Origin of the sequence: Silvimonas iriomotensis, assembly GCF_014645535.1 — a bacterium.
GTDB lineage: Bacteria > Pseudomonadota > Gammaproteobacteria > Burkholderiales > Chitinibacteraceae > Silvimonas > Silvimonas iriomotensis.
Map to the genome: position 1 here is coordinate 228,547 of NZ_BMLX01000004.1, position 57,391 is coordinate 285,937.

The window sequence follows — 57,391 nt, forward strand, 5'->3', positions numbered from 1 at the left end:
TGGCCAGCGCACCCAGAATGGCCACTGCCATCACGTTTGCTTTCATTTACTGCTCCTGTCTACTGTTTATTGCGGGTCAATAACAGACGCGCGGCAGTTACAGGGCTACTGCAGTTGGCCCCCCAACGCGTCGAATGCGCAATACTGGCGGAGCCGATGAAAGCTAACTATCGGATTTAACGCAAAAATTTGAGAATGTGTAATACATCATGCCCCGGTGCAGGGGCATGATCAGGCGGGATTATTCAGGCTTGGCATCGGTGGCCGTGTTGCTGGTCAGCCAGGCAAAGGCATCCGGATTGCGGGTTTCAAAAGGGGTGGACGGGGTGTCTGCAAGCGCGCCAGGGCGGGCGCTGCTGGCGGCGGGTTGCGGTTCGGGCTGCTGTTCAGGGTGCTGGGTCATGACCGGGTTTCCAGGTGATTGAAATCAAAAGCGAATCATGCAATCTGGCCAGCGGGGCGGACAGGGTCGGATTCCACAAAGTCGGATATATCCGAGGGTGAATTTTCCGACTAAGTGCCGCTGGTTCAGAACAACTCCAGCTCACCGGCGTCGGCAACGACTTCCATGACGCGCGGCAAGACAAAGTCCACCTGGGCGGTGCGGTCAGCGCAAAAGCACAAGGTAAGGCCAAACTGCATGTCGCGGTTGACCGTGGCCGTGAAAGACACGATCCCGTCAGGATTGATGCCAGAGAGGTAGTCGCGACAGTTGCGTTCCAGCACAAACGGGGTCGACATCCCGACATGCCGAAAGCCGGTACACAGGTTGCGGTTGACCGCGCCGCAGATCATGTTGACCAGCTCGGAGCACGCATCATGCAGCGCCTGGCCTTCCAGCCTGGGGGCCGCGCTGCGGGTCAGCCGCGCCATGTGCGCGCAGCTGGCTTCATCGGTGCCGAATTCAAAAACCGCAACAATGCGAAACAGATAAGACGAGATATTCAACACCACAAGGTGGCCGGTGCCTTCGTCCATCATGGCGACGCGTTCGACCTCGACTTCTTCTTGCGGATTGCTGCGCCCGTGTTCGATCAGGGCGTTCTCGAACAACTGGCTGATTGCCGTCACGGCGCCGGGTGTGAACATGGCGTTTACCCTGCCGCTGCCATGGCAGCATCAATCTTGCCGGCCGCCGCGCGCAGGCCGAAAACCGCATTGCGGATCATGTTGCTGCTGGCCTGCATGTCCTGGAACGTGGTGGTGGTGATCAGGTCGTTCTTGTGCAGGTTTTGCTGGTACTGGCGGGCGACGTCGGCGCTGGTCAGCGCCAGGTTGCGCACGCCATCGGCCACCACGGCAAAGCCCCGGCCGTGTTCGCCGGCGCGGGCGGCCTCAATGGCGGCGTTCAGGGCCAGCATGACCACGTTCTTGACGATGCGGGCAAATTCTTCGTTCTGGCTTTTCAGTTCGCGGTTATTCACCAGAATGACCTGCAGCTCATCGTGCCAGCGCTCCACCACCTGCACGATGCCCAGCAAGGATTCGATATCCTGGCGCAGCAATGCGTGCTCTTCGGCCAGCGTGGCATTCAGCTGGGCGGTGCGCACGGCCTGGGCCTGGCCCAGTTCATCCAGCGCGCTCTGGCGGGCAGCGGCTTCGCGGTCGGGCCAGCTGTCCTGCAACTGATCGTGGGCGGTGCGGGCGTGGGCCAGTGCGGCTTCCAGTTGTTGCATTTGTTGCTGCCAGTGGCTTTGCTGCCGGGCCACATCATCGGCCGCCGGGCGTTGTTCCAGCTCGGCAATGCGTCGGTCTTGCGCCCGCTTGAGCAGGTCGAAATCCTGCTGGCGCTGTCGCGCGCGCCAGCCTGTGACCACGGCGCCCAGCAAGGCACCCACCATGAAGAACACCGCGTAAAACAAGACTTCCATGAATTGCCCGCGCCCTTGCCTTAACTGGCCAGTTTCTTGAAGGTGGCGACGACAGAGGCGCCATTGAACGGCTTGACGATCCAGCCCTTGATCCCGGCGGCCTTGCCGCGTTCTTTCATGACCGGGCTGTTTTCGGTGGTCAGCATGATGATGTTGACCGCGCTGTTGTTCAGCTCGCCGCGGATCTTCTCGGCCATGGTCAGGCCATCCATATTGGGCATGTTGACGTCGCTGACCACCAGCTTGATGCCACTGTCGGCGCGCAGTTTATCCAGGCCATCCTTGCCATCCACCGCAACCGTTACCGTCATGCCGCTGGCTTTAAGAAACTCGCTTACTTCGGTGCGAACGGTGCTTGAATCATCAACAATCAGTACTTGTGCCATCAGGGAACTCCAGAGTTCGGTAGCAATTAATCAAAAATCAGAAATCCACAACGCAATTGGGCAAAAGACGGTGGCGAGCCAGATCAGACCGGCACCGATTCGCGCTCCGGCGGGCGGGAGAGCGGGGCGTCGATCTGCACCACAAAGCTCTCCGGCAGCGTGACCACGGTCGCAAACTGGCGGAATGGCGCGCCTTCGTCCTGATCGGTAAAGCGGATGGCGATATCGCCGTGTTCGCGCTTGATGAAGTCGCGTACCGCATCCATGCCCACGCCGCGGCCAGAAATATTGGTGACGGTTTGCGCGGTAGAGAAACCCGGCAAGAAAATGAGTCGGGCAGTTTCCTCGTCGTTCAGCGCGGCATCGGCGGCGATCAGGCCCTTACGAGTGGCGATCTCCCTGATCTTGCCCAGCGCCAGGCCGCGGCCATCGTCTTCCAGCGTGATATGCAGCTTGCCGCCGTGTACGGTCACGCCCACAGCCAGCGTGCCGGTGGCGGGTTTGCCCAGTGCCAGACGGGTATCGGGCGCTTCCAGACCGTGATCCAGCGCGTTGCGCATCAGGTGCATGAAGACGTTCTTCAACAGATAGCCGGCGTGCGCGGGCATGACGTAGCCCTCATCGGCAAACACCACCAGCGGCGCGGTTTTTTCCAGCTCTACGGCAAGGTCGGGCAGAGAGTCAGTCACGCTGGACAACATGTGCGACAGCGTTTCCGTGCCCAGCAGGCGCAGGGTCTTGCGCACGGCATCGCGCGCGGCAATCAGTTCATGCAGGTTGTTGGTGTTGACGTGCTCCAGGCGGTGCAGCGTGTCCTGGATTTGCACTTTGTCCACCATCAGGTAGCGTTCCGGCGCCGGTGCGGCCTGGCCGGCACCCTTGCGGCCCAGGCTGACTTCATTGATGCGGGCATAGTGCGTGACGGCGGTGCGCACGGCGGTCAGTTCGGCCAGCAACTGCTGCTGGTCCCACACAATGGCCGGCTGCGGCTGGCGCAGGTCGTCGTAGCTTTGCTCGGCCTCATGCACCACGCTGGTCAGGTGGTTCAGACCATAAGTGCGCGCGTTGCCCTTGATGGTGTGCATGTTGCGGAACAACTGGTCGATGACCGCCGTCTGGCGCTCGGCGCTCTCGCGGATCAGGATTTCGTTGTCGTCCACAAACCGGAGCGTGCCAATGATGAAGTCGTGGAATTTGTCCTGGCGCACGGCCAGCACTTCACCAATCATTTCAAGTTCGCGGCGCTGGTCGCTGGCTTCTGCTGCCAGCTTTCTCAGTTCGGTTACATCGCGCACGCACAACATCATGCGCGCGGTATTGCCGGCTTCATCGGTAATGGGCGACCAGTTCAGGTCCAGCACCTTGATGCGGCCATCGGCCATGGTTTTCTCGACTTCACCCACCATCAGATGCTGGTTGAATTCGAAGTTCATCACGTCTTCATCAATACACGCGCCCCATACGGCGTCGACCTGCGCCAGCGCATCGGCCGACAGGTTGGTGTTGCTGAAGATCACATCCATGACGTTGCGGCCGGCAATGTCTGCGGTTTCCAGAATGGTAGACAGATACGCCGAATATTCCGGGTGGATGATGCTGCCGCTTTGCACGGTCAGAATGCCCTGCGGCATGTGCTGCAGCATGGCCTGAATGTCGGCCGTTTTCTGGCGCAACAGGGCAGAGCTGGTCTGGATCTGTTCGATCATGACGTTGAACGCCACCATGGACCGGCCAATTTCATCCTTGCGGTCTGCCGGCAGGCGCTGGCTGAAGTCCTGGCTGGCGGCAATGCCGGACATCATGGTCTGCATCTGGCTGATGGGGCGGGCAATCTGGCGATACAGCAAAATGCCGATCGCAGTCAGGATGATGACCGCCGCCAGCGTCACCGCGCTGACCGTGCTGACCGTGCGGGCCAGGTTGTGGTTCAGTGCGCTGATGGCGGCGTCTTTGCTGCGGTTTTTCTCAACCCGCAGGGTCTGCACAATCTGTTCCAGCTCGCCCTGATATTGCGCCACGCTGGCAAACAGCGTGGCCGCGGCGATCTCTTGCTGGCCTGCCTGCTTGAAATTGCGGGTGTCTTCAATGGCGCTGAAATAATTGGCCATGCTTTGCTGGGCCTGCTGCACCAGCTTGTTCTGGGTTTCCGTGCTGGCTTCACGCTGCTGCTGTTGCAGGCTCTGGGTCAGCGCGGCCTGCTGCTGCTTGAGCGCATCTGCGGCTTGCGTGGCAGTGTTGTCATCCGGCGCAAAGACCAAAGACATGGTGGTTTGCTGGACATCTTTCAGCCGCGCCATCAGATCGGCAGAGGCCAGGGTGCTGGGCACCACGCCTTCAGTCACAAGGCGTACTTCAGAGGCATTGGCGCGTGACTGCAGTACGGCATAACCGCCAATGGCAGCAATGGCCGCAAAGGTCAGTGCGACAAGCAGAACAATACGTTGCCGGATGGTCATCTTACTCGCCCTTTCGGTATTTGCTTACAAACAGAAGATTTCGCAATCGCGCGCTTTGAATGCCATTCATCCGGATGTCTGGCCGGGCTGCTTGCCGGTTTGATCAGAAAAGCCGTTTGTTTATGCGGGGAAAATCAGCGTGGTCTGCAGTGTGTGCTTGCCCGGCCTGCTTGAAGACAGACGGTAAACAGGCCTGCATATTAGTAGATGGTTATGAATGATTTATTGAGATGCGCTGTCGTCTGTTTTGTATTGTGCTGACAGTTTTTGTTTTGTATGCGCGCCGCCACACGGCTGGCGTCACTCAGGTATGCTGATTTATCCGCCTTTCTTGCCGGTGCCCACCAGCCGCAATGCCGCGCCAGGCCGCGTATCGCCAAAGTCTTGCGGTGCTGAATGAATCAGTAAGAAAATGACTGGCATACATTCACTTGTATCTTCTTGTCGCAGCCATGCTTGCCGTGAACAGCTCTACAGCCAGTACTCTGGTGCGCGCTGCCGCGCAGACGGGCACTGCTGTCCAGCAATCGGGCAACAACCCGCAGCAAAACGGCAACCAGAACACCAGTCAGGCCAGCCAGAACGGCAACGCCGCTAACAGCAGCAACAGCACCAGCAATGCCGCCACCCCGCGTGGCACCGACGGCAAAGCCCTGACCCCGGATCAGCAGCAGCAAGTCGACAAGCTGGTGAAGATAGACAAAGACACGCGCGCGCATGAACAGGCCCACCTGGCCGCCGCCGGCGGGCTGGCCGTGGGCGGCCCCAACTACAACCTGACTACCGGGCCGGACGGCAAACAATACGCCAACGGTGGCGATGTCCAGATTGATGCCAGCGAAGGCCGCACGCCAGAAGAAACGGTGCGCAAGGCCAAAATCATCCAGGCCGCAGCACTCGCCCCGGTCGACCCCTCCGCGCAAGATCTATCCGTGGCCGCCCAGGCCAGCGCCATGGAAGCCAAAGCCCAGGCACAGATCGACCAGCGCACCCCGCAAGGCAAGCAGGTGGCCAGCGCCTACCAGCCAGAATTGCCCCCGTTGTCGTCGTTCTCTGCCGTCGCCTGATTACAGCGCTGCCAGCCAGTCACGCCAGAACAGCGCTGCCGCCTGCGTCAGGGCCGGCGCATGCAACTGGCTGGTCTGCCGCAAACCAGAAACATTGATCCCGGCATGCGCCAGCTCACTGGCATGACCGACATACCAGCGCTCCAGCCCGGCCGCAGACACCTCGGGGTGGAACTGCAAACCCAGCGCCCAGTTGCCCATGGAAAACGCCTGACTGGGGTACTGCGCTGTCGCCGCCAGATGGCTGGCGCCCACCGGCAAATCAAACGTGTCGCCGTGCCAGTGCAGCACCGGCACTGCTGGCAGCAGCAAATGCGCCATGGCCGGGCAATCCGCGCTTTGCGCTGCGGCCTGCAAGGGCTTCCAGCCAATCTCTTTCCCGTCTGTTCCCGGATAAACCCGCGCGCCCAGCGCCGCCGCCATCAACTGAGAGCCAAGACAAATCCCCAGCGTGGGCCGCTGCGCCGCCAGGCGTGTCCGCAGCAACGCGGTTTCTTGCGCCAGGAACGGGAAATCATGCTGCTCATACACCCCGACCGGCCCGCCCAACACCACCACCAGATCCCACGCCAGCGGGTCTATCCAGCCAAAATTGGCCGTGGTCGCATCGCACAGTTCAATGCTGTAACCCGCGCGCTGCAGTTCAGGGGTAAGCGTACCGGCATCTTCAAACGTAACGTGCTGGATGATCAGGGCTGTTTTCATGGGGGAATCCGGGAAGGGTAGCCGGATATTGCAATGCAGCATTCGTGCTTATTCAAGCACATTGATGCCCAAACGCCAATGGTGCCTGAATGGGTTCAGGCATTGGTCAGAAGGGCTAGAGTCAGCACCTGGCCGTCACGCGACAGAGATATCTGCATTTTTTGCAGGACTGCGGGCGGTGACTGTTTTCAGGGCAATCATCCGCAGTCTGCTGTTCGTCATTTAGTGTTGATTCGATTGCTTATCGGCCGAAGCGGGCATTTTGGCCAGCGTGCTACTTTGGCCGCTGTCGGCCAGAAGCGGTCGATGATGATAGAGTGTCTTTCAACCCTATCTCTTCAACTTACGGCCATGAAAATTCAGACATTTGAATCCTTGGGACAGTATCACGATAGTTGGGCATTGATCATTGGCTGTGCCCCGGATCACTTCCCTGAATACGATTGGGATATCCCCCCGCGCAGCCAAGCCCAACGTCTGGAAGAGGCCTTCGCAAGCCTGCGGGCGGGAGCGCACTTCGCGGAGAAAAAGATCAAGACGCCTCGACTCATTAGCGTATTTCATGAACTGCTAAAGATGTCGCATGAGGCCTTTCTGAGAGGTGATAGGCAGCGTGGGTGCCATGTGTTGCAGGAGGCCGAGGGCCTGGTCTGGCCGAGCCGTGCAACCCACCCGAAGCACGTTGTCGAGGCGGAGCGCAGAGCATTCGGCGACGTCGTTTTGTTCAAAGAAGTCGTCGTTTCGCCCTTCCCCTATGAAGGTAGCGAGGCCGATCTTGGTGATATCCAACGTAAGCTTTGGATGCATGCGAGCGCACAGATGGACGCTTTATCTAATGACAAGATAAGCGAGACTCAAACGTGGGTGGCTGATTCTAACGGCGAGATTCATGTCGTCAAGGCACGCTCAAAAAAAGGCGTGCTTCAAGCCGTGAGTGATGGGGTTCGGCTGGCGCAGATACAAGGCTATGCCATGGCAACCCTTATCGGCCACGACCTTCTTATTGTGGATGTGGAGCAGTACGGTAAACCGCGCATCTCAATAAGACGATTGACTAAACCCGGCGATACGCTCAACCCGCGCTTCCATCTCTACAAGCCAGACGTGTTCACACAGCAAGACGGCTGATCGCCTCGTGAATCAACTGTTTCGTGGCATCGGTTACAAGAGACTGCCACAAGGCCGGTTTGGCAAATGATGAAGGACTGCTTTAGTTCGAAAGCTGACTGCTAAGCCAAGAATACCAAGCGTCCGCTCAGGCCGATGAGCTGCCCAGAGTTGGTTAGGGCTGGCGGCAAATCGGCCGAAGCAGACAAACGCGCTGCCATGCCCGTACGGCTGCTTGGGCCCAGTACCTGCCACCAGGCACCTCCATGCGAATCCAAAAGGAACGGATGCTAAATCCCGATGCTACCCAAACCCGGGGTGACGTCGGTTCGACCATGACGTCAGGCCCTTGCACGTAATTCCAGTGTCCAGGGCGGAGTCCTCTCTGGCTGCCAAAGAAAGAACGCTGTGTCCGCCTGATATCCAAGCGAACAAGGTACTGTTGTTACTAACTGGGAGAGGGGTTCAAGCGTTTGAGTGCCGAATGTAACGGTCTATCAGCTATCTGGGGCGGAGGGGGTTGTCAGTGACCGCCTCGTGGATGAATACCCTCTGCATTGAAGCGAAAGCTCACTTCATATGGGCTACGATGCTGATGCGGTATTTCTTTTGACTAGCAGCGCACCCAAAAGTGCGAAACCAACAATAAACCCCGCCCCCATCCAGTAATCGCCAAAAAATGCGAGGTGATCCGGCTGAATCATATGCTTGAACTCATCTGTCATTAGAAAGCAGGCAAACATGAGCACAGCAAAAGCGCTGAAGGCTGCTGAGCCCAATAGCACCGCGCCGCTGTCACGCTGCCATGATTGAAAACGGCTTAACAGCAGCCCCAACAGGAGAGCAATCACTGCAGGTGTTGCGAACCCAAGCATGATGAACAGCTTGGTACCGGTTGGCAGGCCGCTGATAAATGCCAGCACACAGACCGAATACAGGAAAAAACCAGCGATGGCTTTAAAGCCGACGCTAAAAATCTGGCGCATTTGCGGTGTCCGTCTGCGCTGCAAAATATTGATTTGCTGTTGGTCGGAACAGGAAAAAAACAATGATCAGAAAAATGACAAGGCCTGGAATGAGCGCCGGTTTCATCGGCGATGTCGCGAGACTGACCGCGAAACCGAGCACGCTCCAGCCGCTATAAAGCAACCGCGCCCAGTGACGGCGTTTGAGCAGAGCAACGCCCGATATCACGGTCACCAGCAGCCCCACAAAGGTCAACAGAAACTGGATCGGTATCGGCAATGGGCTTTTTTCCATTAACGCCCGCACCATGGGATTGTTGAAGGTGAATACAACAGAAATCAGGCTAAAGGCCGCGGTCACAATAAGAAACCAGCCAATGATGGTGATGGAGACAGGACGCTTCAAGCTATTAACCCTTTTCTGATTATTGGAATTGGAAATTTGCCCAGGTTGGCCCATCTGCCGGATTGCTACCGCTGCCACCTGAGGCAAGCAGAGTGAGTACAGTCGGGGAGTCTATATCGATCTAATCGACATAAATACTGTAACTCCCTGACGGTGGCATTTTTGTCTGTTTTTTGCGAAGGGAGATCAGTCCTTCAACATAACGTTTGAACGCACCGGCGTGCGCGGCTTTTCGGCCGAAGCGGATATTTCCTTGATGCGGGTTTATGTGTCGTTCGATACAACTCTATGTGCCGTAAATGCAGGCGTATCTGTCGCGCGACGCCTGCCAAACCCCCCCCCCCCCCCCCCCCCCCCCCCCCCCCCCCCCCCCCCCCCCCCCCCCCCCCCCCCCCCCCCCCCNGCGCAAGATCATCCCCGTTGATTGCGATTGTTTTTGCCCCCGGGCCTTGATGGCCGGACGCAGGCTGTTGCGGTGTCATCTGGCTGGCCACCATGCCGGGCGAGGGCGCTTGCATGGGCCACGATGACGCCACCGCGGTGCAGCCCGCGGATGTGCCGGCGCTGCCACGGCGGATTGCCCATCTGGATATGGACGCGTTCTACGCGTCGGTAGAGTTGCTGCGCTACCCGCAGTTACGGGGCCAGGCGGTGGTGATTGGCGGGGGAAGCGCATCCCGGCCGCAGGATCATGGCAACGGTGTGTTCACCTACGCACGCCTGAAAGACTATGTCGGGCGCGGTGTGGTGACCACATCCACCTACGAGGCCCGGGCTTTGGGGGTTTTTTCGGCCATGGGCATGATGAAGGCGGCAAAGCTGGCGCCCGATGCGATCTTGCTGCCGGCAGATTTTGATTCTTACCGGCATTACTCTGCGCTGTTCAAGAACGCGGTCAGAGAAATTGCGCCTGATATAGAAAACCGCAGCATTGATGAGATCTATATCGATATCGCCAGCATGCCGGGCGATTCCATGAGCATTGCCACCCGCTTGAAAGACGTGGTGTTTCAGGCCACCGGCTTAACCTGTTCTATCGGTATTTCTTCTACCAAACTTGTCGCAAAGATGTGTTCAGAAATGAACAAGCCCAATGGCATTGCCATTATTCGCGATGATGAAATTGAAGAAAGAATCTGGCCGCTCGCAGTCAGCAAGATTAACGGCATTGGCCCCAAGGCCACGCAGAAACTGGCGGCGCTGGGCATTACCACCATTGCACAGCTTGCGCATTTTGATCCGTTTGTCTTGCAAGAGAACTTTGGCAAGCAATATGGCGCGTGGCTGCACCGGTCTGCGCACGGGCTGGATGATCGCCCTGTGGTGACCAAAGCAGAGCCCAAATCCATCAGCCGTGAAACCACGTTTGGCCGTGATCTGGACGTCAAGATAGACCGCCCGGTGTTGACCAATTACCTGCTTGATCTGTGCAAATCACTGGCGGATCACCTGGATAGAAAAGGCTATCTGTCTTATACGATCGGCATCAAGCTGAGGTTTGCCGACTTTCACACCGTCACGCGGGATATCACCCTGCAACGCCCCAGCGCCGGCTTTGAAGACATTGTGTCCGCGGCCAGAGAATGCCTGCGCCGGGTGCCTATCAATAGCCGGATCCGGCTGCTGGGGATCAAGGCCAGCAATTTGACCCGTGAAGCCGACAACATCCAGGTAGAGCAGGGCACGCTGTTCTGATCCCCGGCGCGGCTGGCGGGTATGTCGGTCAATCAGGCCCCGGCCAATGCGGCGTCCGGCCATGATGGCGCAGCACAAATCCGCTTTTCGATGTCCTTCTATGTCCTGGCCTGGACCACCTGTTTATCTTGAGCGCTCACTGCCCGGCATGCACCGGGTAACGCATGTCCTGCTTGCCGGGCACACCACGCCGCCGGGCGTATCCGCTGCTTGCGCAACCAACCAGGTACCGTTGGCGCCTGGCCGAAACGGAAGACGCCGAAGAGGCACTGCCGCCGCACTTTCCTGCGGTGCCTGCTTCTTACGTGACCGCGTTTGCCGAGCAAACGACACAGGACATATGCACGCTGGACGAGATCAGCCGGCGCGAAGACACCCAGGCGCTGCGGCGCTGGCTGCACAAGCTGACCGGGGGGCTTTCGGTGCTGGAGCCCTCCATGTTCCTGTATGAATGCCAGGAACTGGCATCGTCCCTGGAAGCCACTGACCACTGGGATGATCTGGCCGATTTTGTGGCCGTTATCCGGCAAGACCTGATCGAGTTGCAATCCTTGCTGGAAAAACGGGCCGTGGTGTGACTGGGGAAGCTAGCGTGCCGATCCGGGCGGGCTGGCGGGCGTCATCCAGCGCCCCGCCTGCAGGCGCACTACGTCGTTGATGGACTGTTCTTTCTCCAGCGTATGGCGTAACCAGCGCGTGTCAGAGCCGTTTTCTTCGATCTCTCTTTGCAGCACTTTCAGCCCGGCCTGGCCTTGCAACTGTTCAGCATAGGGCATGACCCGCTGCAGCGTTGCCAGAATATCGCTGCCGATATCGGTATGCCGGCCGGTATAGGGGTCGATCAGATTGCCTTGCGCGCCAAAGCGGCAGGCCTGGAACCGGTTGTAGGTATAAAGCTCGTAAACATCGGACGAGGGCTGGTACGGCCGCTCGGTCAGGTAATACTGGCCCAGCGCTTGCGCATAGGCCGCCAGCGCCGCCGCTTTTTCTACGGTCAGCGGGGTGTCGCAAACGCGCAGTTCCACCGTGCCGTAGCCGGGCTTGGGGCGGATATCCCAGTAAAAATCCTTCATGCTGCCCACCACGCCCATGTTTTTCATGCGCTCGAAAAAGGCCCGGAACTCATCCCAGCTTTGCACAAACGGCATGTGCCCCGACAGCGGAAAAGCGTTGATGGCATTGAGCCGCGCGGTATGAAACGCGGTGTCCTCCCCCTGCGAGAACGGCGAAGAGCCCGACAGCACAATGAAATGCGGGATATGCCGCGACAGCATATGCACCAGATACACTGCATCGTCGCCACTGGGGCAGCCCAGATGGACGTGCTGGCCGAACACGACAAACTGTTTGGCCAGATAACCGTATAACTCGGACAGTTGATGAAAGCGCGGCATATCAAAAATGCGCTGTTCGCTCCACTGGTGAAACGCGTGCGTGCCGCCGCCGGCAACGGCCAGATTGAGCTTGCCGCACTGGCGCGTGACCTCGTCACGCAAGGCACGTAGTTCCAGCAGCAACTCGTCATAACGATGGTGGATGGAAGAATTCAGCTCGATCATGCTTTGCGCAATTTCGGGCTTGATCAGGTCTTTATACGGGGTTTTGCTGAGCAATCGCAGCAGATCGGGTGCGCCGCGGGTCAGGTTGTAGTCCCGCGTGTTGAGTACCTGCAGTTCCAGTTCCACACCCATGGACATCCGGGGCGAAGATTGAAAATCCATCTCGTCCATATTGCGCCTCCTGGTGTCCTGGGCGGACACACTCATCATGCTGTGCGGGCTGGTTGGAGCGTTGCCCCTGGTGTTTCGTTCCTTGCGCGCCGTCTGTCAGGCCTGCCGGGTTTCGCGGGCCATGCGCAACGCCAGTTGGGTGAGGATCGGCCCGACCAGCTCCAGCAGCGCCACCGAACCCAGCACAATGGCGCGCAGGGTTTCGCCAAACTGCGGGTACAAGCGGGCAACGTCTTCGGCCAGCACCAGCGCGGTGCCCGACACCGGCAACAACACCAGTCCCAGCCAGGCCGACTTTTGAACGCCAAGGCCAGAGAACGGCGAGATCAGCATCACGCCCAGGAACTTGCCGGCAAACCGGGCCAGCGTGTAGACCAGCGCCGCCATGCCACCCAGCAATAGCGTGTGCCAGGACAGGCTGGCCCCCGCAATCACGAACAGCACCGCCAGGAACAAAGAGCCATAGCGGCCGACATCAACCGCCGCCACGCGGTGTTCGTGATCCAGGTTCTTGATGAACACGCCAAATACCAGCAGCGTGATCAGCACCGAAAAATGCAGGACAGAGGCAAACCCGATCGCCGTGAGCACCATGCCCAGTACAATGGCCAGCCGACTGTCGCTGGTCTTGCTGGTCAGGCCGGCGAGCCACAAGGTACTGCGGGCGGCCAGAAAACCCAGCACAATCGACCCGGCCACCACCCATAGCGGGTGCAGCAAGGCCAGCCGCAACGGCGCGCCCTGATCCAGGTGCAAGAACGCCAGCAGCATGGACACCGTGATAAACGCAATGACACCATTGGCCGCCACCAGATTCATGGCGCGATCAGTCAACTGGCCTTCAGCGTGGGTATCCCGGGCGATCATCCAAAGTACGGCGGGCGAGGTGGAAATACCGATGGCCGCCGCCATGCCCGCCAGCAACGGGGGCTGGCCCAGATAAAGCAGTGCGCCAAAGGCAAGCGCAAAACCCAGGATGCTTTCAGTGATGCAACTGACTGCAAGCCAGCGATCTTGCCGCCACCATTTAAAATCCAGCCGCTGACCGAACTCGAACAGCACCACGCCCAGCGCAATATCCAGCAAGGGGCGCAACTTGAGCACGGTGGCGTTGTCGATGATGTCCAGGCCGCTGTTGCCCAGCAACATGCCGACCAGGGTAAAACCGGTCACTCGCGGCAAAAAGCCGGATTTATGCACGGCACCGCCCGCCACAAACGCGGCGACCAGCAAAATGCCGAAAAGAGCGACTACATTGAATTCAAAGGGAAAGGATGGCAGAAAATCCAGGTCTTGCATGCCAGGCTCCACGGTTGGATTCGGGCCGGGTTGGCCACCAGGATACCGGGCTGGCGCAGCGCCGGCAGAAACGAAGAGAGCGGCTGTCGTCCGGACAGCGTGGTAAGGTCAGGCAAGGCAAACGGGCCGCTACGGGTGGGCCTGAAGCTCTACGATTAAAGAACAAAAAGCGGACCGGTGTCGCGCAGTTTTTGCGCCAGACGCCGCGCACGGGCAGTACAGAACTGGCGCAAAGCCAGGCGGGGCGGGGCTTGACGGCGTGTGCATGCGCCGGTGCAAAACAATATGCCAGGACGGCCCTGGCGGAGCCTTGTTCATGCTGAAACTGTTTCCGCAATCGCTGGGTTTCTGGTCTGTCACCCTGTTTTTGACCACGGTGGCGCTGTTGGGTGCCACCTCGGTCAACGCGCTGTGGATGATGGAAAGCCTGGGACGCCAGAGCCGTACCGCTGCGCAAAATGCCGCCACGCTGACCGAACAGGCGCAGCGCCTGCAGGAACGCACGCTGACCATGGAGCGCAGCGCCCGCCAGTTCCTGATCCTGAACGACACCAGTTTTCGTGACCGTTACATGGACGCCTGGAAAGAAGCGCAGCAAGCGCTGCGGGCGGTGAAAGCCAATTCCGGGTTGCATCAGCCGGTGTTCAACGAATGGCTGGATACCTCTGAGACCGCTGGCGCCGTGCTGGCGCGCTCTTTTGACGAAGCCGGGAAACAACAGCGCTTTTTGTTTGCCCAACTTGCGCACCTGCGCGAACTCAACGACGAGATCGCCCAGGATGTACGCGTCGGCATTGCCAACCGCAATGACTCTTTCCTGCATGAACTGGACCGCCAGCGCACGCTGCTGATGTGGCAGCTGATCGCGGTTGGCGGCATTGCCGTGGTGTTGATCGTGGCCTGGCACCTGGGTTTTGCCCGCCCGCTGCGCCGCGTGGTGGATGCCATTCATCAGTTGGGCGAGAACCGGCTGGCCGATCCGGTCGTCATTGCAGGGCCGGGGGATTTGCGTCAGCTGGGGGTGCAACTGGACTGGTTGCGCCGCCGCCTGCTGTCATCGGACGAAGAAAAAACCCGCGTGCTGCATCATGTCTCGCATGAACTCAAGACGCCGCTGGCGGCCTTGCGTGAAGGTGTGGCGCTGCTGGATGAAGGGATTATCGGGCCGCTGGAACCGCGCCAGCGCGAGATCACCGGCATACTGCAGCAAAACGTGCTGACGCTGCAGGCGCGGATCGAAGACCTGCTGCGCTATCAGACCATTGCCTGGCAGGCACGCCGCCTGACCCGTGTGGCAGTGGATGTGCGTGAAGTGCTTGAAAACACGGTAGAAGACCAGAAACTGCAATGGCAGGCGCGCAATCTTGAGGTCAGCATCACCGGCCCCAATGCCGTGATCACCGCAGATGGCGAAAAGCTGGCCATGGTGGTGGGCAATTTGCTGTCCAACGCCATCCGCTTCAGTCCGGAGGGCGGGACGGTGGCACTGTCCTGCATGCAGGCCGATGGCAGCACCATTATCGAATGTGCGGACGACGGGCCCGGGATTCCGGCCGCCGAAGCCGCACGCATCTTTGAGCCGTTCTACCGGGGCGGCGGCCAGCCGGCCGTAGCATCACCCGGGCACGGCATTGGCTTATCCATTGTGCGCGAGCTTGTCGAAGCGCATGGTGGCATCGTTGAACTCGTCGCAGCGGGCCCGGGAGCCCGCTTCAGGATCACACTACCCGATGAATCGCATTAATCCCCGTTCTTTTGCCCCGCTGGCGCTGTGGTTGGCAGTGAGCCTGCTGGGTGGTTGCGCGCAGGGCTGGGGCCTTCGGCATGCGCCACCGCCCGCAGTGACGCCCACCCCGACACCTGTACCAGAGCCGACCCCGCCGCCGCCTGATCCGGTGCACACCCTGGTCGACTTCTACAGCTTTACCCGGGCCATGCCCGCCGCCGAACTGACCCGGCGCGCCGGCGAGCTGGCCAACGGCGTGCAAACGCCGGAAACCATGCTCAAGCAAGCCATCTTGCTGTCGCAGACGCGCAATCCGCCGGATCTGGCCCGGGCCATCAGCCTGGCGGAAAACGCCGCGCGCACCGACAACCCCTTGCGGGGCGCGGCGCAGATGCTGGGCCAGCAATGGAATGACCGCCGCCGGCTGGAAGACCAGCTGGATAAACAAACTGCCGCGACCAAAGACGCGCAGCGACGGGCCGACCAGATCAAAACCCAGCTGGACGCCCTGAAGAACATCGAGAAAGACATGGCCGGGGACAAAGCCTCCGCCCCGGCCCGCAAGGAATGACCATGGAAAAGCCGCACCTTTTGTTTGTGGATGACGATGCCGACATGCTGCGGCTGATGGCGCTGCGTTTGCAGGCCGCGGGTTACCGTGCCACTACGGTGGCCTCTGCCGAACAGGCGCTGGCGCAGATCGCCGTGGAATGCCCGCAACTGGTGATCAGCGACGTACGCCTGCCCGGCCAGGATGGCATGGCGCTGTTTGAAGAAATCCGCCAGCGCCACCCCGGTTTGCCGGTGATCCTGCTGACGGCGCACGGCACCATTCCGGATGCCGTGGACGCCATGCAGCGCGGCGTGTTCTGTTATCTGACCAAACCGTTTGATGCCCACATCCTGCTGGAGAAAATCGCCCAGGCGCTCAACCTGACTTCTTCCGCCGGCAGCACGCAACAGCAGGGCGGTGAAGACTGGCGTGGCGGCTTGATCAGCCGTAGCCAGATCATGGAAGAACTGCTGGGTGAAGCGCGGCTTGTGGCTGCCAGTGACGCCAGCGTGCTGATCCAGGGTGAAAGCGGCAGCGGCAAGGAAGTGCTGGCCCGCGCGCTGCACCGCGCCAGCCCGCGCGGGCGGGGCCCATTTGTGGCGGTGAACTGCGGCGCGATCCCGGAGCAATTGCTGGAGTCTGAACTCTTTGGTCACATCAAGGGCGCCTTTACCGGCGCGCTGGCCAATCACCGGGGTCTGTTTCAGGCTGCCAACGGTGGCACCTTGCTGCTGGATGAAATTGGCGATATGCCGCTGCCATTGCAGGTAAAACTGCTGCGGGTGCTGCAGGAAAAAGCCGTGCGGCCGGTGGGCGCCAGTGAACCGGTGGCAGTGGATGTGCGTATTGTCTCGGCCACACACCGCGATCTGGATGCGGCCATTGCTGCCGGCCAGTTCCGGGAAGACCTTTATTACCGGCTCAACGTGGTGTCACTGACGCTGCCACCGCTATCGGCCCGGCGCGAGGATATTGCGCTGCTGGCGAATCACTTCCTCACCCAGATTGCCACGCGTTACAGCAAATCGGTGACGGGCTATGCGCCAGACGCCATGGAGGCGCTGGTGTCGGCGGCGTGGCCTGGCAACGTGCGCCAGTTGTACAACGTGGTCGAGCAAGTCTGCGCGCTGGCAACGGCGCCAATCATTCCCTTGTCGCTGGTACAGCGCGCCTTGCGGCTGCCAGCCCAGGGCATTCTGAACTACAACGACGCAAAGTCCCGGTTTGAGCGCGATTACCTCACCCAGCTTTTGAAAGTGGCCGATGGGAACGTCACTGATGCCGCCCGCATTGCCGGTCGCAACCGCACGGAGTTCTACCGGCTGTTGCAAAAACACGGGCTTAATCCGGGTTTGTTCCGGCAAGGTTCAGAGGGTGTCGCTTGATGGCGACATTCATATTGCGCCGCAGCGCACGTCAAACCTGGCTTTGCCGGGTTTGACAGTCGGCCGGCGTCGGGTTTTGACGACATTTACCCCCTGTTTTCACCCGCAATTCTGGCCCTTTTTAAACGCCCTCACCGCAAACCCTTGATATTGCTGGCTTTAACAAAGCTGGCACGACCCTTGCATTAGTACCACTACCTCCCAGAGATTTTTGAGGTTTTCTGTTTTAACCACTGGAAAGGAGTACACGATGCAAATCCGTAAAACTCTCGTGAATGTCGCGTTGATCGCCGGTACCGTTTTGCTGGGCGCAGGTGCCTATGCAGCTGGTACCTCTGGTACATCTACCGGTGCGGATAATCCGCCGGCCAGCGCACCACAGAGTCTGACCCGTTAAGGCTCTATCTCCCGTGACCGACTGACCCTGTGCTGGCCACTGCAATGGTGGCCGGCGCGGGTCTGACGATGGGTGCTACCCCCCCAGCACCCACGTAAGCCCGCCCCATCTGGGGTGGGCCTCTTTTTTTCTACCCCTGCCAGACCCGGTTGCAAGCGGATGATCAAACAGGCCCCATGAGTCATGACCGCCGGGCAGCGTGTAAACTGCCAGCCATGCCTGTTGTCACCGTCGCCCTTTTCCAGGATCACCACACCCTGCCTGATGCCGCCTTGCTGGCGCAGCCCTGGTCTGCTGCCACGCGCGCGCGCCTGTCGGGCATCAGCCATGCGCCGCGGCAGCGCCAACTCATGCTGGGGCGACTGTTGCTGCTTGATACCGCCCGCAAGCTGGCCGGCCCGACGCTGAGCCTGGCTGATCTGGTTGAACGGGAAGAAGCCAGCCCCTGTTTTGCCGGCTGGCCGACGCTGGCGATGTCGATCTCTCACACGGCAAACTGGCTGGGCGTGGCGGTAGCGCATACGCCCGGTTTGCAACTGGGGCTGGATCTGGAACAAGCCCGCCCGCGCAAGATTCTGGCGCTGGCAAAGCATGCCTGTGACGAAGCGGATCTGGCCTGGGTGGCCGCGGCCGATGAAGACAGCCGCAGCGCGCGTTTTTACCGGCTGTGGACCCTGCGGGAGGCGGCCTACAAAGGCGGCCTGCGCCAGCACGTGTATGGCGAGCCACCCATGCATGGTTATGTCACCGCGCCGCAGCAAGATCATCATAGCGGCGTGCTGCCGGACAACCTGTACTGGGCGGTCAGCTGTAATCAACCCGTTGAACTGAGTTTTGTCCGGCCGGAGTTGACGCTGTGAACGCGGCGCAGGCATCCATTGCCTACCCCGACGCCAGTGCCCTGGCACCGCTGGATTTATCCACCTTGCGCTTTCGCCCGGCTTCGGCCGTCGACGCTGCCGTGCTGGCACCGTTGATCCATGAAGCCGCCCAAACTGAATTTGCCTGGTTATTCGAGGCCCCGGCCCAGGACACCATCGCCTTTTTGCAGCACGCGCTGAGCGAGCCCATGGGGCATTTTTCCTGGCAGCATTTGCAGGTGGCCACGCTGGCTGATCAGCCGGTTGCGGTCATGGGCGTGCAGGACGGGCGCGGCGGGCTCTTGAACGGGCCGTATCTGGCCATGCAGTTGATGCAGCATTTTGGCTGGCGGCAAACCGCCGGGATTTTGCGGCGCGGGTTGGTCCTGCAACGTGAAATACCCGTGCCGCAACAAGACCAGACGCTGATTGCCCATTGCGCCACGGCCCCCCGCTGGCGCCGGCAAGGGGTGTTTGTGGCGCTGTTTCACCATGCCCTCGCCAACGGCCTTGTGCCCGCCCGCAAAAGCCAGGACATCATTCTGGATGTGCTGGTCAGCAATACCGGCGCCATGGCGCTTTACCGCAAACTGGGTTTTGTGACGATCAGCACCCGCCCGTTTGCCGCAGCAGGCGTGCCGGATCACTTGTTTGCGCGGCGCATGCGCTACCGCGCAGCGCCCGGCAACGGCCCGTCACTGGCCGCCACCGGGTCTGGCCGGGACTAGAACAGCAAGCGCAAGCGGATGGTGCCTTCCACGCCGGCCAGCTTCTTGAGCGCGGTATCGCTGTAGTCAGAATCGACGTCGATCACCACGTAGCCGATCTCGGCGTTGGTTTGCAGGTATTGCGCGGCAATGTTGATCTGGTCGGCCGACAGCACGCTGTTGATGGCCGACAACACGCCCGGAATATTGCGGTGGATATGCAGCACGCGGCGCTTGCTGGCCTGCTGCGGCAGTGCCACTTCCGGGAAATTGACCGACGACGTTGTGGTGCCGTTATCGCTGTATTTGATCAGCTTCTCTGCCACTTCCACGCCGATATTGGCCTGCGCCTCGACGGTGGAGCCGCCGATATGCGGGGTCAGGATCACGTTGTCGAACTGGCGCAGCGGCGAGGCAAACTCTTCCTTGTTGTCTTTGGGCTCTACCGGGAACACGTCGATTGCGGCGCCGGCCAGGTGCTTGCTTTCAATGGCGGCGGCCAGGGCGTCGATATCCACCACCGTCCCGCGGGCGGCGTTGATCAGCACCGCGCCCGGCTTCATGGCCTTCAACTGGGCGGCCCCGATCATGTTTTTGGTCGAGGCGGTTTCCGGCACGTGCAGCGTCACAATGTCAGACTGACCCAGCAGGCTGTCCAGGTCGGCAATTTGCTGGGCATTGCCCAGCGGCAGTTTCGATGACGTATCAAAGAACGCCACGCGCATGCCCAGCGCTTCGGCCAGGACCGACAACTGTGAACCGATGGCGCCGTAGCCAATGATGCCCAGCTGCTTGCCGCGCACTTCATAAGACGCGCTGGCCGATTTGATCCAGCCGCCGCGATGGCAACTGGCGTTTTTTTCCGGAATGCCGCGCAACAGCAAGATCGCTTCTGCCAGCACCAGTTCTGCGACCGAACGGGTGTTGGAGTACGGCGCATTGAACACCGCAACCCCCAGCTTTTGCGCCGCGACGAGGTCAACCTGGTTGGTGCCGATGCAAAAACAACCGACCGCCACCAGTTTCTGCGCCGACGCCAGCACCTCTGCGGTCAACTGCGTGCGCGAGCGGATGCCGACAAAATGCGCATCGGCAATTTTCTGCTTGAGTTCATCACCACTGAGCGCGCCGGGCAAAGCTTCGATATTGGCGTAACCGGCCGCCTTGAAGGCGTCGATTGCGCTCTGGTGAACGCCCTCCAGCAGGAGGATGCGGATTTTGTCTTTTTCCAGAGAAGTTTTGCTCATGAAGTCTCACCTTGGACTGGCTGTGAACGCGCGGCTGCGCCCGAAGAAGCGGAAAATCAAACGGACTATCCAGTTGAGGATGGGGCCGCGCGTGAGCCAGACAAGGCCCTGAGCACGAGAATAAATACCGGTCAGCGGCCCGGGCGGCGGTTCAGCCATGGTAGGAACGCACTGACATGCATGCCCCGCGCCGCTGACAGACGCGCCTGGTGCACAGCAGCACACTCATGAACAGTGTCGGCGTTCACACGCTGGCGTCCCGGATACCGGCTGGCGGGCGAGCATGCAGTCCCGCCGGGCCGTAGCGCGCGCTTTGCGCCAGGCTGAACGTTTGACGACCGGCGCAACACCCCGGTCCTTGCGGTCTGCCGTTCGGGCAAGTGTTCACCCACGCTTATCGTTCGGCACGCGCCAGCAGGTTGCCTTGCAGGCGCACCAGCAGGGAGGCATGCACCTTGGCCACGATCGACCAGTCTTACGCCCGCCAGGCCGGGCGCCTGTGGAACAAATCCACGCTTGAAGAAGATGAAAACGACCTGAGAGGCTTTGCCGCTACCGAGGCGCCGCTTAGGGCAGAACTCTTCAGCGCAGACCAGATGGAGCGGCACGGCCGCACGCTGGCGGCGTCCCACCGCATTGGCGCGGCGTATCAGCAAGATCAGTTGCTGGCACGGCTGGCCGAGAACGAGGCCATTCTGGTCAACGCCTGCCGCGTGCTGACCAATACCACTAACGCCACCCGCCTGACCCCGGCCGGGGAATGGCTGCTGGATAACTTCTACCTGATTGAAGAACAGATCCGCACCGCCAAGCGGCATTTCCCCAAGGGCTACGGACGCGGCTTGCCACGGCTGGCCGAGGGTGAATCTGCCGGGATGCCGCGGGTGTACGAGATCGCGCTGGAAGCCATTGCCCACGGTGATGGCCGCTGGGATCTGGAAAGCCTGAGCCGCTATGTCTCGGCCTATCAGCAAGTGTCTGAACTGACGCTGGGTGAACTGTGGGCGATTCCGATCATGCTGCGGCTGGCCTTGATCGAGAACCTGCGCCGGGTCAGCGCCAGCATTGCCACAGACAGTGCAGACCGCAATCTGGCGGCAGAGTGGGCCAGCCGCATGATCAAGGCCTCTGAAGAAGACCCCAAAAGCCTGATCTTGCTGGTGGCCGACATGGCCCGGTCCGGGCCGGCGATGGGGCATACCTTTGTGGCAGAACTGGCGCGGCGCCTGCAAGGGCAGGGGGCGCAACTGGCCTTGCCGCTGACCTGGATCGAGCAAGTGCTGGCCGAGCAGGGCCAGACCATCGAACAAATGGTGCTGGCAGAGAACCGGCAGCAATCGGCCAACCAGTTATCCATCAGCAACAGTATTTCCAGTTTGCGCTTGCTGGGCGCGACCAACTGGCGCGAGTTTGTCGAAACCCTCAGCGTGGTCGAGCAAATCCTGATCAGTGATCCGGCGGGCATGTACACGCATATGGATTTCGCCACGCGTGACCAGTACCGGCATACGGTGGAACGCACCGCCCGGCGCGCCCGCATGGCAGAGAGCGCGGTGGCGCAGCAGGTGGTGGATCTGGCGGCCGCCGCAGCCAGCAGCGGCCCGCTGATCGACTCGCCCATTCACACCGATCGCAAGGCCCATGTCGGGTTTTACCTGTCTGGCGAAGGCCTGGTGCAGCTGGAACAAGCCTGCAAGGCGCAACTGCCGGTATGGCTGAAATGCAAACGCGGCTTTGCCCGGGCGCCGGTGGCCTGCTATCTGGGGGCGATCACGCTGATCACGTTCGGCGTGGCGCTGCCCATGCTCTACAAAGTGTGGCAGGCCGGCCTGACCAACCCGGTGCTGTGGGTGGTGCTGACCATTGCGCTGTTGCTGGCGGCCAGCCAGCTGGGCGTGGCGCTGGTCAACCTGTTTGCCACGCACCTGGCCGTGCCGCGCTTTTTGCCGCGGCTTGATTACAGCCGCGGTATCCCGCCCGAGTTGCGCACGCTGGTGGTGGTGCCCGGCATGCTGGGCAGCGTGGCGGGTGTTGAGCGGCTGGTGGATGACCTGGAAGTACGTTTCCTGGGCAACCGCGATCCGCACTTGCACTTTGCCCTGCTGACGGACTTCACCGACGCTGCCGAAGAGCACATGCCCGATGACGATGCGCTGATCGCGCTGGTGACCTCCCGCATCAACGCGCTGAACAGCCAGTACCCGTCGCCCCGTGGCAATACCTTCTTTTTGTTCCACCGCCCGCGCCGCTACAACCCGCGTGAAGGGCAATGGATGGGCTACGAGCGTAAACGCGGCAAGCTGGCGGCGCTCAATGTGCTGCTGCGTGACGGGGTGACCGAGCCGTTCTCTACCGTGATTGGCCAGACGGCGGTGCTGTCCAACATCAAGTACGTGATCACGCTTGATACCGATACCCAGTTGCCGCGTGATGCCGCGCGCCAGTTTGTCGGCACCATGGCGCACCCGCTCAATCACCCGCGCTATGACGAGAAACTGGGGCGGGTGGTTGAGGGCTACGGCATCTTGCAACCGCGTGTGGCAGAGAGCCTGCCACCGGGCGGCCCCAGCATGTATGCCCGGCTGATTGGCAGCGAACCCGGCATTGACCCCTACACGCGCACGGTGTCTGACGTGTACCAGGATCTGTTTGGCGAGGGCTCGTTCATCGGCAAGGGTATTTACGATGTCGCCACCTTTGAGCAAGCGCTGGCCGGGCGTTTTCCGGAAAACACCGTCTTGAGCCATGACTTGCTGGAAGGCTGCTACGCCCGCTCCGGCTTGTTGAGCGATGTCGCGCTGTACGAGACCTCTCCCGACAATTATCTGACTGACATCCAGCGCCGCACACGCTGGGTGCGCGGCGACTGGCAGCTGTCTGGCTGGCTGTTCTTCAAGGTGAAGAATGAGGCCGGCGAGCGCGTGCCCAATCCGCTCAGCATCCTGTCGCGCTGGAAGCTCAAGGACAATCTGCGCCGCAGTCTGGTGCCGCTGTCGCTGATTGTACTGACCGTGCTGGGGGCGACCGTCCTGCCAGTGCCGCGCTTGTGGCTGGGCACCTTGCTGGCCGTGTTGTGGCTGCCGACGATCCTGTCGGCGCTGCTGGATCTGGCGCGCAAGCCCCGCGGCATTACCTGGCGCCAGCATCTGTTTACCAACAGCCATCTGATCTGGGTACAGGCCACGCAACTGGGTTTGCGCCTGGCAACCTTGCCGCATGAAACGCTGGTGACCACCGGCGCCATTTTGCGCACGCTCTGGCGCAAATGGTTTACCCACAAGCATCTGCTGGAGTGGTCAACGTCGGAAGTCGCGCGCAGTACCGCGCGCTATGACCTGAAGACCTTTATCCGGGCCATGTGGATCGGCCCGGTCGCGGCGGTGGCCATTCTGGTGTGCGCACCGCTGATTGATGTTACCTGGCTGGTATTTGCCGCCATCCTGGCTGGTTTGTGGTTGTTGTCGCCGGTGCTGGCCTGGTGGATCAGCCAGCCGCCGACCGCATTTGCCACCGAACTGGATGCCGACCAGACACGCCTTTTGCGCCGGACTGCGCGCAAGACCTGGCTGTTCTTTGAAACCTTTGTCACCGCCCAGGAACACTGGCTGCCGCCCGATAATTTCCAGGAAGTACCGGATGAAGGCGTGATTGCCCACCGTACCTCGCCCACCAATATCGGCCTTTCGCTGCTGGCCAACATGACGGCGTATGACTTTGGTTATCTGTGCGGCGGCGCCATGCTGGAGCGCACCACCAACACGCTCAACGGCATGCTGAGCCTGGAGCGCTATCGCGGCCATCTGTACAACTGGTACGACACGCGCAGCCTGCAACCGCTGGCCCCGCGCTATGTCTCAACCGTGGATAGCGGCAATCTGGCCGGGCATTTGATCACGCTGCGCCAGGGCCTGTTGTCGCTGACAGATGACCCGATCATCCACCCGATGCTGTGGCACGGGCTGGATGACGGCATCAAACTGCTCAGCAGCCTGTGGCCAGACGCCGCACCGGCCGCGCTGTCGCAATTGCAGTCGCAGATCAGCGGGGCGCTGGTGGCGCCGCCCGCCAGCCCGGCCGATGCCTGGAGCACGCTCAATGGCCTGGCGCAGGATATCGATACGCTGTGCGCGCTGATCCCGGCTGACCCCGAACAGAATGAACTGCGCCGCGCGGCGGCCTCGGTACAGCGCCAGTGCCACGCCACGCTGGGCGAGATCGGCTATTTGCTGCCCTGGGCGACCTGGACGCAGGCGCAGCGCGCGCAGGTGGTCTCGCTCAATCACATCCCGCTGCTGCGTGATTTGCCGGGCTTTGCCCAAGTCGCCAGTGATGAATGGCAGCTGCCGCCGGAACTGGCCGAACAGGTTGTCGCCGCCAGCCGCCACGCGCACGAGCGTCTTTCGCTGATGAACGCCCTGGCGGTACAGGCGCTGGAACTGGCGCAGATGGATTACGACTTTCTGTATGACCCGTCCGTGCACTTGCTGGCAGTGGGCTACAACTGCGACGACAACCGGCGCGACAGCGGTCGGTACGACTTGCTCACCTCTGAAAACCGCCTGTGCAATTTTGTGGCGATCGCCCAGGGCCAGTTGCCGCAAGAAAGCTGGTTTGCGCTGGGCCGCCTGTTAACCCTGGTAGAAAACGAACCGGTGATGGTGTCCTGGAGCGGCTCGATGTTCGAGTACCTCATGCCCATGCTGGTGATGCCGACCTACCCGGAAACACTGCTGGACACCACCTGCCGTGCCGCCGTGCGCGCACAGATCGCCTACGGCAAACAGGCTGATGTGCCCTGGGGGATTTCCGAATCGGGCTACAACACCACCGACGCGCACCTTAACTATCAGTACCGTGCTTTCGGTGTGCCGGGGCTGGGGCTCAAGCGCGGGCTGGTGGATGACCTTGTGATCGCACCTTATGCCACGGTGATGGCCTTGATGGTGGCGCCTACTGCCGCCTGCCAGAACCTGCAAAAGCTCAGCAATATGGGCGCAGAAGGCGCGTACGGCTATTACGAGGCCATCGACTACACCCAGGCCCGCCTGCCGCGCGGCCAGAAGCACGCCATGGTGCGCTCGTTCATGGCCCACCATCAGGGCATGGCGTTTTTGTCGTTGTCGTATGCCTTGCTTGGCCAGCCCATGCTCAAGCGTTTTGCTGCTGACCCGCAATGCCAGGCCACCATGCTGTTGCTGCAAGAGCGCGTGCCCAAGACCATTGCCGTGTACGCGCGGGCCGGCCAGTTTGCCAACAGCAGCGCCCAGGCCGAAGCCATCGAAGCGTCGATCCGCGAGTTCGACCGCCCCGATACCCCGGCGCCGGAAGTGCAGTTGCTGTCCAACAGCCGCTATCACGTGATGGTGAACAACGCCGGCAGCGGGTACAGCCGCTGGAAGAACATGGCGGTGACGCGCTGGCAAGAAGACCCCACGCTGGATCAACTGGGGGTGTATTGCTATCTGCGTGACCTGGAAACCGGCCTGTTCTGGTCGTCCGCGTCTCGCCCCTGCGGCATGCCGGGAGAGAACTTCCGCGCCATCTTTTCTGAGGCGCACGCCGAGTTTCATCGCCAGGATCAGCGTTACGACGTCAAAAGCGAGATCGTTGTCTCGCCGGAAGATGACATTGAATTGCGGCGCATGCGCATTACCAACCGTGCCCGGCGCCGGCGCATTCTGGAAGTCACCAGCTATGCCGAGGTCGTCATCGCCCCCGTCAGCGCCGACAACGCCCATCCGGCCTTCAGCAAGCTGTTTGTCGAGAGTGAAATCCTGCCGGAACAACAGGCCATCTTGTGTCACCGTCGCCGGCGCGAGCAAAAAGAAGCGCAGCCGTATTTGCTGCACTTGATGGCGGTGCACGGTGCCGATGTCGACAACTTCAGTTGCGAGACCGACCGCGCGCGCTTTATTGGCCGCGGCAATACGCTGGCGTCGCCGGCGGCGCTGACGTCGACGGGCAATCTTTCCAATACGCAAGGCGCGGTGCTGGACCCGGTGGTCGCGGTGCGCCATCACATCATTCTGGAACCCGAAGCCACGGTGACGCTCGACCTGGTGCTGGGGATGGCCGATACCCGTGACGGCGCGCTGGCGCTGATCGAGAAATACCGTGACCGGCGCCTTGCCGACCGGGTGTTTGATCTGGCCTGGACGCACAATCTGGTGTTGCTGCGGCAGATCAACGCCAGCGAGGCCGATGGCCAGCTGTATGGCCGCATGGCTGGTGCCATTCTGTACCCCAACGCCGCGCAGCGCGCTGAAGTGGCGGTGCTGATGAACAACCGGCGCGGCCAGTCCGGCTTGTGGGGCTATGCCATCTCTGGCGATCTGCCGATTGTGCTGCTGCGCATTGCCGACCCGGGCCGCATTGACCTTGTGCGCCAGGTGGTGCAGGCGCACGCCTACTGGCGGCTCAAGGGGCTGGCGGTTGATCTGGTCATTCTCAATGAAGACCACGTGGGGTATCGCCAGTCGTTGCAAGACCAGATCATGGGGCTGATTTCGGCCGGTATGGAGGCCAACGTCAACGACAAGCCTGGCGGCGTTTTTGTGCGCAATGGCGAGCAGATGTCTGTCGAAGACCGCACCTTGCTGCAAACCGTGGCCCGCATCATCATCACCGATACCCGCGGCAGTCTGCAGGATCAGGTCACCCGCCGCGGCGCGCTCAGCGTAGCGCCGCCGCCGTTGCCCGTGACCAGCAGCACGGCCAGTACGCTACCCGAGCCGCCGCGCCGGCAGACGCTGGATCTGCAGTACCACAACGGCACGGGCGGCTTTTCTGCCGACGGGCGCGAATACATCATCAGCACGCGTGATACGCAGCGCACGCCGGTGCCGTGGTCCAACATGTTGGCCAACAGCGATTTCGGCACCATGATTTCCGAAAGCGGGATGGCCTATACCTGGCGTGGCAACGCGCACGAGTTCCGTCTGTCGCCCTGGTATAACGACCCTGTGCAGGATACCGGCGGCGAGGTGATCTACCTGCGTGACGAGGAAACCGGCAAGTTCTGGTCGCCCACCCCGCTGCCCGTGCGCGGAACGGGTGAGTACATCACCCGCCACGGTTTTGGCTACAGCGTGTTTGAACATGAAGAAAACGGCATCCACACAGAGCTGTGGGTTTATGTTGCGCTGGATGCGCCGGTAAAGTTCTCGCGCCTGAAGATCAGGAATGTCTCTGGCCGCACGCGCAAGCTGACCGCCACCGGCTACGTGGAATGGGTACTGGGCGATTTGCGCGCCAAAACCGCGCCGTTTGTGGTCACCGAGGTCTCGCCGGCCAACGGCGCGCTGTACGCCCGCAACAGCTACAGCGCCGCCGCCGGTACGCAGGTGGCGTTCTTTGATGTGGATGACCCCTTGCGGGAAATCACTGCTGACCGGCGCGAGTTCATTGGCCGCGGCGGTACCCACGCCCGCCCGGCTGCCATGGAGCGCACCCGCTTGTCTGGCCGTGTCGGTGCGGCGCTGGACCCGTGCGGCGCCATCCAGGTGCCCTTTGCCCTGGTCGACGGTCAGGAGCGGGAGATCACTTTCCGCCTGGGCGCCGGCCAGGACATGACCGAGGCCGATTCGCTGGTGCCCCGCTTCCGCGGGAACACCACTGCGGCCGATGCGCTGGAACATGTACGGCAATACTGGCAGCGCGTCCTTGGCGCAGTACAGGTGCAAACGCCGGACCCCTCGATCAATCTGCTGGCCAACGGCTGGCTGGTGTATCAGGTGCTGGCGTGCCGCTTGTGGGGGCGCAGCGGGTATTACCAGTCTGGCGGCGCGTTTGGTTACCGCGACCAGATTCAGGACACCATGGCGCTGGTCCACGCCGAACCCGTCCGCATGCGCGAACACGTGCTGTTGTGCGCCAGCCGCCAGTTCATGGATGGCGATGTACAGCACTGGTGGCACCCGCCCACCGGCGCTGGCGTGCGCACGCGCTGCTCTGACGACTATCTGTGGCTGCCCATGGCGCTGTGCCGTTATGTCGAAACCACCGGCGACATCGCCATTCTGGATGAAACCGTGCCTTACCTGACCGGGCGGCCGCTTAACCCGGATGAAGAAAACTGGTACGACTTGCCCGGTGTGAGCGACATCCGGGAACCGGTGTATCAGCACGGCGTGCGTGCCATCCTGCATGGTTTGCGCTACGGCCCGCACGGGATTCCGCTCATGGGTTCGGGCGACTGGAACGACGGCATGAACCTGGTGGGCGAGCACGGCGTGGGCGAGAGCGTCTGGCTGGGCTTCTTTTTGTATGAGGTGTTGTGCCAGTACGGCAAACTGGCCCGCCAGTACGGTGACGCCGCCTTTGCCGAACGCTGCGCCCAGGAAGCTGCCCAGTTGCAGCAATCGCTGGAAACACACGCCTGGGATGGCGACTGGTACAAACGCGCCTGGTTTGACGACGGCACGCCGCTGGGCACCTCCACCAATACCGAATGCCGCATTGATTCAATCGCCCAAAGCTGGTCTGTGCTCTCTGGCGCGGGCGACCCGATCCGTGCGCAACGCGCCATGCAATCGCTCAACGACAACCTGGTGCGCCGCCCTGACAAGCTGATCCAGTTGCTCGACCCGCCGTTTGACAAAGGCCATCTGGAGCCAGGTTATATCAAGGGTTATGTACCCGGCGTGCGGGAAAACGGTGGCCAGTACACCCACGCCGCCGTCTGGGCGACCATGGCCTTTGCCCATATGGGCGATACCAGGAACGCCTGGGAACTGATGAACCTGATCAACCCGGTGAACCACGCCCGTGACGCCGCTGAAGTGGCGCAATACAAGGTCGAACCGTACGTGGCTGCGGCCGATGTCTACGGCGTCGCCCCGCACACCGGCCGCGGCGGCTGGACGTGGTACACCGGCTCTGCCGGCTGGATGTACCGGCTGATCGTGGAATCATTACTGGGCATACACCGCGAAGCCGACACCCTGCGCCTGACCCCGCTGCTGCCACCAGACTGGCCCGGTTTCGAGTTGACCTACCGCTTTGGCCAGAGCACCTGGCGCATCCACATCCGCCGCAGCGACCAACCCGGCGCCCGGCTCACGGTCGACGGCGAAGAGCAGCAAGGCACGGTACTGCCACTGAAGGACGACCACGCGGAACACTGGGTGGAGCTGCAGTTGGGGCACTCATGATGAACAGGACGGGATGTGAAAAAGGGATCGCGATGCGATCCCTTTTTTGGGCTGGAGCGCTGCGCGGGGATCACTGCCCCGCCAGCTCATCCATAAACCGCGCCATCTCGATATCCAGCGCCGATACCCCTTTGGCGTCGTGTGTGGTCAGGGTGACTTCGACGCGGTTGTAGACGTTGAACCATTCCGGGTGGTGGTTCATTTGCTCGGCCTTGAGCGCTACGCGGGTCATGAAGCCAAAGGCTGCGTTGAAGTCCTTGAACTTGAAATTGCGGCAGATGGCGTCCTGGTTTTTGGCGTTCTGCCAGCCTGGCAGGCTTTGCAGGGCGGTGGTGCGTTCGGCGTCGGGTAGCTTGTGGGTGGTCATAGCGGGCTCCTCAGGCATCTTCGGTGTCTGGCCAGCCTTCACCCGTGCCCCGGTGCAGTACGGTGTCGCCGGGCAAAATGTCACCCGCGGGGATTTCCGGTTTGTCGGCAATGGCCGCGTACAGCGGCGCAAAATCGGGTTCGGTGGCCTTGAACAGTTGCTCGAAACTGTCGATCACAAAGTACGTTTTCTGGAACGAGTCGTAGCGATAGCGGGTTTTCATGATCCGTGTCAGATCAAACCCCAGCCGGTTGGGGCTGTCGCTCTCCAGACTGTAGTGCGACTCCGAGCTGGACGATAAAATCCCGGCGCCATAAATCCGCAGGCCTTTGGGGGTGTTGATCAGGCCGAATTCCACGGTAAACCAGTATAGCCGCGCCAGCATGTCCAGCCCGCCCAGGCTGTCAGCTTTGACACCCCCTTTGCCGTAGGCCTGCACGTAATCGGCAAACACCGGGTCCATCAGCAAGGGCACGTGGCCGAAGAGGTCGTGGAAAATATCCGGCTCTGGCAGGTAGTCCAGATTGTCGGGTTCCCGAATCCACCAGGTGACCGGAAAACGGCGGTGGGCCAGGTGCTCAAAGAACACATCACCCGGGATCAGCCCCGGCACGGCGACCAGTTGCCAGCCGGTGGCCGCCATCAGGTGGCGGTTGAGTTCGGCAAAGTCCGGAATGCGCTCCGGGCTGACCTGCAAGGCGGCGATCCCGGCCAGGTATTCATCACAAGCCCGGCCTGGCAGCAGCGCCACCTGGCGCGCGTACAGCGTCGCCCACGTGGCGTGGTCGGCCTTGGTGTAGCGGTCCTGCGGCTGGGGCATGGTGTAGTCCGCATCGTGACTGAGCCCCGCGTTCTTGCGGACGGTGATGTCAGGCACGATGAATTCTTCAGCCTGGTTCATGATCTTGTTCCTGTTTGCGCCATGTACCCAGTTTACGGCCGTTGGCACGCGCAACTGGCGCAAAATCGGCCCGGAATTGGCTCAATCATGCGTGAAACGTGCAATGATGAGCGTATCTACGCACGGAGTACGCATAAATGCTGGACAAGTTCGATTACCAGATTCTGGAGCAGCTGCAAAAGGACGCCCGTGCCTCGCACCAGCAACTGAGCCAGCACGTGCCCTTGTCGCCCTCGCAGATTGGCCGGCGCATCCAGCGCATGGAAGAGTCCGGCGTGGTGCGCGGCTACCGCGTCACGCTGGACCCGGAGTTGCTGGGGCTGTCGGTGCAGGCCTTTGTCAGCGTGATTCTGGAACGCCACGGTGAAGCCGCCATCCGCGAATTCGCCGCTGCCGTGCAAGCCATGCCGGAAGTGCTGGAAGGCTTTGGCATTACCGGCGATGCCGACTATCTGCTGCGCGTGATCGTGCCAGACCTGCCGGCCTTGTCGCGCTTTGTCATGCACAAACTGACCAGCCTGCCAGGCGTGCGCAGCGTGAAATCCAGCGTGGCGCTGGCGCCGGTGAAACACACGGCATCGCTGCCATTGCCGATGCCGGCGGGGAAGGGCTGAGGTGGTGACGCCACCCACTGCAACCTGAATGTCACATCCGCCTCACACAAAGTTGACGCTCGTCAGCGCCCCTCATAACGTCAGGCCCTTGTAGCGGATTGACCACGGCCCAACAGGCCGCGGCCTTCTACTTCTTCTATCCGGAGATCCCCATGCTTTTGAAGACCTGCGCAGCCTGGTTTACGCTGTCGTTTGCCGCCCCCGTCGTGTTTGCCGGCAGCCCGCCTGCGTGGGTGGCCCGCAGTAACCAGTTTGCCCAGCCGGTGCTCCATGCAGAAGGCATGTTTGAGCCGGAATCTGCCTCGGCCAATGGCGATGAAGCATTCGATACCCAGATTGCCGATCTGCGCCCCGGTGTGTACACCCGGCAACTGGCGCAGGCCGACAAACTGCTGTCCCAGCTCAAGACCAGCCGCGCGGCCGAGCACGATGTCAAAGTGCAGGAGGATCTGGATATCCTCATCCACTCGGTCCAGGCGCAGGCCACCACGCTCAAGCTGGATCACCAGTACCTGCTGCAATACATCAACGTGCCGCAGGTGGTGTATTACGGGCTGGATACCCTGCTGGAGCCGCGCAACAAGCCGGCGCGCCAGGCCCGCGCGCTGGTGCGGCTCAAGCGCTACGCCGGGCTGGAACCGGGTTATCGTCCGCTGACCGATCTGGCGCGAGAACGCACCGAAGAAGACCTCAAGCGCACCGGGCTGACTGGCCCATATATCGAAGACATCAAGCAGCAACTGGACAATATCGACACGCTGATTGACGGCATGCGCGCCGATTTCACGAAATCCGGCCTGAAGGGCTGGGAGCAACCGCTGGCCGTACTCAGCAAGCAATTGCACGATTATGGCGATTGGGCCAAAGCCACCTTGCAGCCGCACGCCCGGCCCGATGCCCGCCAGCCTGAAGCCATTTATGCCGATGACCTGCGCACCTATGGCGTGCTGATCGGCCCGGATGAACTGATCACCCGCGCCACGGCAGATTTCCTGGAAGTTCAAGGGCAGATGCAGGCAGTTGCCGCCCAGATCGCCGCAGAACGCCACTTGCCCTCAAGCGATTACCGGGACGTGATCCGCGAGCTGAAAAAACAGGCCATTGCGCCGCAAGACATGCTGCCGCACTACCGTCAGCGGCTGAAAGACATTGAGGCCATTGTGCGCCAGCAGCATCTGGTGACCTTGCCCAACCGCGACGCCAATATCCGCATGGCCACAGATGCCGAAGCCGCCAGCGTGGGTTCGCCATTCATGAACCCGCCCCGCTTGATTGGCAATACCGGCGAGTTTGGCGAGTTCGTCATCGTGGCGACCAACCCGCACGCCAAGTCTGACGCCAAAATGGACGACGACAGCTTTAACGCCGCCTCCTGGACGCTCACCGCGCACGAAGCCCGCCCGGGGCATGAGCTGCAGTTCTCCAGCATGGTGGAAAACGGCACCTCGATGGCCCGCGCCATCTTTGCCGAGAACAGCGCCAATGTGGAAGGCTGGGCTGTGTATTGCGAAGGCTTGATCGAGCCCTATATGCCGCTGGATGGCCAGTTGATCTCGCTCGATTCCCGCCTGATGCGCGTGGCGCGGGCTTTCCTCGACCCCATGATCAACACCGGCCGCATCACCCCGGGCAGGGCCAAACAGGTGTTGATGGATGACGTGGTGTTGTCAGAGCCGCTGGCGCAATCCGAGATCGACCGCTACGCCTTCAACAGCCCCGGCCAGGCCACCGCGTATTACTACGGCTACACGCAACTGCGCGGTTTGCAGGTGCAAACGCGCCTGTTGCTGGGCGATCAGTTCAGCATGCAGGCGTTCAACGACTTTGTCGTCTCGCAAGGGCTGCTGCCGCCGGACCTGATGCGCAAAGCGGTGCTGGAGTCGTTTGTGCCGACGCAACTGGCAGCCGGGGCGAACGGCAAGCGGGTGAGCCGGTAAAAAGGACGGGGGCGGGCGGGCAGGTTCGAGCGCGGTCAGCGATCGGCAAAGATCACCGCGCCCTCACCCCAGCACCCGCAACAACGCCTGCACCGGGTGCCGCAATTCAACGCCGTCTACCAGCTTTGTCTGGCAGCGGCACGAATAACCCGTTGCCAGCAGATCTGAACCACCCTCGCTGGCGGCCATAATCGGCGCCCAGCTCAGGCTGTAAATGTGCTCGGACATTGCCCGGTTCGTGGCTTCGTGGCCATATGTGCCAGCCATGCCGCAGCAACCGCTGGCTTGCAGCTTGAGCGCAATGCCAAAGTGCCCGAACAGCTTTTGCCAGGCGCCCGGCGCGGTCGGGGCATTGGTTTTTTCGGTGCAGTGAGACATCAAGGTCAGCGCCTCACCGCTGGCGCTGCGCGCAGGCCATCTGGCCAGTTGTTTTGCCAGCCACTCCTGGATCAGCAAGACCGGCGGCGCAGCGTCTTTACCCAGCGTTTTGACGTACTCGGCGCGGTACGCCAGCGTCATGGATGGCTCCAGCCCGATCAGCGCAATGCCGGACTGCGCCAGGGCGGTCAGTTGCGCGGCGTTCTTCTCTGCCACGCGGGCAAACCGGCCCAGAAATCCATGCACATGCAGCGGTTTGCCATTGGGCGAAAACGGTGCCAGCAACGGCGTGAAACCCAGCTGGCGCAACAGCGCAAAGGTATCGAGCAGCAGGCCGGTTTCCAGATAACTGGTAAACGCATCCTGCACCACGATCACCGCATTGGCGCGTTCGTCTTCACTCAGGCCTTGCAGCACGTCTGGCGTGGCCAGCCGGAAACCCTGCGCCGGCAAGGCGGTTTCCGGGCGGATGCCCGACAGCAGCGGGCTGTGCAGCAGGTTGAGCCGCGCCAGCAACCCGCGCCCGATACCGCTGCCCACCAGCGCGTTGTAAACGCCGGGCCAGCGCGCCATCAGCGGCAGCGTACTTTCCATGCTGCCGACAAGGTAATCCTTGAGCGGCCGCAGATAACGTCCGTAGTACAACTCCATGAACCTGGCGCGGAACTCGGGCACGTCGACCTTGACCGGGCATTGCGCCACGCAGGACTTGCACGCCAGGCAACCCTGCATGGCTTCCATCACTTCGTGGCTGAAATCGGCCTCGCCACGCTTGCGGCCCAGCGTGTTGCCCAGCCGCGCCGGCAAGGTCAGCCAGAAACTGCCCTGACGCAGTTGCGTGCTCTCGGCCAGCGGGTCAACGCCGGCCACGGTCATTTGCCGCAGCCATTCGCGCATGAGCGACGCCCGGCCCTTGGGCGAATGCCGCCGCTCCCGCGTGCCTTTCCAGGACGGGCACATGGCATCGTCCGGATCAAAGTTGTAACAGGCGCCGTTGCCGTTGCAGTGCATGGCCTCGGCATAACGCTGGCGCACGGCAATGGGGATCACGCGATCATGCTGGCCGCGTGTGGGCACGCCATCAATGCGCAGCAAGCCATCCGCCATCGGGGAGGCAATCTTGCCCGGGTTCAGCTGGTTATGCGGGTCAAACGCCGCCTTGATCCGCTGCAGCGTGGGGTAAAGCGGCCCGAAGAACGCCGGTGCATATTCAGAGCGCACGCCCTTGCCATGCTCGCCCCACAACAGGCCGTGATACTTCTGCGTCAGCGCCACCACGCCATCGCTGATGGTGCGAATGCGTTGTTCGTCGGCCGGGTCTTTCATGTCCAGCGCCGGGCGCACGTGCAGCACGCCGGCATCCACATGCCCGAACATGCCGTACACCACGCCATGGCTATCGAGCAGCGCGCGGAACTCGGCAATGTAATCGGCCAGGTTTTCCGGCGGCACGGCGGTGTCTTCTACAAACGGAATCGGCCGCCGCTCGCCTTGCATATTGGCCAGCAGCCCGACCGACTTCTTGCGCATGTTCCACAACCGCCCAACCGCCGCCTCACCGCGCGCCACGGTATAACCATTGCGCCCGTGCGCCTGCCCCTGGCCATCCAGAATGGCGGTCACTTCCGCTAGCCGGGCTTCCAGCGCGTTTTCGTCATCGGCAATGAATTCCACCAGGTTGATCCCCAGCGCCTCCGGCCCGTCGCCATCCGGAAAAAACTCCGCCACGCCGTGCCAGATGATGTCTTGCCGCGCCAGCCCCAGCACCTTGCTATCCACCGTTTCAATCGACGCCGCCTGCAAGGCCATCAACGCCTGGGCATCACGCAACGCGGCGTCAAACGACGTATAGCGCACATTCACCAGCGCGCTGAATTTGGGGATAGGCAAAACGTTGAGTTTGACCTCCGTGACCAGCCCCAGCGTGCCTTCCGCACCGCATAAAATGGCGTTCAGATCAAACAAGCCAGCGGCATTGCGGATATGCGCGAGGTCGTAACCCGTCAGGCAACGGTTCAGTTTGGGGAAGCGCTCAGCAATCAGATCGGCCTGATCATGGGCGATATCCGCCAGCAAGCGGTGGACGGCACCAACCAGATCATCCCGCTGCTGGATGGCCGCCAGGTCAGCTTCGGCCAGTGGTTCTGAATGCCAGTGCGTACCGTCCAGCAGCACGGTATCAAGCGCCAGGACATGATCCCGCGTTTTGCCATACAGACAAGAACCCTGGCCGCTGGCGTCGGTATTGACCATACCGCCAATGGTGGCACGGTTGGACGTCGACAACTCCGGCGCAAAAAACAGCCCGTGCGGCTTGAGCGCCGCATTGAGCTGATCCTTGACCACCCCCGCCTCAACCCGCACCCAGCGCTCGGCCGGGTTGATCTCCAGAATCCGGTTCATGTTGCGAGAGAGATCGACCACCACCCCGTTGGTCAGCGATTGCCCATTAGTGCCCGTACCGCCCCCGCGCGGGCTGACCACCAGATGCCGGAAGCGTTCTTCTGCCAGCACTTTGACGAGGCGGATGATGTCATCAGCATGTTTTGGCGTGACCACCACCTGTGGCCAGATCTGGTAGATCGAATTATCCGTTGCCGCGACAGTGCGGTCGGCATAACTGGCCGACAACTCGCCTTCAAAACCGCGCGTGCGTAGCTCGGTGATGAAATCCAGGTAGAGTGGGTTGGCGATGGGGCGTTCTGCCAGGCGAGGGATCATGGTGTGTGCTGGGCGGGTGGTTGTGGGGTGATTGAACACCAAAACGGGTGGTGTGTGTGGATGGTGAGGGGGTGGGTTGCCGCCTTGAACAGCCTTGAACTGATGTTAGCGCCTGGCGGCGCGGTTGTTTTACATGTCGGGGGTTGCCCGACGGCAAGGCACTTTCTTTTGGGTCGCCAAAAGAAAGTACCCAAAGAAAAGGCGACCCCTGCGACTGCGCTCGCTGCGCGAGTTCCCTGCGCTTCTCGCAAGTCGCGGCTGGCTCCAGGGAACTCGGGCTAAAGCCCTCAAACACCCTTGCGCCGAAACCCCGCGCCTTGCTGCGATGCTCGGCGCAGTCAAAGGGGCCCAACGTCAAAAGCAACTGCAACGCCGAAAATCAACGGCAACGGCAACGGCAACGGCAACGGCAACCAAAACCAAAACCAAAACCAAAACCAAAACCAAAACCAAAACCAGGTTATCTGGGTACAGGTTTTGTAGGGTGGATTCGGAGCGGAGCGACAATCCACCAACGCAACGGTGGATTGCTTCGCGAATCCACCCTACGCCGCGATTTGCAAGCACCGGCTGCAATACTGATTGGCGTGCCCCACCACTTCGTCATTCCGGACCTCGGCGGCCCCCTTGGCCGGAATCCAGCTGCGATGCATGCGAGTGTCACTGAATCAGCACGAGACGGTAGTGGTAGGCCACCGAAAGCAGCCCGTTGGGCTGCGGACTGGATTCCGGCCTTCGCCGGAATGACGAGTCAGTGGGATGCGTGTTGAATTTGCCACTGCCACTGCCACTGCCACTGCCATGGGTTGGTGTTGCTATGGTCTTGCCGTTGCCGTTGCCGTTGCCGTTGCCGTTGCCGTTGCCGTTGCCGTTGCCGTTGCCGTTGCCGTTGCCGTTGGTTTGGATTTTGTGTTTGCAGTTGCAGTTAGCTTTTGGGGTTGCCGTTGTCTTTGACTTTTCTCCCCCATTAAAGCCCAGCGCCGAAGGAGTGGAGGGAGACCCCAGGCTCCCGACCGACTGAGGGAAGCCCGGAGGGCCGCCAGGCTGGGGTCGCCTTTCTTTGCCTACTTTCTTTGGCGAAGCAAAGAAAGTAGGGTGCTCCGGCCACCGCCGGTATCAAAACGCCTTTAATCCTGCGCCGGAGGCGCTAACACAACACCGCAACGGCGCCCCATCACCGCGCCGCTTCAACAGGCATGTATAGCTCTGGCAGGTTCATTGAGGTGCCCGCCAAGCGCCACCACCCCCGCCCCAACCAAAACCAACCCTCACCCCGGTGCCTGCGCCGCCGTCATCTTGAAAATCCCCTGCGCATTGCCACTATCAAACCGCAAATCCAGATACCGTTCCCCCGCCTCGCCGGTCAGCACATCGCGAGAGATAAACTCATAAAACGACCCCGGCACCACCTTCTTCACCACATGGCCATCCGCCGTCTTGAACGCGCGCTCCACCATCGCTGCCTTGAACGCGGTCTGGCGCACGGAACCGGCGCCGGAGATTTCTACTTTGTCCTTGATCGGCGCACCCTGGGCGCGCAACTGGTCGGCCAGGGTGATGACATCGGGCACGCGGTCGGTGGCGTGGTTAAAGCTGTTGCCTTCGGTGGCAATCCACGCCATCTCGGCCGATTCGGCCAGCAAGGTTTCATAGGCGGCCAGCGGCGGGGTGTCGTGCTGGACGTCAAAACAGGCCACCAGCGCGGGTAGCAGTTTGAAGGCGTCGTTGAGCGGCAGGGCGCGGTGGGCGGCCAGTCTGGCCAGCAGGGCTTTGTGCTCGTCGGTGAGCGGGTCGCGGCTGCTACTGACCACGGCGTTCACGGCCTCGGCAAACGCGGGCGAGAACTGGTCTACGTGCAGCTCAGAGACAAAAAACTGGGCGACGGTTTCTGGCGCGTCGTCATGGCAATAGGCGCGGCCGGTCATTTTCAGGCGGGCCAGCGGGTAGATGGCGGCGACGCTAAAGCCCAGCGGTTCCAGCAGGCGCTTGAAGGCCGCTTCGCCTTGCGGCAAGGCGCCGGTATTGGCGGCGGTGACGGTGCGCAGCGCGCCGTGGTCGAACACCACCTTCTCGCCAGCGGCCAGTTTGCTGTCGACATAGCGCTTGCCTTCGGGCACCGCATCCAGGTTTCTGGCGAACAGTTGCATGTTCATGGCCTGGGCGATCAGCACGCGCGGCACGCTGGCCACCGGGGCGGTCAGCAGGGTGTCGTCGATGTCGATCATGTCGAACAGTTTTTGCGTGGCGGCAGTGCCGATGGTGACATCCAGCAGTTGCCACAACTGGCTGTGGCGAGGATCAAGCGCGGTCATTGGGCGGGTCCTTGTGGGTTCAGCGTCATGGCCCGGACGGTGCTGCCGGCTTGTACACGCAGCGCGGCGGCTTGTTCGGGCGTCAGGGGCAGCACGCCGTTGTGCGGCACGCTGCGGGTGAGCATCACGCGGAAATCCGCCAGCTCACTGTTGGCGACAATCCAGCGGGTGTCGGATGTCGCCGGGGATTCGGTAATGTCGATCGTGTACAGCGCGCTGTCGTGCATCACGCGCAGGCTGGCGATGCGTGCTTCCAGCACCGGGCCGCCTTCAAAAATGTCGATATGCTGCTCGGCGCGCAGGCCTTCGCTTTCCAGCAGGCGGCGAGCGGGTTCGGTGTCGATATGCGTCTTGCCGATACAGGCGCGCGCGTCTTCGGGCAGGAAATCGACATACACCGGGTAGCGCGGCATCAACTCGGCCAGGAACGACTTCTTGCCTTGCGCCACCAGTTGATCGGCCTCGTTGAAACCGATGCGATAAAAATGCGCCCCCAGCGCCCGCCAGAAGGGCGACTCGCCATGTTCATCAAAATGCCCGCGCATCTCGGCGCACAGGTGCTCAGAGAAGCGTTCCGGGAACTGCGCAATGAACATGAAACGGGATTTGGACAACAGCGCGCCGTTGCCATTCACCCGCCAGTCGGGGCTAAGGAACAGCGTGCACAGTTCTGAATACCCGGTCAGCCCGTGCGACATGTGCAGTTTGTCCATGCGCGTATACAGGCCCATCTCGCGGCTGGCGTGGACAAACGTGTCCATGCGATAGGTGTAGAAGGGTTGCTCCAGGCCAACGGCAACTTCCAGCCCGCACACGCCGACGGCGGCGCCGGTGGTGGTGTCTTCCATCATGAACAGATAGCCCTGATCGGCCAGCGGGGCGAGGCCGTCTACCGTGCGCTGCACGCGTTCAAGGCGTGCGCCTTGGACGTCGCGGTCGGGCTTGAGTGTGGTCATGCCGGGGCCGGCTTTGTGGGCCAGATCAATCAGGGCCTCCAGATCAGCCGGGCGGCAAAGGCGCATCACGATCATGCGGGCAGCCCTCCCACCGGTGCGCAGCGGACAAGGTCGCCCTCAGCGATATCCAGCACGTCAAAGACCTCCGGCGGCAAGGTGAGCGTGGCGGGCGGGGTTTCCGGCAACATGACGGTGACGCAGCGAAAATCCGTGGTGTACAGATTGCTGATCAGCCATGGCATACAGCCGCCTTCGGGCTTGCCGCGCGTGGCGTGGCGCACGCTGCCAAGGCGCACCGACTGGCAGACATCCAGCACGCAGGTCAGCACCGGGCCGGCGTCAAAAATATCGACAAACTTGTCCGGCTCCAGCCCTTCGGCCAGATGGCATTCGTAATTGGGCAGCGCGTCGTGGTGCGGCTCGCCCATCACGCGCTGGGCATCTTCAGACAACAGCGGCACGTAGAGCGGGTCTACCGGCATCATTTCGGCGATGAAGGTGCGGCTGCGCCCGCCGGATTCGATTTCCATCTGCTTGAAATCACGCTTGAAAAACTTGTAGCCAACGCCTTCCCAGAACGGCGAATGGCCCGTGGCGTCGGTAATGCCTGGCAGCACGGCAAAGATATCGTTGGTGAAGCGTTCGCGGTTCTGCGCCGCAAACAGAATGCGGGCGCGCGAGAGCAGATGCGCAGCCAGCGCGCTTTGCCGTTGCGTGGCCTGATCGACATAAAACCCGGTCAGGCGCGTGCGGCCCGTCATCTCGTGCGAGAGCACCAGCGCATGCACGCGGTGATTCACCTTGAGCGCGCGTGAGGCATGCACTACCACCTCGTTGCGGAACACATAAAAGGGCTCGGAGAACCCGGCCATGGCGACAATCCCCGCCGTACCGCACACGCGGCCGGTGGCCGAGTCTTCCAGCACAAACAGATAGGTTTCTTCGCCAGGATATTCGACATCGCTTTCCAGCGAGTCAGTCGATTGCTGCACGCCACGCGCAAGGCGCTCACGATCAGGCGGCAACGAATGCAGCACCGGGCCGGTTTCCCGCGCCATGCGTTCCAGGTCGTCGAGGTCTGAGGGTTTGCCGGGGCGGACAAACAGCATGGCAGCTCCAGGAATGTGTTGTTGTTGGTTTTATTGTGATTGTAGTCGCCAGGCGCCCTTGTCTGCAGCGCAGGCGCACGGCAAACCGCGCGACGGTGGTCGCGTCGCGCGGTGTTGAAACCGGCCGCGGATAGCCGCCGGTTCGCCATTCAAAGAGCGGCGCTCAAGCGGCCTGTGTCACCTGGGCGGCGATTTCGGCCACGGCCAGTTCAAAGCGGCGCAGACCCTCGTTCAGGTCTTCGGCCGAGATCACCAGCGAGGGCGCAAAGCGCACCACGTTGGTCCCGGCCACCAGCGTCACCAGACCCTGCTTGGCGGCGGCGTTCAAGACATCTTTGGCCTTGCCGTGCAACGCCGGGATCAGCTCTGCACCAATCAGCAGGCCCTGGCCACGGATTTCGGTAAACACCTGGTGCTTCTGGTTAATGGCCTTCAGACCATCGACCAGCCAGTGATGGCGCTGCTTCACGCCGGCCAGGGTTTCCGGGCGGCTGACAATCTCGATCACCTTGTCGGCCACCGCGCACACCAGCGGGTTGCCGCCGTAAGTAGAACCGTGCGTGCCGACCACAAACGTCGCGGCAATCTCTTTGGTGGTCAGCATGGCGCCAATCGGCAGGCCATTACCCAGCGCTTTGGCGCTGGTCAGGATATCCGGCACCACGCCGTATTCCATATAGCTAAACAGCGAACCGGAGCGGCCAACACCAATCTGCACTTCATCAAAAATCAGCAGCGCGCCGTGCTTGTCGCACAGTTCACGCAGCTTTTGCAGATACGCCTTCGTCGCCGGCGTAATGCCGCCTTCGCCTTGCACGGGTTCGACAATCACCGCGGCCGTGCCCCAGTGGATGGTGGCTTCTGCGGCGGCAATATCGTTGAACGGAATGTGTGCCAGATTACCCGGCAGCGGGCCGAAACCCTCGGTGTACTTGGGCTGACCGCCCACCGACACGGTAAACAGCGTGCGGCCGTGGAACGACTGCTTGCAGGAGACGATCTGCGTCTTTTCCGGATTGCGATCCACCGCATACTTGCGCGCCAGCTTCAGCGCCGCCTCATTGGCTTCGGCACCGGAATTGCAAAAGAACACGCGCTCGGCAAACGTGGTCTCGGTCAGACGACGTGCCAGACGCAGCGCGGGTTCATTGGTGTGTGTGTTCGACAGATGCCACAGATGATCCGCCTGATCGTGCAGCACGGCGGTCAGTTCCGGGTGACGATGACCCAGGCTGGTGACCGCAATGCCGCAGGCAAAGTCGATGTATTCCTTGCCATCCTGATCCGTCAGCCGCGACCCGAGGCCGGATACCGGAATGAATGCAGCCGGTGCGTAGTTGGGCACCATCACTTCATCAAAGGTTTTACGGGTTACGGCAGACATGGAAACACTCCGGCTTTGATACGGGATAAAGGAATGGCCATTTTAGGGCGGGCCCCAAAACCGCAATTGCGTGGCGGCGACAGGGTTCTGTGTTTTTGAGACAGATCAAGGAGTGAGGAGTGAGGAGTGAGGAGTGAGGAGTGAGGAGTGAGGAGTGAGGAGTGAGGAGGGGGAGGCGTGCATACCCCTGGCTCGTCATTCCTGCGCAGGCAGGAATCCAGTACGCCCACCGCTGGCGGGCCAGACCAGGCAAACTCTGGTCGGTGCCTTCGGCACAACGGTTTACATCTGGAGTCCGGCCAAGGAGGCCGCCGAGGTCCGCAATGACGCGGCAATCAGGCGTGTCCGTCGCAGCAACGCCGTAACAACAGGCCAGGACAAGCTCTCCCGCGTTGATCCAGCACCACCTACAGCGCCTTCTGCCCCCGGTCGAACCGCTCCTCCCGCGGCGCAATGCCAAAGTGGCCGCGGTACACGGTGGAGAAATGCGCGCCAGAGGTAAACCCGCACAACAGCCCCACCTGGATGATCGACTTGCCGGTCGTGCGCAACAAATGCCGCGCGTGTTCCAGCCGCAGTTGCAGGTAATAGCGCGTGGGTGCCATGTCCAGGTGTTGCTTGAACAAACGCTCCAGCTGGCGGCGCGATTGCCCGGTCAGGCGGGCCAGCTCATCAGTGGTTAGCGGTTCTTCCAGATTGGCTTCCATCAGCATCACGGCTTCGGTAATGCGCGGTTCCTTCTCGCCCAGGCGCGCCAGCAAGGGCACGCGCTGGCGATCTTCGCCATGGCGGATGCGCTCCATGGAGAGCGCGCCGGCAATGGCTTCGGTCAGGTTGTTACCGTGCTGGCGGCTGATCAGCGCCAGCAGACCGTCGAGCAAGGCCACGCCATCGCCACAGGTAAACCGGTTGCGATCCAGTTCAAACACATGCTGGCTGGCAATCACTTTGACAAAGCGCTCGCCAAACGCGGGCAAGTGGGGCCAGTGCAATGTGGCGCGGTAATCATGCAGTAACCCGGCTTGCGCCAGCCACCAGGCGCCGGTGCCCAGCCCGCCCAGCAAGGGCTGCGCGGCCAGGCGCTGCAAGGCCTGCAGCAAGGGCGGGGTGTCTGGCGTGGTGATGCCGTTGCTGAGTACCAGTACGCTTTCATCGGGCTTGATGCTGGCAGCGCTACCGGTTACGGGCAATGGCGAGATTTCATCCAGCAGCACCGGCGCGCCATCGGCCGAGACAAATCGCAACTCGTACAGCGCGGCCTGGCGGTTGGCCTCGGCAAACACGCGCGTCAGCGCGCCGACTTGCAACAGCGAGCAAGGCGGCACCAGCAAAACGGCGATGCGTGTGGGCGAGGTCATCAGGCACAACAGCAAACAAAAAGCGCACGTGGCGCAAAGTGTGCGGATGGTTTCAGTAAAGCACGTGGCCGGCAATGCGGGGTTTTGCCGGATAGCCTGGCTGGTAATGGCCAACGGCGGGGTGGGGTGTGCAGAAAAACGATTTGGATTCAGCAGGTTGTTGCCGGTGTAACGCGGCCTTGCACCGCGCTTTGCCGTCTGGCGGCACGCTGGCTCAGGCAAGTTCTTGTCGCTTTTGCGAAATTGCCCGGTACAGAAAATCCATCAACCCCGTTGAATGCAACGCCCGGCCGTGAATTGGCCTGCGTTCACCCTGCTGGCGCTTGTGGCACCAGGCTCGCCACCGGGCCGCTTGTGGCGATCCGGCCGCGCCAGTAGACGATCAATCCGGTGGCTGGCGCGGGGCATGACAGTCAGGAAAATATACCGGCAAGATGGCGGATAAGGCTTTCTGATTTCAAGCCACAAGCGCTGTTTTGCAGAAGGATGTTTCTGATATCGTATAAATACAGAAATAATATTCCGGATTGGCCCATGACCCCACGCAATCGTCCCCTCGACCAGCAAGACCGCAAGATCCTGCGCGCCCTGCAAAAGAACGCGCGTCTATCCAATGCAGAACTGGCCGAACAGGTGGGCATGAGCGCCACCGCCTGCTGGAACCGCACCCGCCAACTGGAAACCGAAGGCTATATCAGCGGCTACGTCGCGCTAGTCGACCAGAAAAAACTGGGCTTTGCCGATATCGTGCTGGTAGAAATCACCCTGGACAGCCACGAAGAAAACACCCTGATCCGCTTTGGCGAAGAACTCGCCGCCATGCCGGAAGTGCTGGAAGCGCATCTGGTCTCGGGCGAGTACGACTACCTCGTCAAACTCGCAGTAGACGGCACCGCCGGATACGAGCGCTTTTTGCGCGAAAAGCTCTACCGCATCTCTGGCATCCGCCACAGCCGGTCCATGTTTGCGCTGCGCTGCATGAAGAGTATTCCGTCGGTGCAGGTTTAAAACCCGAGTGCTTGAGTTATGAGTGGACCGTGAGTCGAAACTCATCCTCGTTTTTTTGCTGTGACTCTTTATATCCGACCAGGGTGTTGATATCGCGTACTACGGTTTCTTGATCGCACGCCAGGTAATCGGTGAACAGGATGAGTTGTGTGGCGGGGTTAATCCGTGTGCCACCAATGGAACGAGCCAACGATTTATATAGTTTTGCATCTTGCAAAAACAGATCGCTGGTCACGTCTGAAGCCAGATTCAGCACGATATAAGGTGTGCGTCCGCGTCCGGCACTGAGCGATTTGATTTGCGCTGACTGGATTTGCCCCAGCGCAACTGAAAAGAAACCCATGTGTTCAAATTGGTTTTGCTTGATGGCGAGCCCCTGGCGGAGTCGATACTTCAGGCAATAGAAAGTCAGCCTGTTGTCGAGAAAGGCGGCCACGATGAGGAACAGTGCCACTGGTGCCATCAAAATCATGATCAAGTTGGCTTCATCATGCTTTGCGGCATAAGCAAACTCAGCAATGCCCGCGAGGAGAAATAGCGTGGCAATCGTGAAGCCAAGTCGGGTAAAAATCAGCCAGCCAGAAATACGCACGGGATAGCCAATAGAAACGCCTGTCTGGAAATGTCGAGGGGAAAAAGCGGTATAAAGCAGCAGAAACAATAGCCAGGTCAGGGCGGCAAAAATAATCATTCTTTTGGAGTCGCTGTGTCGTGGTTTTTTGCCGATGCTAGGTGGACTGTTCATTCATCGCAAAGGCAGTTGCCTTGCTGTGTCGTTTTTCGATCACCCCCCACACAACTGCCGCCGCACCTCTGCCTGCAGCAGATAATCCACACACCATTGCCGCACCGGTCCCATGCCATCTGGTCGCCAGGCCAGGAATAACTGGGTTGCGTGTTTTTGTTCTTCCACGGTTTTCACCAGCAGCCGCCCGGCGGCCACGGGTTCGGTGGCCAGGTGGCGCGGCAGGTAGCCGATGCCGGTGCCGGTTTCGATCAATGCCATGGCTACGCCAAAGCCAGGCACGAACAGGGGTTTCTGGCCGTCCAGCAGCCAGGCGTGTTGCGGGCTGAGGTTCAGTGAGGTATCGCGGATGCAGATGGCGGGGTATTTGCGCAGGTCCGGCGTGCGCAGGGGTTCTGGCGTGCGGGCCAGTGGGTGCTGTGGGCTCAGGACGAAGTCCCACGCCATCTCGCCCAGGGATTCGCTGACGATGCCTTCCGGGTAAGGCACGGCGTGCGGGGCGCCGATGATGACGTCGGCGCGCTTGTCGTAAAACGCATCCCAGCAGCCGTTGTAGACCTCGCGTTGCAAGCTGAGCTGGGTGGTGGGGAAGTGCCGTTCAAAGGCGATCACCAGCGTGGTCAGGACGGACTGGGGGATGATGTTGTTGACGGCAATGCGCAGTTCGCGCTCGACGCCTTCGTGTACCAGCAGCGTGTTGCGACGCAGGGCGTCCATGTCATCGATGATGGTTTTGCTGTGACGGACAAAGTACTCGCCTGCTTCGGTCAGGCAGATATGGCTGCCGCGCCGCGCAAACAGGGTGACGCCCAGCGCCTCTTCCAGTTTCTTGACGGTGTAGCTGATGGCCGAGGGCACTTTGTTGATGCGCTCGGCGGCGGCGGTAATGTTCTGGTACTGCGCAACCAGGCGCACGATGCGCAGTGTTTCGCTGGAAATCAGCATGATCGGGGTTTGGGGCGAAAAAAAACCCGCACAGCGTGCGGGTTTTTGCCGGCCAGACCAATCAGGCATTGGCCAAAGCAGGACGAGCGGTCAGTTTTGCCAGTACGGCATAACCGGCAAATGCCACCAGGATGGAATCCACCGATGGAATGCTGGTCAGCGTGAACACGCCCTTCATGGTCAGGAAACCTGCCACAGAGGCCAGCAGCCAGATGCCAAAAGTACTGAACTTGATGGCCGGGTCACGCTTGAGGGCGGCTTCGTCATAACCCTGACGGCGGCAGAACAGGAAGTCGGCAATGTAGATGCCGGCCACTGGCGGCGTGGCAATGCCCAGGAACAGCAGGAACGGAATGAACCAGCTCATGATATCCATGCAGCCGACCAGACCGGCCAGCACGCCCAGCGCCACGGTGATTTGCCACTTGGGAAAACGCGTCAGCAACGTGGACACCACTAGTGTGCCCTGGAACATGTTGCCGGCGTTGCCAGTGACGGTGGCAAAGATCAGCAGCAACGCCGTGGGCAGCACGGCGCCAAACACCGCCATCGCGCCCAGCAAGGAGCCCTGCCCGGTGAGCGAGCTGGGCGTGGCGCCCATCCAGTACAGCAGCGGGTAAGCGATCAGGAACGTGATCACGGCAGCGGCGACGGCGTGTTTGCGGTTATGCACAAATGCGCCGAAGTCCGGCAGCGTGGTCACCAGCACGATGATGGTGCCGACCACGGATGACACCGCGACGCCCAGCGGCATGGTCGCCAGCGCTTGCGGGGCGGTTGCCTGGCCGCTGGTCGCCACGTACAGGATGTAGCAGGCCATGAGTGCGATCACCGGCACGGCACACTGCGCTACGGTGCCCAGAATGGCAAAGCCGAAGGCGGTGGAGGCGACAAAGATCACGCAGCCGATCGCCACCAGCAAGGGCGTCGGGACATCTACGCCGTGGTTGGCCAGCAAGTCGTGCACCGAGTGGCCAAACATGTTGGCGGTGACGGCAATCCAGCCAAACAGGCTGACCGCCATGAGCACGTTGATGGCCACCGCGCCACGTTCGCCAAACGGATATTTGACGATGCCGTAGGTGGGCAGCCGGGCTTTTTCGCCCACACAGATGGTCATGGCGGCCAGCACGGTCAGGATCAGGCCGCCCAGGGCGACCACGGTGATCAGATCGCTACCGGCCAGCTGGTTGCCCAGGCTGGACGACGACAACAACACGGGCGTGACCGCAATACCCAGCAAGATCATGGCGATCTTGTAGCCAGGCGCGGTATTGAGGGCAGGATCGGTCTTGCGCATGTCCGGTTTCCTTGTGTGATTGAGGCGGGATCAGGGGTTGTAATGGTGGCCGGTATAAGTGCGCCAGCCGCCGTAGGCGGTAATCTCGCGCTGGCCTTCTACCAGCCACGGCTCGGCCAGCACGCCCAGCATTTCGGTGCCGTCTTCCAGCTTGATCTTGCCGATCGACAAGCCGGCCGGTTCGTTGGCCAGCACGGTGGCAAAGGCGTCCAGCGGCAGCGCCCAGACTTCCAGCGCCACGTGGTTGCCACCTTCAGCAACGCGCAGCATGCCGGGGTGACAATCATTGATGCTCCACACGCGGTAGTGGGCGTCGGTGCGATCTTCACGCACAAAAGTGCCGCCAACGTTGACCAGGTTGGGGTTGAGTTCCAGGCCGCGCATCAAGGTGCCATTCACGGCGAGCAGGGTGGTTTGAGTCATGGTTTACCTTTGCAAATACAGAAAATCAGAAATCGGGATGGGTCGGCTTACGCGCTGATCCAGGTGCCGGTTTGGCCCGCCAGCGCGCTCACAATGCATTCCGGGCTGGTGATCAAGCCCTGGGCTTGTTTGCCATTGGCGGCCGAGCGCGCCACAAAGCCGGCAATCGCTTCCACCTTGGGCTGCATGCTGCCCGCGCCCAGTTCGCCACTGGCGATCAGCGCGTCGGCTTGTTCCAGCGTCAGGCGGCTCAGCCACTGTTGATCGGGCTGGCCAAAGCGCACGGCCACTTGCGCCACGCCGGTGGGGATCAACAACAGGTCTGCGCCCAGTTGTTCTGCCAGCAGGGCCGAGGCGCGGTCTTTGTCGATTACGGCCTCCACGCCTTGCAACTGGCCGGCGTCATCACGCACGACCGGAATACCGCCACCGCCGCAGGCAATGACCACGGTGCCGCGTTCCAGCAGTGCGCTGATCACGTCGGTTTCGACAATCTCTTGCGGCTGTGGCGAGGCCACGGTGCGGCGCCAGCCGCGGCCAGAGTCCGGCATGATGCTCCAGCCCAGTTCGGCGGCGCGGGCCCTGGCGGTGGCTTCATCCATGAACGCGCCGACGGGTTTGTCGGGCCGTGCGAAGGCCGGATCAGCCGGGTTGACGCGGGTTTGCGTCACCACACTGACGACCGGGCGAGCCAGGTTGCGTTGTGCCAGCGCATTGCCCAGCGCGCGCTGGAACATGTAACCGATCGCACCCTGGGTATCGCCCACTGCAAAATCCAGTGGTACCGGGCAGACCTCGCCGGCGGCAATTTCAGAACGGCGCAGGATGAAACCCACTTGCGGACCGTTGCCGTGGGTGACGACGACGCGCCAGCCGGCGGCGATCAGATCGGCAATGTGCTCGACCGTGGCGGTCACCGTGGCCGATTGATCCGGAATGCTGGCGTGGGCGTCATCGCGGATTAGCGCGTTGCCGCCGACGGCAATGACGGCGAGGGGTGGTTGCGGGTTGTTCATGCTGCGGCCTCCGTATGGACACGCACGTTGTGCGCCAGCGCCTTGATGGCATCGACAAACCCGGCCATCGGGGCCGTGGTGATCCCCGCGCCAATCTGGCCAACGCCAGGCTGTTTGTGGGCGATGCCGGTGTTGATGATGGGCAGGATGTTGCGATCGGCCACTTTGCGGATGTCGATCCCGGCGGCGGTCGGGGCAAAGTTCAGCGCCGGCAGGGTAAATGCCGGGTTGCTGCCCAGGGTGATGGACTGCATGCGCAGGCTGTTGGCAGTGGCGTCGGCCGGCGTGCCGCCGACAAATTTCACAATGGCCGGGGACGAGGCCATGGCAAAACCACCCAGCCCGGCGGTTTCGGTGATTGCGCTGTCGCCCAGGTCGGCAGCGGCATCGGCCACGCCGTAACCGGGGAAGAACAAGCCTTCCACCGGGTTGGCCGGCGCCTGGAACCATTGGTCGCCACAACCGGAAACCCGGATGCCGAAATTGACGCCGTTGCGCGCCATGACGGTCACCATGCTGCTGAACGGCACGTTGGCGGCGGCATCCATCATGGCCTTGGCGGCAGCCATGGACAGGTTGAGGAAGAAGTGATCATTGCTGACGATAAACCCGACTACAGCCTGCAAGCTCTGCGATGGCAGGCCGGTTTGCAGCAGCGCGGGCAGCAGGCGTTTGATCAACAGACCGGTCGCGGCGGCGTTACGGTTATGCACTTCATCGCCCATGTGCAATGCCTGGGCGATCAGGGGCTTGAGTTCAACTTCGCCCAACTGGCGCACGGCGGCCTGCATGGCCGGTGCCAGTTCGTTTTTCATCCAGTACAGGCGTTGCAGCACTTCGTCGTTGTTGGCGCCAAACCGCAGCACCTTGCCCAGCCCTTCGTTGAAGTTGCTGAACGTGCGCTGGTTGTTGGTCTTGTTCAGCACCACCCACAACGGCATGGACGGACTGATGATGCCCGCCATGGGGCCGACGGCGTGGTAGTGATGGCAGGGCTCCAGTGCCACTTCGCCACTTTGTGCCAGATGCTCTGCCGCAGCGTGGTCGGCGGCCCAGCCTTCAAACAGGATCGCGCCGACGATCGCGCCCCGTACCGGGCCGCACATATCGGGCCACGCAATGGGCGGGCCAGCGTGCAGGATCAGCTTGCGTTCCCGCATGGCGGGAATCACATCGCGCGCGATCTGGACATCCACCAGCACGGGTTGTGCGGCCAGATACTGGCTCATGGCTTGCTGGTTGGCGGCTTCGACCAGCGGGTGGTTCAGCAGCGCGGCCAGATCCATCCCGGCGGCCACATCGCCCTGAGTGGGCGGTTGCCAGGCCAGATGGGTAACGTGGCCACCCGCGTGGCGAATGTTTTCGGCAAAGCCGGCAAGGCCGGCGTTGATCACGTTCAGCGGTTGGCTAAACAGGGTATTCATGGTCGGTTCCTCTTAGCGGCTGGCCTGGCGGCGGGCGATATGGCTGGCCCAGACGGCGGCTTCGGCATTGCTGCCGGCCACCAGTACGCCGGCCTGGCGCAATGCGTGAATCTGCTGGCTACGGATTTGCGGATCGGCGTCGGTGCCGCAGACATGCGCTACCAGCAGCGGGCCGGCCGGGGCATTGGCCAGTGCTTGCAGCAGGGCTTGGGCCGGGGCGGCGGCGGCGCCGTAACCCAGCACCAGATCGAACAGCACCACGGCGGTGGCCGCGTCGGCCAGGTCAGACACAATGCGGGCGTTGCGCAAGCTGGGGTCGATCATCGGGTGCGGGCGACCACGGGTGTAGGCGTCGTCGCCCATGTCCACAAGGGTGTGACCATGGCCGGTCCATAGATCGGAGACCTCGGTATTCCCGCGCACCGGGGTATTAGAGGCCGCGACAAACCCGGCTTGCTGGCAAATCAACTGGGCTTCAAAACAGAAGGTGCCACCGGCAAATACGCCGCGAATGTCCTTGCGGTGGGCGGGCAGGGCCTCAATCAGGGCGTCCAGTTGGGCTTCATCGGTGGCGGCCAGTTTGGCCACGGTTTCCGGCAACGCAGCCTGGCGCAGCAGCGCCACGGCCGTTTGTGCGGCATCCGCCAGCGTGTGGGCAAAGGTCACGCCTTGGGGCGCAGACATATCGCGCGGCGCGCCGAGGAAATGCACCACCACCGGTTTGCCGGCCTTGCTGGCCGCGCTCAGGATGGCTTCAGCCACGGGTTGGGCCGGCGGTTTGGAGATCAGCACAATGACCTGGGTGGCGTCGTCTTCTTTAAGCGCATCCAGCCCGTGCAGCATGGAGATACCGCCAATGTCTTCGTGCAGATCATGTCCGCCGGTGCCCAGTGCTTGCGATACGCCCTCGCCCAACTGGTCGATACGGCAGGTGGCTTCCTGCAAACCGGTACCGGACGCCGCCACGATGCCAATGGCACCGCGCTTGACCACGTTGGCAAAGCCCAGCGGCACGCCGTTGATGATGGCCGTGCCACAATCCGGACCCATCACAATGCGGTTTTTGGTGCGTGCCAGCTGCTTGATCTGGCGTTCCTGCGCCAGCGGCACGTTGTCGCTGAACATCATCACATTCAGACCCAGTTGCAGTGCCTTGATGGCTTCTGCCGCGGCGTAATCACCCGGGACGGAAATCAACGCCAGATTGGCCTCGGCCATTTGCTCGACGCCCATGGCGATGCTGGCTGCGGCCACTGTCTTGACCGCGCCGTCATCGCTGGCGGGTTTGGCGGTCAGGGCGTCTTGCGCCAGTTTCAGTGCCACGTCGCACGCGGCGGCGTCGCCCCGCACGGCAATGATCAGATCATTGGGGCCCGCTGCAAAATCATCACCCAGCGCCGCATCGCGCAATTGCGCAATATTGGCCGGCGTGCCCATGACGACCGAGGCCTGGGCAATGCCATCCAGCGCAGCAATGCGCGATGAAACCTGCATCAGCGATACGGAATCCTGATACAGATTGGGAAATATCCTGTGTTTGTGATTCATGCCAAAATTGTTCCTTCCATTGCCGGGCTGATTCGGGGAGCAGATTCAGCCTGCGCAATCAGCCCGTGCAAAAAACCATTCAATGTCGATAAACCGGAAGTCGCACCCATTGCGGTGATTTTGCGTGCTGCCATGGCAATGGCGTTTTGCGTCGCACCGCTTTGCAATGCACAAAGCAATTGATCAATGGGTTGCGAGAAATGCTGCGTAGCCGCCAGCCGCAAATAATGCGCACTGATGGCGCTGGTTCGATCGAGATTATTCAACACCACGCGTTCAATGCCGGATGGCCGCGGCGCCAGTTGCCATGCGCCCAGGTAGCCCACCAGATAGTCGTCGCCATCCGGGGTTAACCCCGCGCCAGACCCGATCAGGCCAAACACCTGCGCGCTATCAAGCGGCGCGTAGCCCGGCAGTGTCAGCGCCTTGCCTGCCCGCAGGGCCTGTTCTTGTTGCGCCACGGCGGCCAGCCAGGCTGGTGCGGCGGGCGGGATGGCCGCCTTGCCGTCTACATGCCGCGGATGCCATGTGCTGGCGTATTCCAGCCGCGCCGCCCAGGCCTCGCAGTAGATCAAGCCAGGTGTCACGCTGACGCTCTGGTCTGGCTGCGCGTGTTGCCGCCAATCCCAGCCCCAGGGCAACGCCAGTTGTATTGCAGTGGGTTGCATGGGGGCATGGGCCGGCAGCAAGGTCAGCAGGTTGCCCGCGTCATCCACCAGGTTCAGCACCTGCGCAAAACAGCTATGAACCCGGTGGCGCGGGCTGGTGGCCAGCGCGCTGCGCAGCAAGTAGCCGACAGCCTGCGCGTGCAGCATCAGATCAGGCCAGCGCGGCGCTGATGGCGGCGGCGTTGCTCACCCAGCCAAAAATGGCGCCCTGGGCCTTGATCATTTCCAGTGCGGATTTCTGGAATTCCGGGAAATACGAACCCACGCAATCCTGCGGAATGATGCATTCGTAACCGCGGTCGTTGGCTTCACGTACGGTGGTGGTCACGCACACTTCCGTGGTGACGCCGCACACCACCAGCGTCTTGATGCCACGGGTTTGCAGGATCAGGTGCAGGTCGGTCTGGTAGAACGCGCCCTTGCCCGGTTTGTCGATCACCGGCTCGCCTGCTACCGGGTAGAGTTCCGGGATGATGTCGTGGCCCTTCTCGCCGCGCACCAGGATGCGGCCCATCGGGCCTGGCTCGCCAATAAAGGTCTTGCCGCCACGTGTGAGCTTGGCCGGCGGGCAATCGGTCAGGTCAGCACGGTGGCCTTCACGGGTGTGAATCACCATCACGCCGGCGGCGCGGGCAGCGGCCAGCACTTGCTGGCAGGGGCCGATGGCAGAGCGGACCAGATTGACATCATTGCCCAGTGCCTCGCCAAAGCCACCGGGTTCGACGAAATCACGCTGCATGTCGATCATCACCAGTGCGGTGGTGGCCGGATCAAATGGCAAGGCAAACGGTTCTGCCTGGAATGACGGTTGCATGGCACAACTCCTTTTAGAACGTAATGAAAAAACGGTATTTTCAGAAAATTATAAAAGGAGTGAATTCAATCAAAACCGGAATGATTTCCTGGCTGGAATCAAATTATTTGATGCCAGCCTGATTTGGGATTTTTCTGATCCGGATAAATAAAATAATTAAGAATTGGCCTATTTACGAAAAGCCAATCCAGAATAAGGCGGAAATAAAACCAGACATGAAAAGAAAAACGGCAGGCGCCAGGCCTGCCGTTTTTTATTCGATACCGCAAAAGCCGCTCAGCCAGCAGCCCCCGCCAGGAAATCCTTCTTGCCCAGCGGCACGCCCTTGTGGCGCAGGATGTCGTAGGTGGTGGTGATGTGGAAGTAGAACTGCGGCATGGCGTAGTTCAGCAGGTAGGCCTGGCCGTTGAACTTGCGTTCGTGTTCGGTGCCAGGGCGGATGACGATTTCGCGTTGCTCGCCGCCTTCAAAACGGCTGGGTTCAATGCTGTTCACATAAGCCAGGGTTTTGGCGATGAGGGCGCGCAGTTCGGCCAGGGTTTGTTCGGTGTCGTCAAAGCGCGGGACTTCGCTGCTGGAAAGGCGGCCGGCCATGGCTTTGGCGAAGTCGCAGGCGATCTGCACCTGGCGGGTGAGCGGGAACATGTCCTCGAAGAGCCGGGCGGTGGTCAGGTCGGCCGGGTTGGTTTGCGTGGCGGCAGCGTGGGCCTCGGCTTTGGCGAGCAGGTGATCCAGGCTGGCCAGCATTTGTTTGATGACGGGAACCGACGACGCATAAAGCGAGATGGACATGAATGCTTCCTGTTGTGTTTATGGGGCTGAAACGAACAATGTATAAGCAGGCGATCTGATTCGTCTGTCGGTGTTTGTCTGGCACGACGTCACCTGATGACATGTTTCACAGCTGCGCCGCCCATGGCCAGCAGGCGCCGCGTCAAAGGTGCGGTTTTACTGCGGTACGGTAAAGGCGGCGCGGGCAGCGAGCGCCCTTGAGCGAATCACGCAACCTTGCGCGTGATCGTTCACAAGGCCCATGGCCTGCATCAAGGCATACATGGTGGTGGGACCGACAAAACGCCAGCCCTTTTTTTTCAGATCGCGCGAAAGTGCAATGGATTCGGCCGAGGTGGTTTGCTGACGCAGCCATTCTGGCGTGATCAGTGCGGGGCGGCTGCCGGGGGCGGCTTCATAGCGCCAGAAATACGCGGCCAGCGAGTTTTCTTTTTCCAGTAGTTGCAGCGCGCACCGGGCATTGTTGATAGTGGCTTCGATCTTGCCCCGGTGTCGCACAATGCCGGGGTCGGCCAGCAAGCGCTGGATATCGGCCTCGCCAAAGCGGGCCACGTCTTCGATCCGGAACTGCGCAAAGCCGGCGCGAAAAGCCTCGCGCTTGCGCAAGATGGTGATCCAGGACAAACCCGCCTGGAAGCCTTCCAGGCAGACCTTTTCGAACAGGCGGCGGTCGTCATCCACCGGAAAACCCCATTCATGGTCGTGGTAATGCTGATAGTCGGCAGAACCGGTGCACCAGGCACAGCGGTCCGGCACGGGTGTGGCGGTGGTCATGGCAAGCCTGCAGGATGGGTAAACCGGACATCATCACGCGGCGTGACGGCAAGGCGCACTCCGTTTCTTGCGTTCAACACCGCGTGACGATGAAGCTGGCGGGACGGGCGATGTTACTGGGCGGGCACGCCGTCTTTCCAGTGCGGCCAGTCGCTGGCAATGGCATGCACCAGCGGGTAACCGGCGCGGTACAGGTTCTGTACGGCCGGCACAAAACCGCCCTGTTCCTGATACTTCAGCAGGTTATCGACATCAGACATGCCCTCGGGCGGGCGGTCAAAGTCAGAGCCGGTGCGCAGATCGGCAATCCGGTTCAGATCAACCAGGCCGGCGGCCGCGCCGCGTTTGAGGGCTTCATAGGTGGCGTTGTCTTCTTGCTGCGTGGTGCAGTAGGTGCCTTTGCCATCGGTCATGATCTTCGTGAAATCACGCGCGCGCTGACCAAGGCGGGTGCCGGAAAACCAGGTATCGCCCGCCAGCGTGTCGCACTGGATAACCGATGGTGGCTGGTTGGCAGGCGCATAGGTGTATCTGGCGCGGAAAGCGGCCGCCTCTTTGCTGTCGGCCAGTTCGACGCCCTTGGACAGCGCCACGGCCCGTTGCAGCAGCGTTTCGTTGAGCTGGAAGACCTCGGTGCGGTAATCCAGCGGTGGTTTCTCGGAGGGCGATTTGGTGTTGATGCCCAGATAACCGCCTTGCCACTCGGCCGGCGCTTCACGCGCGTCCAGTTCCCACTGGATGCCGAAGTCCACCAGATACCGGGCCCAGGCGGCTGAACCGACGGTGCCTTGTTGCGGGTCGATCCCGGCAATGCCGGCGATCAGGAAATAGGTTTTGCTCAGGTCAAACTGGCGCGACCACACCAGTGCCGAGACCGATGCGGCGGCGTTGGTGTGGCCCATGCCGGTGGTCATCTGGCAAATGCCGTCGCTGGTGCAGGCCACTGCCGGGTAGTCGGGCGAGAAACCGGGAATGGCGGTTTTGCGATCAAACCGCAGGTGATCGTGCCAGACCTGCGCTTCAGGCCCGAACATGGAAATGATCATGACCTTGACCGGCTGGCCGTGAGTCTTTGGTGTTCTGGTTTTTGCCGCCAGGGCAGGCGCTGCTGCCGACAGCGCGATGGCGGCGCTCAGCAAAGCGGGTACAAACGGGGTTGAAGCAAATCCGGGCATGGGGCTTTCCGTTGAGATCGTCAGGGCGGCGCTTGAACGCGGGCATGCGCAAGGCTAACCAGGGCGGCACCGGCTGGCTATGGCGTGTTTGATATAGCCGGCATGCGTCTGGCTGCGCCGTACAAAGATGCCAATGTAGTTGATCTGCCGTACTTTAAAAGGACCGGTCAGCCGCCATCTGCCCTACGACAATCGGCCAGTGGGTGACGGGCCACCTTTGCACAGGGAGAAGCGCGGATGAAAGTCATGGTTTTTGGCGGTACCGGCATGTTGGGCCAAGGGGTGCTGCGCGAGTGTTTCAACGCCGCAGATGTCAGCCAGGTCTTGAGCGTCGGCCGTAGCCCGCTGGGCTTGTCGCACGCCAGGCTGCGCGAACTGCAAGTGCCGGACGCCAGCAAACTGGCCCTGCATGAGGCCTCGCTCAGTGGCTATGACGCGTGCTTCTTTTGCCTTGGCGTGTCGTCCAGCGGCATGAGCGAGGCGGACTATCACAAGATCACCTACGACTACACCCTGACCGTGGCCAGATTGCTGGCGCGTCTGAACCCGCAGATGACGTTTATCTATGTGTCCGGCGCCGGGACAGACAGCACTGAAAAAGGCCGGGTGATGTGGGCGCGGGTGAAAGGGGCGACAGAGAACGCATTGCTGGCGCTGCCGTTCAAGGGCGCGTACATGCTGCGGCCGGGGATCATCCAGCCATTGCACGGTGCGACCTCCAAAACGAAGTCCTATCGTATTTTCTACACGCTGGCGCGGCCGGTGCTGCCGGTATTGCGCAAGTTGTTGCCAGGCCAGGTCAGCACGACGGAACAGATCGGCAAAGTCATGCTTGCCCTCGCCCGCCAGGGGAACGCGCACACGGTGCTGGAGAGTTCAGAGATCAACCGGATGCCGGTGTAAACCCGCCGCTTTGGGCATACCCGGGCCCGCCGCGATTGCCCGGCGGCAAAAAAAGGCCGGGCAAGCCCGGCCAGATGATGGAGTCGGCAACAACGGATGGCCTCA

At 61.4% G+C, this 57,391-nt stretch carries 49 protein-coding genes (2 of these 49 running past the window's edge); 16 read left to right on the forward strand and 33 right to left on the reverse strand.

Annotated elements, in window-relative coordinates; all coding sequences use genetic code 11:
* The 6 genes from IEX57_RS15550 to IEX57_RS15575 all read right to left on the reverse strand — a co-directional run.
* Nucleotides 1-46 carry the 5' portion of an OmpA family protein gene (locus IEX57_RS15550; protein ID WP_188705266.1) on the reverse strand. It extends 1,007 nt beyond the left edge of the window, so only the first 46 of its 1,053 coding nucleotides appear in the window; it begins with the start codon at nt 44-46; the stop codon falls past the left edge of the window.
* A gap of 195 nt (nt 47-241) precedes the next feature.
* A complete protein-coding gene (locus IEX57_RS15555) occupies nt 242-403 on the reverse strand; it encodes a hypothetical protein (RefSeq protein ID WP_188705267.1) in 162 nt (53 codons plus the stop codon).
* A 125-nt stretch (nt 404-528) separates the two neighbouring features.
* Nucleotides 529-1,089 (reverse strand): hypothetical protein, encoded by a 561-nt coding sequence (locus tag IEX57_RS15560; RefSeq protein ID WP_188705268.1) that lies wholly within the window; start codon nt 1,087-1,089, stop codon nt 529-531.
* Between the two features lie 5 nt (nt 1,090-1,094).
* The gene (locus tag IEX57_RS21460) at nt 1,095-1,871 is read right to left on the reverse strand and encodes a methyl-accepting chemotaxis protein (RefSeq protein ID WP_373285200.1); all 777 of its coding nucleotides are present in this window, start codon (nt 1,869-1,871) and stop codon (nt 1,095-1,097) included.
* A 20-nt stretch (nt 1,872-1,891) separates the two neighbouring features.
* Nucleotides 1,892-2,257, reverse strand: coding sequence for a response regulator (locus tag IEX57_RS15570; protein WP_188691937.1), 366 nt, complete (start codon nt 2,255-2,257; stop codon nt 1,892-1,894).
* Nucleotides 2,258-2,340: 83 nt separating this feature from the next.
* Entirely contained in the window at nt 2,341-4,713 is a 2,373-nt protein-coding gene (locus IEX57_RS15575; RefSeq protein ID WP_188705269.1) for an ATP-binding protein, read from the reverse strand.
* Nucleotides 4,714-5,174: 461 nt separating this feature from the next.
* Between IEX57_RS15575 and IEX57_RS15580 the strand changes: the two genes are divergently transcribed.
* Nucleotides 5,175-5,780 carry a putative metalloprotease CJM1_0395 family protein gene (locus IEX57_RS15580; protein ID WP_229709053.1) on the forward strand — a complete coding sequence of 202 codons (606 nt, stop codon included), beginning with the start codon at nt 5,175-5,177 and terminating at the stop codon, nt 5,778-5,780.
* Here the strand turns inward: IEX57_RS15580 and IEX57_RS15585 are convergent, their stop codons facing one another.
* On the reverse strand, nt 5,781-6,485 hold the full coding sequence (locus tag IEX57_RS15585; RefSeq protein ID WP_188705271.1) for a glutamine amidotransferase: 705 nt from the start codon (nt 6,483-6,485) through the stop codon (nt 5,781-5,783).
* A gap of 33 nt (nt 6,486-6,518) precedes the next feature.
* Here IEX57_RS15585 and IEX57_RS15590 point away from each other — a divergent pair, with 33 nt between their 5' ends.
* Nucleotides 6,519-7,613, forward strand: a complete 1,095-nt coding sequence (locus IEX57_RS15590) for a hypothetical protein (protein ID WP_188705272.1) — start codon at nt 6,519-6,521, stop codon at nt 7,611-7,613.
* A 563-nt stretch (nt 7,614-8,176) separates the two neighbouring features.
* Here the strand turns inward: IEX57_RS15590 and IEX57_RS15595 are convergent.
* Both IEX57_RS15595 and IEX57_RS15600 read right to left on the reverse strand, forming a co-directional pair.
* The gene (locus IEX57_RS15595; protein ID WP_188705273.1) at nt 8,177-8,578 is read right to left on the reverse strand and encodes a hypothetical protein; all 402 of its coding nucleotides are present in this window, start codon (nt 8,576-8,578) and stop codon (nt 8,177-8,179) included.
* Nucleotides 8,562-8,963 (reverse strand): hypothetical protein, encoded by a 402-nt coding sequence (locus tag IEX57_RS15600; RefSeq protein ID WP_188705274.1) that lies wholly within the window; start codon nt 8,961-8,963, stop codon nt 8,562-8,564. The genes IEX57_RS15595 and IEX57_RS15600 overlap by 17 nt, the downstream gene beginning before the upstream one ends.
* Before the next feature lie 516 nt (nt 8,964-9,479).
* On the opposite strand from IEX57_RS15600, the gene dinB reads away from it, so the two are divergent.
* Together dinB and IEX57_RS15610 are read left to right on the forward strand one after the other, a co-directional pair.
* Entirely contained in the window at nt 9,480-10,658 is a 1,179-nt protein-coding gene (gene dinB / locus IEX57_RS15605; protein ID WP_229709054.1) for a DNA polymerase IV, read from the forward strand.
* Between the two features lie 164 nt (nt 10,659-10,822).
* Entirely contained in the window at nt 10,823-11,236 is a 414-nt protein-coding gene (locus IEX57_RS15610) for a hypothetical protein (RefSeq protein WP_188705275.1), read from the forward strand.
* Nucleotides 11,237-11,245: 9 nt separating this feature from the next.
* Here the strand turns inward: IEX57_RS15610 and IEX57_RS15615 are convergent, their stop codons facing one another.
* Both IEX57_RS15615 and IEX57_RS15620 read right to left on the reverse strand, forming a co-directional pair.
* Nucleotides 11,246-12,388: a YbdK family carboxylate-amine ligase gene (locus IEX57_RS15615; RefSeq protein WP_188705276.1), complete on the reverse strand. Its 1,143-nt coding sequence runs from the start codon at nt 12,386-12,388 to the stop codon at nt 11,246-11,248.
* Between the two features lie 96 nt (nt 12,389-12,484).
* Nucleotides 12,485-13,687: a cation:proton antiporter gene (locus tag IEX57_RS15620; RefSeq protein ID WP_188705277.1), complete on the reverse strand. Its 1,203-nt coding sequence runs from the start codon at nt 13,685-13,687 to the stop codon at nt 12,485-12,487.
* A gap of 316 nt (nt 13,688-14,003) precedes the next feature.
* On the opposite strand from IEX57_RS15620, the gene IEX57_RS15625 reads away from it, so the two are divergent.
* From IEX57_RS15625 to IEX57_RS15650, 6 genes are all read left to right on the forward strand, one after another.
* Nucleotides 14,004-15,431 carry a sensor histidine kinase gene (locus IEX57_RS15625; RefSeq protein ID WP_188705278.1) on the forward strand — a complete coding sequence of 476 codons (1,428 nt, stop codon included), beginning with the start codon at nt 14,004-14,006 and terminating at the stop codon, nt 15,429-15,431.
* Nucleotides 15,418-15,984 carry a hypothetical protein gene (locus IEX57_RS15630; RefSeq protein WP_188705279.1) on the forward strand — a complete coding sequence of 189 codons (567 nt, stop codon included), beginning with the start codon at nt 15,418-15,420 and terminating at the stop codon, nt 15,982-15,984. Before IEX57_RS15625 ends, IEX57_RS15630 begins: the two co-directional genes overlap by 14 nt.
* 2 nt (nt 15,985-15,986) lie before the next feature.
* Nucleotides 15,987-17,351: a sigma 54-interacting transcriptional regulator gene (locus tag IEX57_RS15635; protein ID WP_229709055.1), complete on the forward strand. Its 1,365-nt coding sequence runs from the start codon at nt 15,987-15,989 to the stop codon at nt 17,349-17,351.
* 250 nt (nt 17,352-17,601) lie between these two features.
* On the forward strand, nt 17,602-17,748 hold the full coding sequence (locus IEX57_RS15640) for a hypothetical protein (RefSeq protein WP_188705281.1): 147 nt from the start codon (nt 17,602-17,604) through the stop codon (nt 17,746-17,748).
* 215 nt (nt 17,749-17,963) lie between these two features.
* The gene (locus IEX57_RS15645) at nt 17,964-18,608 is read left to right on the forward strand and encodes a 4'-phosphopantetheinyl transferase family protein (RefSeq protein ID WP_188705282.1); all 645 of its coding nucleotides are present in this window, start codon (nt 17,964-17,966) and stop codon (nt 18,606-18,608) included.
* A complete protein-coding gene (locus tag IEX57_RS15650) occupies nt 18,605-19,336 on the forward strand; it encodes a GNAT family N-acetyltransferase (RefSeq protein WP_188705283.1) in 732 nt (243 codons plus the stop codon). Before IEX57_RS15645 ends, IEX57_RS15650 begins: the two co-directional genes overlap by 4 nt.
* On the opposite strand, the gene serA is transcribed toward IEX57_RS15650, so the two are convergent.
* Entirely contained in the window at nt 19,333-20,562 is a 1,230-nt protein-coding gene (gene serA / locus IEX57_RS15655; protein ID WP_188705284.1) for a phosphoglycerate dehydrogenase, read from the reverse strand. The two genes, IEX57_RS15650 and serA, sit on opposite strands and share 4 nt — an antisense overlap.
* Before the next feature lie 455 nt (nt 20,563-21,017).
* Here serA and IEX57_RS15660 point away from each other — a divergent pair, with 455 nt between their 5' ends.
* Nucleotides 21,018-29,714 (forward strand): glycoside hydrolase family 94 protein, encoded by an 8,697-nt coding sequence (locus IEX57_RS15660; protein ID WP_188705285.1) that lies wholly within the window; start codon nt 21,018-21,020, stop codon nt 29,712-29,714.
* A 70-nt stretch (nt 29,715-29,784) separates the two neighbouring features.
* Here the strand turns inward: IEX57_RS15660 and IEX57_RS15665 are convergent, their stop codons facing one another.
* Nucleotides 29,785-30,081, reverse strand: coding sequence for a 4a-hydroxytetrahydrobiopterin dehydratase (locus IEX57_RS15665; protein ID WP_188705286.1), 297 nt, complete (start codon nt 30,079-30,081; stop codon nt 29,785-29,787).
* 10 nt (nt 30,082-30,091) lie between these two features.
* Nucleotides 30,092-30,982 (reverse strand): phenylalanine 4-monooxygenase, encoded by an 891-nt coding sequence (gene phhA, locus IEX57_RS15670; RefSeq protein WP_188705287.1) that lies wholly within the window; start codon nt 30,980-30,982, stop codon nt 30,092-30,094.
* A gap of 137 nt (nt 30,983-31,119) precedes the next feature.
* On the opposite strand from phhA, the gene IEX57_RS15675 reads away from it, so the two are divergent.
* Together IEX57_RS15675 and IEX57_RS15680 are read left to right on the forward strand one after the other, a co-directional pair.
* A complete protein-coding gene (locus IEX57_RS15675) occupies nt 31,120-31,596 on the forward strand; it encodes an Lrp/AsnC family transcriptional regulator (protein WP_188705288.1) in 477 nt (158 codons plus the stop codon).
* A gap of 152 nt (nt 31,597-31,748) precedes the next feature.
* Nucleotides 31,749-33,533 carry a DUF885 domain-containing protein gene (locus IEX57_RS15680; protein WP_188705289.1) on the forward strand — a complete coding sequence of 595 codons (1,785 nt, stop codon included), beginning with the start codon at nt 31,749-31,751 and terminating at the stop codon, nt 33,531-33,533.
* Between the two features lie 63 nt (nt 33,534-33,596).
* Here the strand turns inward: IEX57_RS15680 and ydiJ are convergent, their stop codons facing one another.
* From ydiJ to IEX57_RS15710, 6 genes are all read right to left on the reverse strand, one after another.
* Complete coding sequence (ydiJ, locus tag IEX57_RS15685; protein WP_188705290.1) at nt 33,597-36,632, reverse strand: D-2-hydroxyglutarate dehydrogenase YdiJ; 3,036 nt, start codon at nt 36,630-36,632, stop codon at nt 33,597-33,599.
* A gap of 1,268 nt (nt 36,633-37,900) precedes the next feature.
* A complete protein-coding gene (locus tag IEX57_RS15690; protein WP_188705291.1) occupies nt 37,901-38,944 on the reverse strand; it encodes a DUF1338 domain-containing protein in 1,044 nt (347 codons plus the stop codon).
* Nucleotides 38,941-39,975: an arginine N-succinyltransferase gene (gene astA / locus IEX57_RS15695; protein ID WP_188705292.1), complete on the reverse strand. Its 1,035-nt coding sequence runs from the start codon at nt 39,973-39,975 to the stop codon at nt 38,941-38,943. The genes IEX57_RS15690 and astA (IEX57_RS15695) overlap by 4 nt, the downstream gene beginning before the upstream one ends.
* A complete protein-coding gene (astA, locus tag IEX57_RS15700; protein ID WP_188705293.1) occupies nt 39,972-41,009 on the reverse strand; it encodes an arginine N-succinyltransferase in 1,038 nt (345 codons plus the stop codon). The genes astA (IEX57_RS15695) and astA (IEX57_RS15700) overlap by 4 nt, the downstream gene beginning before the upstream one ends.
* Nucleotides 41,010-41,172: 163 nt before the next feature.
* Nucleotides 41,173-42,393: an aspartate aminotransferase family protein gene (locus IEX57_RS15705; RefSeq protein WP_188705294.1), complete on the reverse strand. Its 1,221-nt coding sequence runs from the start codon at nt 42,391-42,393 to the stop codon at nt 41,173-41,175.
* A gap of 407 nt (nt 42,394-42,800) precedes the next feature.
* Nucleotides 42,801-43,751 (reverse strand): GlxA family transcriptional regulator, encoded by a 951-nt coding sequence (locus IEX57_RS15710; protein WP_188705295.1) that lies wholly within the window; start codon nt 43,749-43,751, stop codon nt 42,801-42,803.
* A 534-nt stretch (nt 43,752-44,285) separates the two neighbouring features.
* Here IEX57_RS15710 and IEX57_RS15715 point away from each other — a divergent pair.
* A complete protein-coding gene (locus tag IEX57_RS15715; protein WP_188705296.1) occupies nt 44,286-44,759 on the forward strand; it encodes an Lrp/AsnC family transcriptional regulator in 474 nt (157 codons plus the stop codon).
* 16 nt (nt 44,760-44,775) lie between these two features.
* On the opposite strand, the gene IEX57_RS15720 is transcribed toward IEX57_RS15715, so the two are convergent.
* The 9 genes from IEX57_RS15720 to IEX57_RS15760 all read right to left on the reverse strand — a co-directional run bounded on the left by IEX57_RS15720 (nt 44,776) and on the right by IEX57_RS15760 (nt 53,642).
* The gene (locus IEX57_RS15720; protein ID WP_188705297.1) at nt 44,776-45,450 is read right to left on the reverse strand and encodes a hypothetical protein; all 675 of its coding nucleotides are present in this window, start codon (nt 45,448-45,450) and stop codon (nt 44,776-44,778) included.
* A gap of 93 nt (nt 45,451-45,543) precedes the next feature.
* The gene (locus IEX57_RS15725) at nt 45,544-46,449 is read right to left on the reverse strand and encodes a LysR substrate-binding domain-containing protein (protein ID WP_188705298.1); all 906 of its coding nucleotides are present in this window, start codon (nt 46,447-46,449) and stop codon (nt 45,544-45,546) included.
* Nucleotides 46,450-46,510: 61 nt separating this feature from the next.
* A complete protein-coding gene (locus IEX57_RS15730) occupies nt 46,511-47,749 on the reverse strand; it encodes a cytosine permease (RefSeq protein WP_188705299.1) in 1,239 nt (412 codons plus the stop codon).
* A gap of 30 nt (nt 47,750-47,779) precedes the next feature.
* Nucleotides 47,780-48,172: an allophanate hydrolase-related protein gene (locus IEX57_RS15735; RefSeq protein WP_188705300.1), complete on the reverse strand. Its 393-nt coding sequence runs from the start codon at nt 48,170-48,172 to the stop codon at nt 47,780-47,782.
* A gap of 47 nt (nt 48,173-48,219) precedes the next feature.
* Nucleotides 48,220-49,188, reverse strand: coding sequence for a carbamate kinase (locus tag IEX57_RS15740; protein WP_188705301.1), 969 nt, complete (start codon nt 49,186-49,188; stop codon nt 48,220-48,222).
* Nucleotides 49,185-50,612 (reverse strand): YlbE family protein, encoded by a 1,428-nt coding sequence (locus IEX57_RS15745; protein WP_188705302.1) that lies wholly within the window; start codon nt 50,610-50,612, stop codon nt 49,185-49,187. Before IEX57_RS15745 ends, IEX57_RS15740 begins: the two co-directional genes overlap by 4 nt.
* A gap of 12 nt (nt 50,613-50,624) precedes the next feature.
* On the reverse strand, nt 50,625-52,160 hold the full coding sequence (fdrA, locus tag IEX57_RS15750) for an acyl-CoA synthetase FdrA (RefSeq protein WP_188705303.1): 1,536 nt from the start codon (nt 52,158-52,160) through the stop codon (nt 50,625-50,627).
* Nucleotides 52,157-52,975, reverse strand: a complete 819-nt coding sequence (locus IEX57_RS15755) for an oxamate carbamoyltransferase subunit AllH family protein (protein ID WP_188705304.1) — start codon at nt 52,973-52,975, stop codon at nt 52,157-52,159. Before IEX57_RS15755 ends, fdrA begins: the two co-directional genes overlap by 4 nt.
* Nucleotides 52,976-52,979: 4 nt before the next feature.
* Nucleotides 52,980-53,642 (reverse strand): cysteine hydrolase family protein, encoded by a 663-nt coding sequence (locus IEX57_RS15760; RefSeq protein WP_188705305.1) that lies wholly within the window; start codon nt 53,640-53,642, stop codon nt 52,980-52,982.
* Here IEX57_RS15760 and IEX57_RS15765 point away from each other — a divergent pair.
* A complete protein-coding gene (locus IEX57_RS15765; protein WP_188705306.1) occupies nt 53,641-53,793 on the forward strand; it encodes a hypothetical protein in 153 nt (50 codons plus the stop codon). The genes IEX57_RS15760 and IEX57_RS15765 overlap by 2 nt on opposite strands.
* Before the next feature lie 125 nt (nt 53,794-53,918).
* On the opposite strand, the gene IEX57_RS15770 is transcribed toward IEX57_RS15765, so the two are convergent.
* The 3 genes from IEX57_RS15770 to IEX57_RS15780 form a co-directional block, all read right to left on the reverse strand.
* Nucleotides 53,919-54,434 carry a DUF1993 domain-containing protein gene (locus IEX57_RS15770; protein ID WP_188705307.1) on the reverse strand — a complete coding sequence of 172 codons (516 nt, stop codon included), beginning with the start codon at nt 54,432-54,434 and terminating at the stop codon, nt 53,919-53,921.
* A 156-nt stretch (nt 54,435-54,590) separates the two neighbouring features.
* Complete coding sequence (locus tag IEX57_RS15775) at nt 54,591-55,208, reverse strand: DNA-3-methyladenine glycosylase I (RefSeq protein WP_188705308.1); 618 nt, start codon at nt 55,206-55,208, stop codon at nt 54,591-54,593.
* Nucleotides 55,209-55,321: 113 nt separating this feature from the next.
* Nucleotides 55,322-56,383, reverse strand: coding sequence for a purine-nucleoside phosphorylase (locus IEX57_RS15780; RefSeq protein WP_188705309.1), 1,062 nt, complete (start codon nt 56,381-56,383; stop codon nt 55,322-55,324).
* A gap of 237 nt (nt 56,384-56,620) precedes the next feature.
* On the opposite strand from IEX57_RS15780, the gene IEX57_RS15785 reads away from it, so the two are divergent.
* Nucleotides 56,621-57,286 carry a Rossmann-fold NAD(P)-binding domain-containing protein gene (locus tag IEX57_RS15785; RefSeq protein WP_188705310.1) on the forward strand — a complete coding sequence of 222 codons (666 nt, stop codon included), beginning with the start codon at nt 56,621-56,623 and terminating at the stop codon, nt 57,284-57,286.
* A gap of 102 nt (nt 57,287-57,388) precedes the next feature.
* Here the strand turns inward: IEX57_RS15785 and IEX57_RS15790 are convergent, their stop codons facing one another.
* Nucleotides 57,389-57,391: the 3' portion of a TauD/TfdA dioxygenase family protein gene (locus tag IEX57_RS15790; protein WP_229709056.1), read on the reverse strand. 915 nt of this gene lie beyond the right edge of the window; 3 of the gene's 918 nt are visible here — the last part of the coding sequence; its start codon lies beyond the right edge, outside the window — the gene reads right to left on this strand; its stop codon occupies nt 57,389-57,391.

What these genes read in the sequence shown, in the direction of transcription:
- IEX57_RS15610 (WP_188705275.1), top strand. Translation starts at nt 10,823, where the DNA reads ATGTCCTGCTTGCCGGGCACACCACGCCGCCGGGCGTATCCGCTGCTT.
- IEX57_RS15735 (WP_188705300.1), bottom strand. Translation starts at nt 48,172, where the DNA reads ATGACTCAAACCACCCTGCTCGCCGTGAATGGCACCTTGATGCGCGGC.
- astA (WP_188705293.1), bottom strand. Translation starts at nt 41,009, where the DNA reads ATGCTGTTTGTCCGCCCCGGCAAACCCTCAGACCTCGACGACCTGGAA.
- IEX57_RS15725 (WP_188705298.1), bottom strand. Translation starts at nt 46,449, where the DNA reads ATGCTGATTTCCAGCGAAACACTGCGCATCGTGCGCCTGGTTGCGCAG.
- phhA (WP_188705287.1), bottom strand. Translation starts at nt 30,982, where the DNA reads ATGAACCAGGCTGAAGAATTCATCGTGCCTGACATCACCGTCCGCAAG.
- IEX57_RS15620 (WP_188705277.1), bottom strand. Translation starts at nt 13,687, where the DNA reads ATGCAAGACCTGGATTTTCTGCCATCCTTTCCCTTTGAATTCAATGTA.
- IEX57_RS15645 (WP_188705282.1), top strand. Translation starts at nt 17,964, where the DNA reads ATGCCTGTTGTCACCGTCGCCCTTTTCCAGGATCACCACACCCTGCCT.
- IEX57_RS15590 (WP_188705272.1), top strand. Translation starts at nt 6,519, where the DNA reads ATGCAGCATTCGTGCTTATTCAAGCACATTGATGCCCAAACGCCAATG.
- IEX57_RS15555 (WP_188705267.1), bottom strand. Translation starts at nt 403, where the DNA reads ATGACCCAGCACCCTGAACAGCAGCCCGAACCGCAACCCGCCGCCAGC.
- IEX57_RS15640 (WP_188705281.1), top strand. Translation starts at nt 17,602, where the DNA reads ATGCAAATCCGTAAAACTCTCGTGAATGTCGCGTTGATCGCCGGTACC.
- IEX57_RS15585 (WP_188705271.1), bottom strand. Translation starts at nt 6,485, where the DNA reads ATGAAAACAGCCCTGATCATCCAGCACGTTACGTTTGAAGATGCCGGT.
- IEX57_RS15730 (WP_188705299.1), bottom strand. Translation starts at nt 47,749, where the DNA reads ATGCGCAAGACCGATCCTGCCCTCAATACCGCGCCTGGCTACAAGATC.
- IEX57_RS15770 (WP_188705307.1), bottom strand. Translation starts at nt 54,434, where the DNA reads ATGTCCATCTCGCTTTATGCGTCGTCGGTTCCCGTCATCAAACAAATG.
- IEX57_RS15570 (WP_188691937.1), bottom strand. Translation starts at nt 2,257, where the DNA reads ATGGCACAAGTACTGATTGTTGATGATTCAAGCACCGTTCGCACCGAA.
- IEX57_RS15775 (WP_188705308.1), bottom strand. Translation starts at nt 55,208, where the DNA reads ATGACCACCGCCACACCCGTGCCGGACCGCTGTGCCTGGTGCACCGGT.
- IEX57_RS15575 (WP_188705269.1), bottom strand. Translation starts at nt 4,713, where the DNA reads ATGACCATCCGGCAACGTATTGTTCTGCTTGTCGCACTGACCTTTGCG.
- IEX57_RS15665 (WP_188705286.1), bottom strand. Translation starts at nt 30,081, where the DNA reads ATGACCACCCACAAGCTACCCGACGCCGAACGCACCACCGCCCTGCAA.
- IEX57_RS15715 (WP_188705296.1), top strand. Translation starts at nt 44,286, where the DNA reads ATGACCCCACGCAATCGTCCCCTCGACCAGCAAGACCGCAAGATCCTG.
- IEX57_RS15595 (WP_188705273.1), bottom strand. Translation starts at nt 8,578, where the DNA reads ATGCGCCAGATTTTTAGCGTCGGCTTTAAAGCCATCGCTGGTTTTTTC.
- IEX57_RS15780 (WP_188705309.1), bottom strand. Translation starts at nt 56,383, where the DNA reads ATGCCCGGATTTGCTTCAACCCCGTTTGTACCCGCTTTGCTGAGCGCC.
- IEX57_RS15705 (WP_188705294.1), bottom strand. Translation starts at nt 42,393, where the DNA reads ATGTCTGCCGTAACCCGTAAAACCTTTGATGAAGTGATGGTGCCCAAC.
- IEX57_RS15740 (WP_188705301.1), bottom strand. Translation starts at nt 49,188, where the DNA reads ATGAACAACCCGCAACCACCCCTCGCCGTCATTGCCGTCGGCGGCAAC.
- IEX57_RS15785 (WP_188705310.1), top strand. Translation starts at nt 56,621, where the DNA reads ATGAAAGTCATGGTTTTTGGCGGTACCGGCATGTTGGGCCAAGGGGTG.
- IEX57_RS15680 (WP_188705289.1), top strand. Translation starts at nt 31,749, where the DNA reads ATGCTTTTGAAGACCTGCGCAGCCTGGTTTACGCTGTCGTTTGCCGCC.
- IEX57_RS21460 (WP_373285200.1), bottom strand. Translation starts at nt 1,871, where the DNA reads ATGGAAGTCTTGTTTTACGCGGTGTTCTTCATGGTGGGTGCCTTGCTG.
- IEX57_RS15675 (WP_188705288.1), top strand. Translation starts at nt 31,120, where the DNA reads ATGCTGGACAAGTTCGATTACCAGATTCTGGAGCAGCTGCAAAAGGAC.
- IEX57_RS15615 (WP_188705276.1), bottom strand. Translation starts at nt 12,388, where the DNA reads ATGGACGAGATGGATTTTCAATCTTCGCCCCGGATGTCCATGGGTGTG.
- IEX57_RS15755 (WP_188705304.1), bottom strand. Translation starts at nt 52,975, where the DNA reads ATGCTGCACGCGCAGGCTGTCGGCTACTTGCTGCGCAGCGCGCTGGCC.
- astA (WP_188705292.1), bottom strand. Translation starts at nt 39,975, where the DNA reads ATGATCGTGATGCGCCTTTGCCGCCCGGCTGATCTGGAGGCCCTGATT.
- IEX57_RS15560 (WP_188705268.1), bottom strand. Translation starts at nt 1,089, where the DNA reads ATGTTCACACCCGGCGCCGTGACGGCAATCAGCCAGTTGTTCGAGAAC.
- IEX57_RS15690 (WP_188705291.1), bottom strand. Translation starts at nt 38,944, where the DNA reads ATGACCGCGCTTGATCCTCGCCACAGCCAGTTGTGGCAACTGCTGGAT.
- IEX57_RS15710 (WP_188705295.1), bottom strand. Translation starts at nt 43,751, where the DNA reads ATGACCTCGCCCACACGCATCGCCGTTTTGCTGGTGCCGCCTTGCTCG.
- serA (WP_188705284.1), bottom strand. Translation starts at nt 20,562, where the DNA reads ATGAGCAAAACTTCTCTGGAAAAAGACAAAATCCGCATCCTCCTGCTG.
- IEX57_RS15625 (WP_188705278.1), top strand. Translation starts at nt 14,004, where the DNA reads ATGCTGAAACTGTTTCCGCAATCGCTGGGTTTCTGGTCTGTCACCCTG.
- fdrA (WP_188705303.1), bottom strand. Translation starts at nt 52,160, where the DNA reads ATGAATCACAAACACAGGATATTTCCCAATCTGTATCAGGATTCCGTA.
- IEX57_RS15745 (WP_188705302.1), bottom strand. Translation starts at nt 50,612, where the DNA reads ATGAATACCCTGTTTAGCCAACCGCTGAACGTGATCAACGCCGGCCTT.
- IEX57_RS15765 (WP_188705306.1), top strand. Translation starts at nt 53,641, where the DNA reads ATGGCACAACTCCTTTTAGAACGTAATGAAAAAACGGTATTTTCAGAA.
- dinB (WP_229709054.1), top strand. Translation starts at nt 9,480, where the DNA reads ATGGGCCACGATGACGCCACCGCGGTGCAGCCCGCGGATGTGCCGGCG.
- IEX57_RS15630 (WP_188705279.1), top strand. Translation starts at nt 15,418, where the DNA reads ATGAATCGCATTAATCCCCGTTCTTTTGCCCCGCTGGCGCTGTGGTTG.
- ydiJ (WP_188705290.1), bottom strand. Translation starts at nt 36,632, where the DNA reads ATGATCCCTCGCCTGGCAGAACGCCCCATCGCCAACCCACTCTACCTG.
- IEX57_RS15760 (WP_188705305.1), bottom strand. Translation starts at nt 53,642, where the DNA reads ATGCAACCGTCATTCCAGGCAGAACCGTTTGCCTTGCCATTTGATCCG.
- IEX57_RS15720 (WP_188705297.1), bottom strand. Translation starts at nt 45,450, where the DNA reads ATGATTATTTTTGCCGCCCTGACCTGGCTATTGTTTCTGCTGCTTTAT.
- IEX57_RS15635 (WP_229709055.1), top strand. Translation starts at nt 15,987, where the DNA reads ATGGAAAAGCCGCACCTTTTGTTTGTGGATGACGATGCCGACATGCTG.